Origin of the sequence: Pseudomonas sp. K2I15 (genome assembly GCF_002204795.1) — a bacterium.
Taxonomy (GTDB): Bacteria; Pseudomonadota; Gammaproteobacteria; order Pseudomonadales; family Pseudomonadaceae; genus Aquipseudomonas.
The window spans coordinates 1-57,671 of record NZ_NIXO01000035.1 but is presented as its reverse complement, the minus strand read 5'-3'; the positions used below and the strand labels follow the sequence as shown (position 1 = coordinate 57,671).

Here is a 57,671-nt window from a genome sequence, read left to right as displayed (position 1 = left end):
ACACCCAACCGTTGACCCGCACCTTTTCTGGCGGGGTCTTTATAAGAGAGGCAGAACTCATGGCACAGATGCTCCGGGCAGTGCAGAGAAACACAAGGCAACGCTTGACCCGAGCCATCGATTTTTCGGCAGTCGACGGACGGGTGTATAAAGACACCCCGAAAATCCCTGAACCCTCGGCGAGCCGCTGTGCCGGGCTATTTCATGGGTTTTCCAGGTGTCAGGTGGCGCCACATGCACGCAGGAAAAACCTGTAGGCAGCGACCATTTGTCGCAGATCTTATTCTTTGTTGATTGAACGTTCAATCAAAACAAAATAGACTGGCCCACAAGCCGATGGACGTTTATCGCCCATTGGCAGGCCTAAGGAGAGGTGCACGATGCCCAAGGTCGGTATGCAACCCATACGCCGCCAGCAGTTGATCGAAGCCACATTGACTGCGGTCGATCAGGTCGGAATGGGGGATGCCAGCATTGCGCTGATCGCCCGTCTGGCCGGTGTCTCGAACGGCATCATCAGTCACTATTTTCAGGACAAGAATGGCCTGATCGCCGCCACGATGCGGTACCTGATGAACGTCCTGATCGAGAACGTCACCGAGCGCCGGCTGGCGCTGAAGGACCACAGCCCGCGGGCTCAACTCCAGGTGATCATCGAAGGCAACTTCGACGCCAGCCAGGTCAACGGCCCGGCGATGAAAACCTGGCTGGCCTTCTGGGCCACCAGCATGCACCACCCGTCATTGCACAGGCTGCAGCGGATCAACGATCACCGTCTGTATTCCAACCTGTGTTGCCAGTTCCGCCGTGTGCTGCCGTTGCCCGAGGCACGCAGCGCAGCCCGAGGCCTGGCGGCCCTGATCGACGGTTTGTGGTTGCGCGGCGCCCTGTCGGGAGACGCTTTCGACACGGAGCAGGCGCAACGGATCGCTTACGAATACATGGATTTTCAATTGGCCAAGCAGGTGAGTTAGAGCACACATAGACGCTCAACCCCTGAACGACTGCCGGTCGGTGTTGCCAGAACCCCATGGCCCACCTTCGGCGGTTAACGCCAACCACTTATGCACTTGCGAGGACTTTATGGCCCGTTTCGAACTGCAAAAACTCTACATTGACGGCGGCTACTCCGACGCTGGCAGCGATGCCACTTTCGAAGCCATCAACCCGGCTAACGGTGAAGTTCTCGCCAACGTGCAACGCGCCACTTTCGATGACGTTGAGCGCGCAGTGGTCAGCGCCGAAAAGGGCCAGAAAATCTGGGCCGCCATGACCGCCATGGAGCGTTCGCGCATCCTGCGTCGCGCCGTTGAAATCCTGCGTGAGCGCAACGACGAACTGGCCGCCCTGGAAACCCTGGACACCGGCAAGCCGTACTCCGAAACCCAATACGTCGACATCGTCACCGGCGCCGACGTGCTGGAATACTACGCCGGCCTGGTGCCCGCCATCGAAGGCGAGCAGATCCCGCTGCGCACCACCTCGTTCGTCTACACCCGTCGCGAGCCGCTGGGCGTCGTGGCCGGTATCGGCGCGTGGAACTACCCGATCCAGATCGCCCTGTGGAAATCCGCACCGGCCCTGGCGGCCGGTAACGCGATGATCTTCAAGCCAAGCGAAGTCACCTCGCTGACCACCCTGAAACTGGCTGAGATCTACACCGCAGCCGGCGTTCCGGATGGCGTGTTCAACGTACTGACCGGCAGCGGCCGTGAAGTCGGCACCTGGCTGACCGAGCACCCGCGCATCGAGAAGGTCTCCTTCACCGGCGGCACCGACACCGGCAAGAAGGTCATGGCCAGCGCTTCGAGCTCTTCGCTCAAAGAAGTCACCATGGAGCTGGGCGGCAAATCCCCGCTGATCATTTTCGACGACGCCGACCTCGACCGCGCCGCTGACATCGCGATGATGGCCAACTTCTACAGCTCGGGCCAGGTCTGCACCAACGGCACTCGCGTGTTCGTTCCGACCGCCCTTAAAGGCGCGTTCGAAGCCAAGATCGCCGAGCGTGTTGCGCGTATTCGTATCGGTAGCCCGGAAGATGAAAACACCAACTTCGGCCCGCTGGTCAGCTTCGCCCACATGGAAAGCGTGCTCGGCTACATCTCCAAGGGCAAGGAAGAAGGCGCCCGCCTGCTGTGCGGCGGCGACCGCCTGACCGACGGCGAATTCGCCAAGGGTGCCTACGTTGCACCGACCGTGTTCACTGACTGCACCGACGAAATGACCATCGTCCGTGAAGAAATCTTCGGCCCGGTGATGAGCGTCCTCACCTACGACACCGAAGAAGAAGTGATCCGTCGCGCCAACGACACCGACTTCGGCCTGGCCGCTGGCCTGGTCACCAAAGACCTGAACCGCGCCCACCGCGTGATTCATCAACTGGAAGCCGGTATCTGCTGGATCAACGCCTGGGGCGAGTCCGACGCGAAGATGCCGGTTGGCGGTTACAAGCAGTCGGGCGTTGGCCGTGAGAACGGCATCAGCTCGCTGAACAACTTCACACGCATCAAATCGGTACAGGTTGAGCTGGGCGACTACGCCTCGGTGTTCTAAGAACCCTGGAATGAAGAGTCCTTTGTGGCGAGGGAGCTTGCTCCCGTTGGGCTGCGCAGCAGCCCCATTCCAGGCAACACCGATTCAGCAACCTGACCAACTTCAAAGAGGGTGCATTTAATGTCCCAAGAATACGACTACATCATTGTGGGTGCCGGCTCTGCCGGTAACACCCTGGCGACCCGTCTGACCGAAGACGAAGGCGTCACCGTTTTGCTGCTGGAAGCCGGCGGCCCGGACTACCGTCTGGATTTCCGTACCCAGATGCCAGCCGCCCTGGCGTTCCCGCTGCAAGGCCGCCGCTACAACTGGGCCTACGAAACCGATCCAGAGCCACACATGGATGGCCGCCGTATGGAATGCGGTCGTGGCAAGGGCCTCGGCGGTTCTTCACTGATCAACGGCATGTGCTACATCCGCGGCAACGCGATGGACTACGACAACTGGTCGAAACTCCCGGGCCTGGAAAACTGGACCTACCTCGACTGCCTGCCGTATTTCCGTAAAGCCGAAACCCGCGACATCGGCCCGAACGACTACCACGGTGGCGAAGGCCCGGTCAGCGTGACCACGCCAAAAGCCGGCAACAACCCGCTGTTCCACGCGATGGTTGAAGCAGGCGTACAGGCCGGTTACCCGCGTACCGAAGACTTGAACGGCTACCAGCAGGAAGGCTTCGGCCCGATGGACCGTACCGTGACGCCAAACGGTCGTCGCGCCAGCACCGCTCGCGGTTACCTGGACACGGCCAAGAAGCGTTCGACGCTGACCATCGTCACCCACGCCCTGACCGACAAAGTCCTGTTCGAAGGCAAGCGCGCCGTTGGCGTTCGCTACCTGATCGGCGCCGCTGAAGAGCGTGTTGAAGCCCGTGCCCGCAAGGAAGTCCTGGTGTGCAGCGGCGCAATCGCTTCGCCGCAACTGCTGCAACGCTCCGGTGTTGGCCCGGCCAAACTGCTGGAAAGCCTCGACATCCCGGTGGTCCACGACCTGCCTGGCGTCGGCGAAAACCTGCAGGATCACCTTGAGCTGTACCTGCAATATGCTTGCACCCAACCGGTGTCGCTGTACCCGTCGCTGCTCTGGTACAACCAGCCGGCCATCGGTGCCGAGTGGCTGTTCAACGGCACCGGCATCGGCGCCAGCAACCAGTTCGAAGCCGGCGGTTTCATCCGTACCCGTGAAGACTTCGATTGGCCGAACATCCAGTACCACTTCCTGCCGGTGGCGATTAACTACAACGGCAGCAACGGCGTGAAAGAGCATGGCTTCCAGGCGCACATGGGTTCCATGCGTTCGCCGAGCCGTGGCCGCGTGCAGCTGAAGTCGAAGAACCCGCGGGAATACCCGAGCATCCTCTTCAACTACATGGCCACCGAGCAGGACTGGCAGGAATTTCGCGACGGCATCCGCCTGACCCGTGAAATCATGCAACAGCCGGCACTGGATCAATACCGTGGCCGCGAAATCAGCCCAGGCATCGACGTGCAGACCGACGAACAACTCGACAAGTTTATCCGCGAGCACGCCGAGACCGCGTTCCACCCGTCCTGCTCGTGCAAGATGGGCGACGACGAGATGGCCGTGGTTGACGCCGAAGGCCGTGTGCATGGCATGCAGGGTTTGCGTGTGGTGGATGCGTCGATCATGCCGATCATCACCACCGGTAACCTGAACGCGCCGACGATCATGATCGCCGAGAAAATCGCCGACAAGATCCGTGGCCGTAAGCCTTTGCCGCGCAGCACCGCCGACTACTACGTGGCAGGCGATGCGCCGGTGCGTGGCAAGCCGATGCGTGATGTGAGCCGTACCGCGCAGTAACTGATAACACTGTGGCGAGGGAGCTTGCTCCCGCTGGAGTGCGAAGCGCTCCCAAGATTTTGGGGCTGCTACGCAGCCCAGCGGGAGCAAGCTCCCTCGCCACAGGTAATCACCTTTCCTTGATCAGCTCCCCGCCCCAGGCCTACTCTGTTTGCCTGCCCGCGCCGAGCCGCCCACAAGGAAGGCCCCATGTTCGACCACCACGCCACACTCAAAAAGCATTTCAGTGCCCTGCGCACTACCGCCGAATTCTTCTCCCTGCGCTACGTCCGCGAGTCCGGCCAGCACCTGTCGGTACGCAAGAACGTCGCCGAGCCGCCACACCTCAGCCAGGACGAAGGCGCGATGCTCACCGTGCGCCTCAACGGCGTCGAAGCCTACGCCGCCACCCACGACATTTCCCTGCCCGGCCTGCAAGCCGCCCTTGAGCGCGCCGAACAACAAGCCCGGTTGATCAAGCCCCATGCCCTGCTCGACCTGCGCGACCAGCCGGTGTCCAGCGACATCGCCGACTACCTGTCGCCAAGCCTCGACCAACCTTTCCCGTCCCTGAGCGACTGCTACCAACTGCTCGGCGCCGAATCGGCCGCGGTGCCCAAGGATGAGCGCCTGGTGAACTGGGAAGTCAGCCTGGGCACCACCCACGTCGAGCAGATCTACCTCAACAGTGCCGGTGCCGAGCTGCGCCAGGCCCAGCGTTTTGTGTTCCCTGGGGTTAACGTCACGGCCTACGACGGCAATGACAGCCAGACCCGCACCCTGGGTGGCACCAACTTTGGCCAGCAAGGCGGCTTTGACGTGATCAGCCGCTTCGGCCTGGTGGGCGCCGCCCCGCAGATCGCCGACCAGGCGCTGCAACTGTTGCTGGCACCGAACACGCCCCAAGGCCCGCGCGACCTGCTGCTGATGCCCGACCAGATGATCCTGCAGATCCACGAATCCATCGGCCACCCGCTGGAACTGGACCGCATCCTGGGCGACGAGCGCAATTACGCCGGCACCAGCTTCGTCAAGGCCAGCGACTTCGGCCACCTGCAATACGGCTCAAACCTGCTGAACGTGACCTTCGACCCGGACATTCCCGAGCAGCTCGCCAGCTACGGGCATGACGACGACGGCACGAAGGCCAGCAAACAATTCCTGATCCGCGAAGGCGTGCTGCTCAAGCCGTTGGGCGGTGCGCTGTCGCAATACCGCTCCGGCATGCAAGGCGTGGCCAACAGCCGTGCCTGCAGTTGGAACCGCGCGCCGATCGACCGCATGGCCAACCTGAATATCGAGGCTGGCAACCAGAACATGGCGCAGCTGATTGGCGGCATCGAGAACGGCATCCTGATGTCCACCAACCGTTCGTGGTCGATTGACGATGCGCGCAACAAATTCCAGTTCGGCTGCGAGTGGGGCCAGTTGATTGAAAACGGCGAACTCAAGGGCGTGGTGAAGAACCCCAACTACCGGGCGATTTCCGCGCAGTTCTGGCGCAACCTCAGCGCCGTCGGCGACGCCAGCACCTTCAAGGTGCTGGGCACGCCGAACTGTGGCAAGGGCGAACCCAACCAGGTGATCCGCGTCGGCCATGCGTCGCCGGCCTGTGTATTCAGCAACGTGGATGTATTCGGGGGAGACGCTTGATGAACACTTTCAAAGCCCTGGTGGACTGGCTCAAGCAGGCCATCACCGACCGCGAACAATTCCACCTCGGCTACGCCGACGAGTCCTCCGAGTTTGTGCGTTTCAACCACGGCAAAGTGCGCCAGGCCGGCCAGGTGCAACAGGCCAGCCTGAACCTGAAGCTGATCAACGACGGGCGCCACGCCGACCTCGGTATTACCCTGGCGGGCGAGCCTGAACTGGATCGCCAGCGCCTGGCCGACGGCCTGCAACAACTGCGCGAGACCCTGCCGTTGTTGCCACAGGACACGTACCTGCTGCTCAATCACAACGCCTGGCAGAACAAGGATCAGCAGAACCGACCACTGCCGGACCTGGCCCAGGTGCTGGAAGAAATCAGCCTTGCCGCCGAAGGTGTGGACATGGTTGGCTTCTACGCCGCCGGCCCTATAAGCCGTGGCTTTGCCAGTTCGTCGGGGGCGTTTGGCTGGCACCAGGCCAACAGTTTCAACTTTGACTTCAGCCTGTTCCACGCCAACGGCGAAGCGGTGAAAGCCAGCTACGCCGGCAACGATTGGGACAGCGCGGCATTCGCCCAACGCTTCCAGCAGGCCCGCGAGCAACTGGAATTCCTTGGCCGCCCGCTGCACCCGCTGGCACCGGGGCAATACCGCGCCTATCTGGCCCCGGCGGCCATGGAAGAGATCATCAGCATGCTGACCTGGGGCGGTTTTTCTGCCCAGGCCATCGCCAGCAAGGGCAGCCCGTTGCAGCGCCTGTATGCCGGCGACCAAGCCTTGAGCCCGTTGGTGGCGGTGGACGAACAGGTCAGCGGCTCCCTGAGCTCGGCGTTTTCCCGTGACGGCTATCCGCGCAGTGATGTGAAGCTCATCAGCGGCGGCAAGGCTGAAGGTCAGTTGGTGAACTCGCGCAGCGCCGCCGAATACGGCCTGAGCACCAACGGCGCCAGCGGCGATGAGTCCCCAAGTGCCTTGCAGATGGCCGCCGGCGACCTGGCACAGGCCGATATCCTCAAGCAACTGGGCACCGGCCTGTACATCAGCAACCTGTGGTATTTGAACTACTCCGACCAGCCCGCCGCGCGCCTGACCGGCATGACCCGCTTCGCCACGTTCTGGGTCGAAGACGGCGAGATCAAGGCGCCGGTCAGCACCATGCGTTTTGATGACAGCGTGTACAGCCTGTTGGGCTCGCAGTTGGAAGCGCTGACCGCTGATCGGGAATTGCTGCTGTCGGCGAGTACATATAGCCAGCGCAATACCTCATCCAATCTATTACCGGGCGCATTGGTAAACCGGCTGACCCTGACCTTATAAACAACGCAGACCCCTGTGGGAGCGGGCTTGCTCGCGAATGCGGTGTATCAGCTACAGATGTATTGGCTGACACTGCGCATTCGCGAGCAAGCCCGCTCCCACATTTGCTTGCATTCCACATTCTGATCGAACCCAACCTCAAAACCTCATTCCAGGCACCTGGTCGTCCGGCCAGTTGTCGCTCGCGAAAAACCTCGTTATAAAGGTTGGTGGCACCTAGCCATAAAAACACACCGTAGGAGCGAGCCGGCTCGCGAAAAACCCGAGAGCACCGCGTCAAGGCTGGCAAACCGCGTCATCGTTAACGATCTTCGCGAGCAAGCTCGCTCCTGCACTCAAGTGATGCATGACCTTGCCCGGGATAGGGCAAGCTGGAGCGTTGACATGAACCATGGAAGTTTTGTCATTGAAAAGCTGTTCAAGCACTACAACGTTCACGTAGAGCAGCTTGGTAACAACCCAGAGAAGAAAACCGTGCTGTTGGTCAATGGCGCGCTGTCCACCACCCGTTCGTTCGCCCGCACCAGCAAGTGCCTGTCCGAGCACTTCAATGTGCTGATGTTCGACTTGCCGTTCTCCGGCTATTCGCGCCCGCACAACACCGACCTCGACCTGGTGACCAAGGACGATGAAGTGCAGATCCTGCGGGCACTGGTCGAGCGCTTTCAGGTCAACCACCTGGTGTCTGCCTCATGGGGCGGAATTTCCACGCTGCTGACCCTGGCCCATAATCCGCCGTCGATTGAAAGCTCGGTGGTGATGGCGCTGGCACCCAACCTCAATCAGGCAATGCTCGAATATGTAGAGCGGGTGCGCGTACTGATCGAAGCCGATGACAAATCCGCCGTCGGCCATCTGCTGAATGAAACCGTGGGCAAATATTTGTCGCCCCGGCTCAAGCGCAACAACCACCGTCACCTGTCGACCATGGCCACCACCGAGTATCGCCAGGCGCGTTTTCATATCCACCAGGTGCTGGCGATGGGTGACGGCAATTACCTGCCGCAACTGAGTCAGATCGAAACCCCGGTGCACTTCCTCAACGGCGTGCTGGACGAGTACACCCCGGCAGACGAGGCCCAACTGTTCAAAAAATACGTGGGGCGCAGCAGCTTCGCCACCGCCGAACACACCGGCCATTTGCTCGACCTCGAATCCCGTGAGGCGGCCCTGGCGGTGCACCGGGCGCTGATGGATTTCCTGGTGGGCAAGCACGTGAAGTTGTCAGATATAGACGAAGTGGGTGTGGGAAAAGGAGCTACCGATGGCGCATAATCGCCGACACATAGGCTGCTAACAAAAAAGGTAACTCATGCCGGATCGCGCCCCTCTCGACGCCAAGACCGCCCGCTGGCTACCCTGGGTGGTAGCGATTGCCTTCTTCATGCAATCGCTGGACGGGACGATTCTCAACACCGCATTGCCGGCCATGGCCCGAGACTTGGCGGAGAACCCGCTGCGCATGCAAGGCGTGGTGATCGCCTACATGCTGACGGTGGCCTTGCTGATCCCGGCCTCGGGCTGGGTCGCCGATCGCTTTGGCACCAAGAAGATTTTCTTCGGCGCGATCATGCTGTTCAGCATCGGCTCGTTGCTCTGCGCACTCTCCAGCACTTTGACCATGCTGGTCGGCGCCCGAGTGATCCAGGGCCTGGGCGGTGCCTTGATGTTGCCGGTGGGCAGGCTGGTGGTGCTGCGCGCCTACCCGCGTTCGGAACTGGTGCGCATCATGGGCTTCATCACCATTCCCGGGCTGCTCGGGCCGTTGCTCGGCCCGACCATGGGCGGCTGGATGGTGCAATACCTGACCTGGCACTGGATCTTCCTGATCAACCTGCCGGTGGGCATCATCGGGTGCTATGCCGTGTGGAAATTCATCCCCGACCTGCGCGGCAGCGAGCGCACCCGTTTCGACGGCGTGGGCTTCCTGCTGTTTGGCGCGGCGATGGTGCTGATCACCATCGCCATGGAAGGCCTGGGCGAATTGCACCTGCCGCACCTGCGGGTGATGTTGCTGCTGTTCGGCGGCCTCGCATGCCTGGCGGCCTATTGGCTGCGGGCCGGGCATATCGATAACCCACTGTTCTCGCCGGTACTGTTCAAGACCCGGACCTTTGCCGTGGGCATCCTCGGCAACCTGTTCGCCCGCCTGGGCAGCGGCGCGCTGCCGTTTCTGGTACCGCTGCTGTTGCAGGTGGCGCTGGGTTATTCACCGTCTGAAGCCGGGATGAGCATGCTGCCGCTGGCGGCGGCGGCGATGTTTGCCAAGTCCATCGCCCGGCCGCTGATCGAGCGCCTGGGCTACCGCGTGGTGCTGACCGGTAACACCCTGGCGTTGGGGATCATGCTGGCGAGCATGGGCCTGGTCAGCGAACACACGCCCTACCCGTTGCTGCTCGGCATGTTGGCGATCCTGGGGGCGATCAACTCGCTGCAATTTACCGCGATGAACACCGTGACCCTGATCGACCTCGACGACGCCCAGGCCAGCAGTGGCAACAGTTTGCTGTCGGTGGTGGCGCAGTTGTCCCTGAGCCTTGGGGTGGCGTGCGCCGGTGCGCTGCTGGGTGGTTTTACCGCTGAAGTGGGCAACGACGGGGTCGACACCGTGCTCGGCGCGTTCCAGCTGACCTTCGTTACCGTAGGCATCATGGCGATGCTGGCGGCGGCGATCTTCCTGCAACTGTCGCCAAAGGACGGCAAACGGGTGGTCAGCCCGGAGCACGACATCGAGCATTAACAGGCTTCTCGTCTAGAACTTGCAGGGAAAATCCTTCGGGACTGGTACACTGCGCGACATTTTGTTTTGCAGAGCCAGTCCCGTGACTACCATCGCCACCGCTTTTAATACTTTGCCGCTCTCCGCCGCCATGCTGGCTAACCTCGACTCTCTGGGTTATGTCGAGATGACGCAGATCCAGGCGCAAAGCTTGCCGGTGATCCTCAAAGGGCTGGACCTGATCGCCCAGGCCAAGACCGGCAGCGGCAAAACCGCGGCCTTCGGCATCGGCCTGCTGAACCCGATCAACCCGCGTTACTTTGGCTGCCAGGCACTGGTGATGTGCCCGACGCGCGAGCTGGCTGACCAGGTGGCGAAAGAAATTCGTCGCCTGGCCCGCGCCGAAGACAACATCAAGGTGTTGACCCTGTGCGGCGGCGTGTCCCTCGGCCCGCAGATCGCTTCGCTGGAACACGGCGCCCACGTCATCGTCGGCACCCCGGGCCGCATCCAGCAGCACCTGCGCAAGGGTTCGCTGGTTCTGGACGGCTTGAACACGCTGATCCTCGATGAAGCCGACCGTATGCTCGACATGGGCTTCTACGACGCCATCGAAGACATCATCAGCAAGACCCCGGCCCGCCGCCAGACCCTGCTGTTCTCGGCCACCTACCCGGTGAGCATCAAGCAGTTGGCCTCGAAATTCATGCGCGCGCCGCAGCAGGTTAAAGCCGAAGCCTTCCACTCGGACGATCAGATCGAGCAGCGCTTCTACGAGATTTCCCCGGAAGAGCGCATGGACGCGGTGACCAAGGTCCTGGCGCACTTCCGTCCGGCTTCCTGCGTGGCCTTCTGCTTCACCAAGCAGCAAGTGCAGGAAACTGTCGACCACTTGACCGCCAAGGGCATCTCCGCCGTCGGCCTGCATGGCGACCTGGAACAGCGCGACCGTGACCAGGTGCTGGCGATGTTTGCCAACCGCAGCACCTCGGTACTGGTTGCCACCGACGTTGCCGCCCGTGGTTTGGACATTGATGCACTGGACATGGTGATCAACGTCGAACTGGCCCGCGACTCGGAAATCCACATCCACCGCGTGGGCCGTACCGGCCGTGCTGGTGAGACGGGCATCGCTATCAGCCTGGTTGCGCCTTCCGAAGCCCATCGCGCCCAAGCCATCGAGCAACTGCAGAAGTCGCCGCTGAACTGGGACCAACTGGACAACCTCAAGCCTCAGAGTGGCGGCCCGTTGCTGCCGGTGATGAGCACCCTGTGCATTGCCGCTGGCCGTAAAGACAAGGTTCGCCCGGGCGATATCCTTGGCGCACTGACCGGTGACGCCGGGATTCCGGGTGCACAGGTCGGCAAGATCGCGATTTTTGATTTCCAGGCCTTCGTGGCCGTGGAACGCGGGATCGCCAAGCAAGCGCTGCAGCGCTTGAATGACGGCAAGATCAAAGGCCGTTCGTTGCGCGTGCGCATTCTGTAAAGATCTCCCGGCTGGTGAAGAACTAATGTGGGAGCGGGCTTGCTCGCGAAGGCGGTGTATCGGTCGACAGATTCGGTGACTGACACTCCGCCTTCGCGAGCAAGCCCGCTCCCACATTTGACTGTATTCCAATTCAGAATTTGTATGAGGACATTGCTGTGCGCTCGACCGAAGTTGTGATCATTGGCGCCGGCGCCGCAGGCTTGATGTGTGCGCTGACCGCCGCCGGGCGTGGGCGCAAGGTGATGTTGATCGACCACGCGAACAAGGCCGGCAAAAAGATCCTGATGTCCGGCGGTGGCCGCTGCAATTTCACCAATATGTACACCGAGCCCGCCAACTTCCTCTCCCACAACGCGCACTTCTGCAAATCCGCCCTGGCCCGCTATACCCAGTGGGATTTCATCGGGCTAGTGGCCAAGCACGGCGTGCCGTACCACGAGAAAAAGCTCGGCCAGCTGTTCTGCGACAACAAGTCCAGCGACATCCTCGGGATGCTGCTGGATGAGTGCATTCAGGTGGGTGTGAGCATGCACCTGGACACCTCGGTGCAGGAGATTGCCAAGCTGGAAGCCGGCTATCAGTTGCAAACCACCCTGGGTGAGCTGAGTTGCGAGTCGCTGGTGATCGCCACGGGCGGGTTGTCGATTCCGACCCTGGGCGCCACCGGTTTTGGTTACCAAGTGGCCAAGCAATTCGGCCATGAACTGCTGCCGACCCGCGCCGGGCTGGTGCCATTCACCATCACCGATCAGCTCAAGGCGTTGTGCGGCGAGCTGTCCGGCACTTCCGTGGATTGCCTGGTGAGCTGCAACGACCAGAGCTTTCGCGAGAACATCCTGTTTACCCACCGCGGCCTGAGCGGGCCGGCGATCTTGCAGATTTCCTCGTACTGGGAACCCGGCGACACCGTGGAAATCAACCTGCTGCCCGACCACGACGCCCACGCCTGGCTGCAAGAGCAACAGGTCGAGCGCCCGAACAGCGAGCTGAAAACCCTGCTGGGTGAAATCTTCACCAAGAAGATGGCCAACCTGCTGGCCGAAACGTGGTTCGTTTCCAAGCCGATGAAGCAGTACACCCACGCCGAGATTGCCGACATCGCCGGCAAACTGGGGAGCTGGCAGTTGGTACCCGCCGGTACGGAAGGCTATCGCACCGCCGAGGTCACCCTGGGGGGCGTGGACACGCGCGAAGTCTCGTCCAAGACCATGGAATCCCTGAAAAGCCCCGGTTTGTACTTCATTGGGGAAGTGTTGGATGTGACCGGTCACCTGGGCGGGTTCAATTTCCAGTGGGCTTGGGCTTCCGGTTATGCAGCCGCCCAATTTGCCTGACACGACGCGGTAAAAAATGTGGGAGCGGGCTTGCTCGCGAAGGCGGTGTATCAGTCACAGATGTATTAGCTGACACACCGCATTCGCGAGCAAGTCGAATCGTCGCACCGCCGCTCCCACATCGGGTTTATGGTGTTCTTGAAAGTAACGACTGGAATAAATTTTGCTGTCGGATGTGATCGCCACGCTTGCCGTGGCGTCATTACTGGCTCAATTTAGCGACATCGTCCCGGAAGACCCCAGACTTCATGTCATCGACCACCTTCAAGCAGTCCATGCGGCGCCTTTGGGCACTGGATAAGTTCAGTTACAGCGTACGGGTATTCATCGCCCTTACCGGCAGCATGGCGCTGTGCTGGTACCAGAATGAAATGGCGCTGCTGATCCCGTTGTTCCTGGGGATTATCGCCAGCGCCCTGGCCGAGACCGATGACAACTGGCAGGGCCGGCTCAACGGCCTGGCCGTGACCTTGGTGTGCTTCAGCACCGCGGCGCTGTCCGTCGAACTGCTCTTCCCCTACCCCTGGATCTTCGCGATTGCCCTGGCCCTGGCCAGCTTCGGCCTGACCATGCTCGGTGCGCTGGGCGAGCGTTATGGAGCGATCGCGTCGGGCACCCTGATTCTCTCGGTCTATACCATGATCGGCGTGGACCAGCGCGGTGGCGCTGTTACCGACTTCTGGCATGAACCCTTGCTGCTGGTGGCGGGTGCTGCCTGGTACGGCGCGCTCTCGGTACTGTGGCAGGTGCTGTTTTCCAACCAGCCGGTGCAGCAGAGCCTGGCGCGGCTGTTTCGCGAGCTGGGGCGTTACCTCAAGCTCAAGTCGTCGCTGTTCGAGCCGATCCGCCAACTGGATGTGGAAGCGCGGCGCCTGGAACTGGCGCAGCAAAATGGCCGGGTGGTGGCGGCGCTGAACGCCGCCAAGGAAATCATCCTGCACCGCGTTGGCAATGGCCGCCCGGGCTCCAAGGTCAGCCGCTACCTCAAGCTGTACTTCCTGGCCCAGGACATCCACGAACGCGCCAGCTCCTCGCACTACCCTTACAACGCCCTCGCCGAAGCCTTCTTCCACAGCGACGTGCTGTTCCGCTGCCAGCGCCTGCTGCGCCAGCAAGGCAAGGCCTGCCAGACCCTCGCCGAATCGATCCAGTTGCGCCAGCCCTTCGTCTATGACGCCAGCTTCGCCGAGGCGCTGGGCGACCTGAACGCCTCCCTGGAACACCTGCGCATCCAGAGCAACCCGGCCTGGCGCGGCCTGCTGCGGTCCCTGCGCGCCCTGGCGGCCAACCTGTCGACCCTGGACCGCCTGCTCGGCGATGCGGCCAACCCCGACAGCCTGGCCGATGCCACCGACAGCAGCCTGCTGGACCGTGCCCCGCGCAACCTCAAGGAAATGTGGACACGCCTGCGCACGCAGCTGACGCCGACCTCCTTGCTGTTCCGCCACGCCCTGCGCCTGCCCCTGGCGCTGAGTATCGGCTACTGGATGGTGCACTTGATCCACCCGTCCCAGGGCTACTGGATCATCCTCACCACCTTGTTCGTGTGCCAGCCGAACTACGGCGCCACCCGTCGCAAGCTGGGCCAGCGGATCATCGGCACCGCCATCGGCCTGACCATCGCCTGGGCGCTGTTCGACCTGTTCCCCAACCCGCTGATCCAGTCGATGTTCGCCATCGCCGCAGGCCTGGTGTTCTTTATCAACCGCACCACGCGCTACACCCTGGCGACTGCCGCGATCACACTGATGGTGCTGTTCTGCTTCAACCAGGTGGGCGACGGTTACGGCCTGTTCCTGCCACGGCTGTTCGATACCTTGCTCGGCAGCCTGATCGCCGGGCTGGCGGTGTTCCTGTTCCTGCCGGACTGGCAGGGCCGACGGCTGAACAAGGTGCTGGCCAACACCCTGACCTGCAACAGCATCTACCTGCGCCAGATCATGCAGCAGTACGCCGCCGGCAAAAGCGACGACCTGGCTTATCGCCTGGCCCGGCGCAACGCGCACAACGCCGACGCAGCGCTGTCCACCACCCTGGCCAATATGCTGATGGAGCCGGGGCACTTCCGTAAGGAAGCGGACGTAGGGTTCCGGTTTCTGGTGCTGTCGCACACGCTGCTCAGCTACCTGTCGGGGCTCGGTGCACACCGCGAAACCCAGCTGCCGGCCGAGGTGCGTGAGCACTTGATCGACGGCGCCGGGAAGACGCTGGCGGCAAGCATCGATGAAATCGCCACGGGGTTGGCCAACAAGCAGCCGATCGCGATTCAGAGTGATGCCGAGGAAGCGCTGGCGGTGGGTCTGGAGCAAATGCCGGATGAGATTGATGAAGGGCAGCGGCTGGTGCAGACGCAATTGGCGTTGATCTGCCGGCAACTGGGGCCGTTGCGCACACTGGCGGCTCACTTGATCAAAGACACCAGCGAAGCCTAAACCCCTTCGCTAGCAAGCCCGCTCCCACATTAAACCGAGTTCCACCTTTGAAATGCGGTCGAATGTGGAAGCGGGCTTGCTCGCGAAGGGGCCATTAGCCTCGCTACATCCCGTGCTGCCTCATCAGCCGCGCATAACTGCCATCCGCCTTCATCTTGGCGATCTCCCGATCAAACCCGGCGACGATCTGCTCATGCAGGGGGTTTTTCAGGCTGACCAGAATATGCAGGCTGTTTTCGCTCAACGGCACCGGCAAAAAATCCACCGCGTTACGCACGGTGGCAGACTCCCGGGCCAGGTAGTAACGGGCGACAAACTCATCTTCCACCGTCAGCCGCACCCGCTGCGCCGCCAACATGCGCACCGCCATGGCGAAGTTATGCACAGGCACTTTCTGCAATTGCGGATCGGCGTCGAACGCCGCCGAGTAGGCATACCCGCGCACCACCGCGATGGGATAGTCGTGTAGTTGCTGCAGGTTCTGGTACTCGATGGCGTCGTCACGGCGCTTTAGAAACAGCACCCGGTTGAGCAGGTACTCGCCGGAAAACTGCCCCAACTGAGTACGCGCGTCGTCGTACCAGGCGTTGATCAGCACATCGTAACGCCCGTCACCCACACCCATGAGCGCCCGGGCCCAAGGCACCTGTTCAAAATCACTGGAGTAGCCGGCACGGGCCAGGGCGGTGGTCACGATGTCAGTGGCCAACCCGCCATTGATCAGGGTGGCATCGGTAAACGGCGGCCAGGCATCCGCTACCAGGCGCAAACGTTCTGCCGCCGCCGTCTGGGCCAGCAACAACAAACCGATCAAAGCAACGGCACGAGAAAATCGCGGCATGCTCAAGTCCTTGGCGGGCGTTCTATGGCCTGACCTCAGGGGCAAGCCCGAGGATTTAACAGTAGCTCATCAATGAGCCTGTACTGCAGATTACACAAAGAAGACAGCGGCGAATGCACTGAATGATGGCAAATTGACTTCACTCACAAAAATCCGCAATTTAGACACTCGTCTCCCACGCGCTTACTATCCTGACCAGACAATTAGCCGAGAGAACACCATGACAGTCGAATGGGTCTGCAAACACCACAGTGACCTGGGCAAGGAACAGCTGTACGCCATTTTGCGCCTGCGTTCGGAGGTCTTCGTTGTCGAGCAGAAATGCGTCTACCAGGACATCGACGGCCAGGACCTGGACGGTGATACCCATCACCTGATGGCTTGGGGTGACGGTCAATTGCAGGCCTACCTGCGCCTGCTTGATCCTGAATCCCAGGGTGGCGATGTGGTGATTGGCCGGGTGCTGGTCGCGCCGAACGCACGGGGCACCGGTCTGGGCCACCAGATGATGGACGAGGCCCTCAGGCAGGCCGGGAAACAATGGCCCGAAGTACCGATCTACCTGTCGGCCCAGGCGCACTTGCAGGGGTATTACGGGCGATACGGGTTTGTGGTGGCAGGTGAGGAATACCTGGAAGATGATATTCCACATATCGGTATGCGCCGGGCCTGAGCACCTTAAGGGCAGGCAACGCTAATGTGGCGAGCGAGCTTGCTCGCGTTGGGCTGCGAAGCGGCCCCAAAAACAGCGGGAGCGCTGCGCACTCCAGCGCGAGCAAGCTCGCTCGCCACAATAAGCTCACTCGCCAAAGGGTCAAGGGTAATTCAGGACACGCTTGATCTGGCTTAGGTTTGCCTCGATCCAGCGCGGCTCAATCGCGCCCCAACTGTGAATCCGATAGCGCCCCGCATGGTTACGGGCACCGTCTTCCTGTTCAAACTCACACACAATGTCCAGGTCCGCCAACGCCGCGATCGTATCCTGGGCAGTGCGCCGGGGCATACCCGTGGCCTCGGTCAGTGCCGGGACGCTGCTGGCCAACTGGCTGTCGATCAGATACGCCACATACAGGCGCCGGTAGAAGCTGCTTTTGGTCTTGCTCACATCCATGCTCGATCGCCTTTGAAGGTTAGGGCTTGCCCTGCATGTCCCGCCAGGTGAGGTACACCCGCAGGTCGAATTCCACCTGATGGTAGCCCGGCAACATGTATTCACAGAGTTTGTAGAACGCCTTGTTGTGGTCCGATTCCTTGAAGTGCGCCAGTTCGTGTACCACGATCATGCGCAGAAACTCCGGCGCAGCCTCCTTGAACAGCGAGGCGATGCGGATTTCTTTCTTCGACTTGAGGTTGCCACCCTGCACCCGGGAGATGGTGGTGTGCAGGCCGAGGGCGCGGTGGGTCAGGTCCAGGCGGTTATCGAACAACACTTTGTCGATGCCCGGCGCGTTGCGCAGGTGTTCCTGCTTCAGGGCCTGGGCGTAGCTGTACAGGGCTTTGTCGCTCTGCACGCCGTGACGCTCGGGGTAGCGCTGCGTCAGGTAGTCGCCCAGTTGGTCCTTGGCGATCAACTGGCGCACTTGCTCCTGCAATGCTGCGGGGTAGGCCTGGAGGTATTTCAGCGCGGTCATGGGGTCTACAACGGGTATTTGAATGGGCGCCAGTGTAGCGAATTCAGCGTGGCGCTGCGCGCAGGTGCCAGTCGGCGATTTCATCGACCATCAACGGCGGCGCCACCTGCGGCCCCTGGATGAACTGGCAACCGTTGGCCTTGAGCCACTCAACTTGCTCCCGGGTCTCAACGCCCTCGGCAATCACCAGCAGGTCGAAATGCCGGCACAACTCGATAATGCTCCGCGCCATCGCCGCATCCCGGGATGAGCCTGGCAGGCGGGCGACCAGCTTGGGGTCAAGCTTGAGGGTGTCGAATTCCAGGTCCCGCAGGTGCGCCAGGGAACAGTTGCCCGCGCCGAAGTCATCCAGGGCAATACGCACGCCAGCCCGGCGCAGCAGTTTGAGTTGCTTGGTGGACTCTTCCAGGTTGTGCATCAGGCTTTCTTCGCTGATCTCCACTTCCAACTGCCGGCCTTGTAACCCATGTCGCTCCAGCACCTGCTGCAGCTGGCTGGCCAGGTTCGGCATATTGAACTGGCTGCTGCTCAAGCTCACGCTCAGCACCAGCTCATCGCTGAACACCGCGTTCCAAGCCTGCCGCTGGGCGGCCACCTGTTGGTAGATCCAGGCGCTCAACTGGCTGATCAGCCGCGCCTCTTCCAGCAGTGGCAAAAACAGTCCCGGCGGCACGTCACCAACGCTCGGATGCTGCCAGCGCAACAGCGCCTCCACGCCGCGCAGGTGACCGTCGTGCAACGACACCTGCGGCTGGTACACCAGGGTGAAGTCCTTGCTGTCGATGGCGCTGCGCACGCTGTCTTCGAGCATCAGGCGCGAGCGGGCCCGGCCGTTCATTTCCTGATCGTAATAGCGATATTGCTGACGCCCGGCGCGCTTGGCTTCGTACATGGCGACGTCCGCCGCGCGCAGCAGGCCGTTGAGGTCCGAGCCGCAGTCCGGGAAAGTGGCGATGCCGATACTGACGCCGAGCATCACGTCCAGCCCGTCGACCTGCTGACAGATCGACACCCGCTCGATCAATTTTTCCGCAATCTTGGCCGCCTGCTCCGGGAATTCCAGCTCCAGCAGCGCGGTGAACTCATCACCGCCCATACGGCCGAGAATGTCGTAGGAGCGCAGGCACGCTTTCAACTGCTCCGAGACCCAGCGCAACACCCGGTCACCAGCGTCGTGGCCGAGGGAGTCATTGACCCGCTTGAACCCGTCGAGGTCCAGGTACAGCAGCACCAGCGACTGCTCGTTACGCTCGCTGCGCAACAGCACATTCTCCACCGACTGGTGAAAGCCGCGCCGGTTGAGCAGCCCAGTCAAAGGGTCGGTGACCGCCTGGAACTCCAGTTGCTGATGCAGGTGGCGCACCTCGGACATGTCCAGCACCGTCACCACCATGGCTTTCTGCTCGGCCGGCAACGGCGCGCACGACATGGCCACCGGCAGTTGCTGGCCCGGCGCGGTGCGCAGGATCGCGTCGTGCAGGCGCCAGGTTTCACCGCGCTTGTAGCCTGCATACAACGCCGAGTCGGACCAGCCAGGCACGTGGGGTTTCTGCAAAAAGTCGAGGAACTCAGTGCCCTGCAACTCGGCAACCGGCGCATTCAGCAGCCGCGAAATCGCCGGGTTGGCGTAGCTGATCACGCCGTCTTCGCCCACTACCAAAATGCCTTCAGCGGCGTTGTCCAGTACCGAGGCGTTGAAGGCCCGGGCCGATTCCAGGTCATGGCTCAAGCGCTGCAAAGCGCGGCGGTTGCGCTGGTGCTCCAGCAGGGCCTGGACCTTGGGCTTGAGGATATTGGGGTCAAAGGGTTTCAGCAGGTAATCGATCGCGCCGCTGGCATACCCTTCCAGCACGGCCGCCGGGGATTGGGCATTGCCGCTGAGGAAGATGATCGGGGTCATTTGCGTGCGCTGGCTGCCGCGCATCAGCCGGGCGACTTCGAAGCCGTCCATGCCGGGCATCATCACATCCAGCAACACCAGGTCGACGTCATGCTCGAGCAGCAATCCCAAGGCTTCAAGCCCGGACGTCGCCGTTACCACATGCCAGTCTTCACGCTGCAATAGCGCACGCATGCTGATCAGGTTTTCGGGATAGTCATCGACCACCAAAAGCACTGAACAACCATCGCGGGGCTTGATTGGAGCGCATTCCATGCTACGTCTCTTCCGTCGAAGTCAGTCCGGTCATTTTTACGACAAAACCGGATGAACATTAAGGACTCACTCTAGCCCCGGAACCCCCAAAGCAGAAGCCATGACAGTGCCATCATGGCGCCAAAGTTCAGGCAACCGACTAACGGTCAATGTCTACAGCCCCCGATTTACGGGAAACATGGCTTTTTGACATTTGGCTGACGCCAACAATCCGCCACAAAATCATTAACAATCCATTTCCAGCCACCTATAAAGAAAGTACCCACCCTCGGGTCGCAACCTTCTCCCCCTGTTTAAGGCGCTTTCAATGATTGATCTGTCCACCTGGAACCTGAGCATCCCCGTTGGCTCCCCGCCCTCGACCATCGACACCCCGAAACTGCTCAGCGGGTTCAAGGACCAATACTTCCAGGCCGAAGGCAGCAGCGTGCAATTCTGGACCCCGGTCACCGGCACGCGTACCGAAAACGCTGTTTACCCCCGCAGCGAACTGCGCGAAACCTACGCCGATGGCCGCCTGCGCAACTGGCTGTATAGCGATGCCGACAACTTCCTGCGCGCGACCCTGGCGGTCAACCAGGTGCCGTCCTCCGGCAAGATCGTCATCGGCCAGATTCACGCCTATGACAGCCAGAAACCGCTGATCAAGGTCGAATACCAATACAAGGAAAAAACCCAGACCGGCAACATCGTCGCCAAGGTGCGCATGCGCCCCGATGAAGATGAAGGCCGGGTGATCATCGTCGCCGAAAACGTACCGCTGGACCGCGACTTCACCTACGTCATCCACCTGAATAAAGCCGGCCTGCTGAGTGTCGACGCCGCCAACGGGCAATGGAACGAACGCATTGGCGCGGCGTGGGGCAAACAACCGCTGTACTTCAAGGCCGGTGCCTACGTGCAAGACAACAGCGGCAACAGCAAGGAAGGCGCTCGTGTGACCTTTGCCAAGCTGGACATTGACCACGAGTGAGGCTGGCGGCTCGTAGGCACAGTCCTAAAGACCCAAGGATCATTCGGTGCTCAACAACAATCCATTAAACACCACTGATCCCTGTGGGAGCCGGCGGTGCGACGGGGCCGTTGCGGTGAATCGGACCGGCGCTTATAGTTCGCCCCGTCGCCGGTATTGATCGGCGATAGGGTTTCGCAGCCCTACAGAGTTAATTCCGCACCCGTCAAAACAGCCCCGGCTTTCATGCCGACGGCCGTGTTTGTTATGGCGGCTGTGCGTGGGAGACCTTCGGGTCTGCCGGGTCTTAACTCCTCGGTCTGCGAACCCGCGCACAGCTGCCACCTCATTTGTTTCGCAGCAAACGGTGGCCAATCTTCTCTGAGTTAAGGATTTGCCATGAAGCCACAACTGCCACCCCGCCGTTTCACCCCCTGCACCGAAACGGCAACCGAATACCCCGTCATGCTAATCGACAGCGACGCTCCGCTACTGGACCTGCACGCCTGCCTGCGTGAACGCCTCAACGCCGCCCTCGAACACCTCAACCTGATGGCCTGCTCCAGCCTGCCGGACTTCGCCGAGCGTGACCTGAACAATGTGGCCAATACCGCCCGTATCCTGGTGCAGGACGTAAGCGATGTATTCCGGGTCATCGAATACCGCGGTTTCGATACATCCGCAGCCATCTAATTAAATCTCAGGAAAAAAGCCCGCATCGCTGCGGGCTTCTGAGCGACTGCGTTAAATAATCCCGCCTTTCTAAATAAAAATAACATCTATCGCTAAAAGATCTTAATACCTGTCAGATTTCACAGGTGCGCACGCATAAAAAACAACTTAACCTTTTATTTGAAATAACAATGACGGGAATAAACCAGCATCACAAACAACATCCCTTCTGACAGATCAAATAAAATTTATTAATTAGGTGACATCACGAGCACAGACCGCCAAAAATCTTTCACTGCCCGGTTGAGTTATGGAAAGGACGCAGTCTGCTTCTACGAACTGACATTAAACGCATCTAGCGTTACGGGAAATTTTCGAGGGGTAGAAAGAACAGTTGCGGGCACGAGTGGTTATGCAAACTTAAAAGACACCAGCTATTTATGCCTGAATAATATGCTTAAAAAAAACGACGGTGCGCTGCTCTACTTTCGTTATGAAAACGGTGAATATGTCATTTACATTCGAGAACCTGGTCCGCAGTTTGGAAAATCCATCGGAGTCTCTAGTGGTTAGAGGTCGGCTTCAGACACGGCACTCCCAGTACAACTTGTGTCAATAGAGAGCCATGATAAAAACTGACACTAGACGACTTCTCGACCGTCACCAATAAAGATATCTGCATTCAAGGCCCTAGAGGAGTTATACAATATTACGACTTCATCGCTGTCGATATCTCTTTCTCATATTCTTACCTTGTAACCAATGGAGGTAAAACCGAGATTGCTTTCAGTTTTGAAATCGTAGAGAAAAACGTGGGTTATTTGAGCAATCCAGAAGAGGTATAAATACATAATACAAGCAAAGAAGACTCTGCTTTTTATAAATATCCTCCCACAAAATAAGCCCGCATCGCTGCGGGCTTATTTTTAAACAACCAAGGCTCAGTTCACCTTGGCGTTCAACTCACCTTTCAAGTAACGCTGGTACATCGCTTCCAACGAGATCGGCTTAATCTTCGAAGCATTACCCGCAGTACCGAAAGCTTCATAACGCGCGATACACACGTCACGCATGGCAGTCACGGTAGCGCCGAAGAATTTACGTGGGTCGAACTCGCTCGGGTTGGTCGCCATCAGGCGACGCATCGCCCCTAATTTAAATAAATCTGCCCCCTTTATCTCACCTTTATCTCTCTTTATCTCTTTTACCCAAACATCTGAGATCTTTGGCCCTTATTCTTTTATCCCACGGCAGCTATCGCCAAATTATATAAAAAACTGTCATTTATAACAGGTGTTTTTAGCGATACACATGGCTAATGTTTTCTTGCCAAATGAAATAAACAGGGGTCACCAACAGGACCTCCAGAGAACATTTAACTAAGACAAAAGGAAATTTATTATGGCCAGGGCAAACGCTGACCTTACGACAGCTTCTTACGGTATGGAGCAGCCTCTTGATGGGATCTACTACCAAATCTACTTCTCTTCCGCAGATGAGGAATCAGGAAAGCTCGAAGGATTATTTCGAGATGCAGGGAGACCTGCCGATGCAGGAACAGCTTTAAAAAGCGCGTATTTTAAATTTCAACCTGCCCCGTCCAAGGGCATTACACTAACTTTTTCAGCCGGGGATGTTCAGTTTGAACTTTCCTCGACCGAAACACCTTACAATACTCTATCTGGGACGCTGTTTCGGGCAGGCAAAAATCTAGGCGCATTCACTTTCAGCAAGGTTAGACCTCGATAAACGGAGAAATTACGTATTTCTTTAAATGCGTCATAGATAAAAACACTGTCTAATTTAAAAATCATACGCATAAATAACCCGCCTATCGGCGGGTTATTTTACTACTACAAAAATCAAGAAGACTTAGTTAACCTTGGCGTTCAACTCACCTTTCAGGTAACGCTGGTACATCGCTTCCAGGGAGATCGGCTTGATCTTCGAAGCATTACCCGCAGTACCGAAGGCCTCATAACGCGCGATACATACATCACGCATTGCAGTCACGGTAGCGCCGAAGAATTTACGTGGGTCAAATTCGCTCGGGTTGGTCGCCATCAGGCGACGCATCGCCCCGGTGGAGGCCAGGCGCAGGTCGGTGTCGATGTTGACCTTGCGCACGCCGTACTTGATGCCTTCAACGATTTCTTCAACCGGCACGCCGTAGGTTTCTTTGATGTCGCCGCCGTACTGGTTGATGATCGCCAGCCACTCTTGCGGAACCGAAGAAGAACCGTGCATCACCAGGTGGGTGTTCGGGATGCGTTTGTGGATTTCCTTGATGCGGTCGATCGCCAGCACGTCACCGGTAGGTGGCTTGGTGAACTTGTAGGCGCCGTGGCTGGTGCCGATGGCGATGGCCAGCGCGTCAACCTGGGTCTTTTTCACGAAGTCAGCGGCTTCTTCCGGGTCGGTCAGCATTTGGCTGTGATCCAGTACGCCTTCGGCGCCGATGCCGTCTTCTTCACCGGCCATGCCGGTTTCCAGCGAACCCAAGCAGCCCAGCTCACCTTCAACCGAAACGCCGCAGGCGTGAGCCATGGCCACGGTTTGTTGGGTGACGCGTACGTTGTATTCGTAGTCGGTTGGGGTCTTGCCGTCTTCGCCCAGGGAGCCGTCCATCATTACCGAGCTGAAGCCCAGCTGGATGGAGCGCTGGCACACGTCAGGGCTGGTGCCGTGGTCCTGGTGCATGCACACCGGGATGTGCGGGAATTCTTCGATCGCGGCGAGGATCAGGTGACGCAGGAATGGGGCACCGGCGTATTTGCGTGCGCCGGCCGAAGCCTGGACGATCACTGGAGAGTCAGTCTTGTCAGCGGCTTCCATGATGGCGCGCATCTGCTCAAGGTTGTTGACGTTGAAGGCTGGAACGCCATAGCCGAATTCGGCTGCGTGGTCCAACATCTGGCGCATGCTGATAAGTGCCATTGTGAGTCTCTCTCCCGGTCGAGGGTCGTTAATCGTGCAAGCCTGCCGTAGCGGCGGCTGCTATTCAAGTTATTGAAGGTCAGGCTTTCAATGCCTGCCCTGCTGAATCGTTATTGCTGTCGGGTTTAGTGCGCTTTACAGCCGCGCCCGATCAAATCGTCGGTGGCAACCCAGTAAACCAGGCCTTCCTCACCTTTTGTGTGAAAGGCCAACTGGCCGTCGCTGTACAGCACGCCCGAAGCCGCCACTTCCTGCTTGAGGCGGTAAACCTGGTCTGAACCACCGAGGCGTACATCCACCTGGGTGCGGGCCTGGTCGGCAAAGCGCCAGTTGACCTGCGCCTGGCTGTCACACGTCCAGGTGGTCCACTTGTCGGCAGGCTCTGACTGCTTATTGAACATATTCAGGTTGGTGCATCCGGCCAATAAAGCCAGTGCTGCCAGGGCGAAAACGCCTTTCATTGCCAATCCTCAAGCGGCGACCTGCGGCCACCGCTGCTGTCGGTTATTGAATCAGACCCGTCAAGGGCAACCCTGTTCCTGACCTTTGGGCGGGGAATCGTATTTCTCCAACCCGTCGGGCCCGATGCGCTTGCTGATCACCGGCATTGTTTCGGCTTGCCAGTCAGCCTGGTAGCAACTCGTTCGCGGCGCAGCCCCGGGCTTTTCAGCCTCGGGCGCCGCTTTCGGCGTGCTGCCGCAGCCGGCCAACAGGCCCGCTGCGATCACCAGTGCCAACGACTTGATCATCGGAATGCTCCTTTTCCTCAGCAAGTGCCTCAGCCCTTCGCCCGGCTTTCCAGCACTTCAACGGCTGGCAGTACCTTGCCTTCGACGAATTCGAGGAACGCACCACCACCGGTAGAAATGTAGGAGATCTGGTCAGCAACGCCATATTTATCGATGGCGGCCAGGGTGTCACCGCCGCCGGCGATGGAGAATGCCGAGCTTTCAGCGATGGCGTGGGCCAGCACTTTGGTGCCGTTGCCGAACTGGTCGAACTCGAACACGCCGACCGGGCCGTTCCACAGGATGGTCCGGGACGACTTCAGCAGTTCAGCGAAGTTAGCTGCAGTTTGCGGGCCGATATCCAGGATCATGTCGTCGTCGGCAACGTCGGCGATCAGCTTGACGGTGGCTTCGGCGCTTTCCGCGAACTCCTTGGCCACCACCACGTCTACCGGCAGTGGCACGCTGACCTTGGCGGCAATGGCGCGGGCAGTGTCCAGCAGGTCTGGCTCGTACAGCGATTTACCCACCGGGTGCCCGGCAGCAGCCAGGAAGGTGTTGGCAATGCCGCCGCCGACGATCAACTGGTTGCAGATCTGGCTCAGGCTGTTCAATACGTCGAGCTTGGTGGACACCTTGGAGCCGGCAACGATGGCCGCCATCGGTTGGGCCGGAGCGCCCAGGGCCTTGCCCAGCGCGTCCAGTTCAGCCGCCAGCAACGGGCCAGCTGCAGCCACTTTGGCGAACTTGGCCACGCCGTGGGTCGAACCCTCGGCACGGTGAGCGGTGCCGAAAGCGTCCATCACGAACAGGTCGCACAGGGCCGCGTATTGCTGGGCCAGTTCGTCGCTGTTCTTTTTCTCGCCCTTGTTGAAGCGTACGTTTTCGAACAGCACGATATCGCCGGCCTTAACGTCCACGCCGTTCAGGTAGTCGGCTACCAGCGGCACGTCGCGGCCCAGGGCCTTGCTCAGGTACTCGGCCACAGGCTTGAGGCTGTTTTCTGCCGAGAATTCACCTTCGGTCGGGCGACCCAAGTGGGAGCAGACCATCACGGCCGCGCCTTTTTCCAGGGCCAGCTTGATGGTCGGCAGCGAGGCCAGGATTCGCGCATCGCTGGTGACAACACCGTCCTTGACTGGGACGTTGAGGTCTTCGCGGATCAGTACGCGCTTACCTTGCAGATCGAGGTCGGTCATCTTCAACACGGTCATGGGTGGCAATTCCTGAGAGCTAAAGTTGTGGAGAGGCTGTTTGCAGATAGTGTTCTGCAACGTCCAGCATTCGGTTGGCAAACCCCCATTCGTTGTCGAACCAAGCCAGGATGTTCACCAGCCTCGGGCCGGAAACGCGGGTCTGGCTGGCATCGACGATGGCCGAATGCGGGTCATGGTTGAAATCACAGCTGGCGTGCGGCAACTCGGTGTAGGCCAACAAGCCTTTGAGCGGGCCGCTGGTGGCGGCGTCGCGCAGGATCCGGTTGACTTCACCGGCGTCTGTGTCGCTGACGGTTTGCATGGTGATGTCCAGGCACGACACATTCACCGTCGGTACCCGTACGGCTTTGGCCTGGATTCGCCCGGCAAGTTCCGGCAACAGTCGCTCGATACCGCGCGCGAGGCCGGTAGACACCGGAATCACTGACTGAAACGCCGAACGTGTACGACGCAAGTCTTCATGGTGGTAGGCATCGATCACCGGCTGATCGTTCATCGCCGAGTGAATGGTGGTGATCGACACGTATTCCAGGCCAATGGCCTGGTCCAGCAGACGCAACAGCGGCACGCCGCAGTTGGTGGTGCAGGAGGCGTTGGACACCAGCAATTCGGCGCCGGTCAGGCAATCCTGGTTGACGCCGTAGACGATGGTGGCGTCGACATCCGCCTCGCTGGCCATCGGCTGGGAGAACAATACGCGCGGCGCGCCGGCGTCGAGAAAACGCTGGCCATCGGCACGGGTGTGATAAGCACCGGAGCATTCCAGCACCAGGTCGACGCCCAGCGCCGCCCAGTCGATGCCCTCGGGGGTGGCACTGCGCAATACCTTCACGCAGGTGCCATTAATATGCAGACAGTCGTCTTCGACCCGCACTTCGCCGGGGAACCGGCCATGGGTGGAGTCAAAGCGCGTCAGGTATTCAATGCTGGCCATGTCAGCCAGATCGTTGATCGCAACAATTTCAAACCCTGCAGCCGCCCCTCGCTCGAACAGAGCACGCAAGACGCAACGACCAATCCGGCCGTAGCCGTTGAGTGCAACTTTGTAGGGACGCGGTTGAGGCATGGGGTTCTCGATTAATGTTCGTTCAGTGTTGAATGTTCCATCGCCATCGCGGGCAAGCCCGCTCCCACATTAGACCGAGATCAAATGTGGGAGCGGGCTTGCCCGCGATAGCAACAGCACAGACAACGCAGACTTACTTAGTCTTCCAGCAGCTCTTCAGCCTGACCCAGGATGTTTTCCAGGGTGAAACCGAACTCTTCGAACAACGCTGGCGCCGGCGCCGACTCACCGTAGGTGGTCATGCCGATCACGCGGCCTTCCAGGCCCACGTACTTGTACCAGTAGTCGGCGTGAGCCGCTTCGATGGCGATACGCGCGCTGACCTGCAACGGCAACACCGATTGCTTGTAGTCGGCATCCTGGGCTTCGAAGACGCTGGTGCAAGGCATGGAAACCACACGCACGTTGCGACCAGCAGCGGTCAGCTTGTCGTACGTTTGAACCGCCAGGCCCACTTCGGAACCGGTGGAGATCAGGATCAGCTCCGGCTCGCCGATGCAGTCTTTGAGCACGTAGCCACCACGGCTGATGCCTTCGATCTGCGCCGCGTCGCGGGTTTGGTGCTGCAGGTTCTGGCGGGAGAAGATCAGCGCCGAAGGGCCGTCTTTACGCTCGATCGCGTGCTTCCAGGCCACAGCCGATTCGACCGCGTCCGATGGGCGCCAAGTGTCCAGGTTCGGCGTGGTACGCAGGCTGGTCAGTTGCTCGACCGGCTGGTGCGTCGGGCCGTCTTCGCCCAGGCCGATGGAGTCGTGGGTGTAGACGAAGATCACACGCTTCTTCATCAGCGACGCCATGCGTACAGCGTTGCGTGCGTATTCCATGAACATCAGGAAGGTCGCGCCGTAAGGCACCAGGCCGCCGTGCAGGGCAACGCCGTTCATGATGGCGCTCATGCCGAACTCGCGCACGCCGTAGTACATGTAGTTGCCGCTGGCGTCTTCCGCCGAGACACCTTTGCAACCTTTCCACAGGGTCAGGTTGGAACCGGCCAGGTCAGCCGAACCGCCGAGGAACTCAGGCAGCAGCGGGCCGAACGCGTTCAGGGCGTTCTGGCTGGCTTTACGGCTGGCGATGGTTTCGCCCTTGGCAGCCACTTCGGCGATGTAGGCCGAGGCTTTTTCCGAGAAGTCGGCAGGCAGGTCACCGGCCAGGCGGCGTACCAGTTCGTTGGCCAGTTCCGGGAATTCGGCGGAGTAGGCAGCGAAACGCTGGTCCCACTCGGCTTCGGCAGCCAGACCGGCTTCCTTGGCGTCCCACTCGGCGTAGATGTCGGCCGGGATTTCGAACGGGCCGTGGTTCCACTTCAGCGCAGCGCGGGTCAGGGCGATTTCCGCGTCACCCAGTGGGGCGCCGTGGCAGTCTTCTTTACCTTGCTTGTTCGGCGAACCGAAGCCGATGGTGGTCTTGCAGCAGATCAGGGTCGGCTGCTCGCTCTTGCGGGCGGTGTCGATGGCGGTCTTGATCTCTTCAGGATCGTGGCCGTCGACATTGCGGATCACCTGCCAGTTGTAGGCTTCGAAACGCTTTGGCGTGTCGTCGGTGAACCAGCCTTCGACTTCGCCGTCGATGGAGATGCCGTTGTCATCGTAGAAGGCAATCAGCTTGCCCAGGCCCAGGGTACCGGCCAGGGAAGCGACTTCGTGGGAAATGCCTTCCATCATGCAGCCATCACCCAGGAACACATAGGTGTGGTGGTCGACAACATTGTGGTTTGGACGGTTGAACTGAGCGCCCAGCACTTTTTCAGCCAGGGCAAAGCCCACGGCGTTGGCCAGGCCTTGGCCCAGTGGACCGGTGGTGGTCTCAACGCCAGGGGTGTAGCCGTATTCCGGGTGGCCCGGGGTGCGGCTGTGGATCTGGCGGAAGTTTTTCAGGTCGTCGATGGTGACGTCGTAGCCGGTCAGGTGCAGCAACGAGTAGATCAGCATCGAGCCGTGGCCGTTGGACAGGATGAACCGGTCACGGTCGGCGAACGACGGGTTGCTCGGGTTGTGTTTCAGGTAGTCACGCCAAAGCACCTCGGCGATATCCGCCATGCCCATCGGGGCACCGGGATGGCCGCTGTTGGCTTTTTGCACGGCATCCATGCTGAGGGCACGAATGGCGTTGGCACGCTCACGACGGCTGGGCATCGCTGTTCTCCTGAGGCTATTGAATCGAGAGTGAATAAAAGAAACGGAAAAAAGGATCGGCATTTTCCCTCAGCCACCGCCTGCGGGCAATGACAGATAGTCACTTGTGGGTGTTTTTCCTGCGGATTGGCTGGAGAAACTGTTCACCGGTTCGTCTCTGAGTTATAGCGGCTGCTTATAACCACCGATTATCGACCAATATCAAAACTTTTTGATATTGACCTTGCGGGGCTTTCCCACCGCCTCTAGACTGCTGGCCTTATGAACTTAAGCGCATCTTCCATTCGCCCCGACGACAGCGACGAGCTGGCAGCCCTCTGCAAGGCCGGCGGCGATCCGTTGCGCCTGAATGTGTTGCGCGCGCTGACCAACGACTCGTTCGGAGTGCTGGAGCTGGCGCAGATCTTCGCCATCGGCCAGTCCGGCATGAGCCACCACTTGAAGGTACTGGCCCAGGCCGACCTGGTGGCCACCCGCCGTGAAGGCAATGCGATTTTTTACCGCCGCGCCCTGCCCCACACCGAACTGTTGGGCGGAAAGCTGCATGCCGCGCTGTTGGACGAAATAGACAGCCTGGCCCTGCCGGCTGAAGTGCAGTCGCGCATCAGCCAGGTGCACGGCCAACGCGCCGCCGCCAGCCAGGACTTTTTCTCACGGGTAGCCGAGAAGTTTCGCGCCCAGCAGGACCTGATTGCCGGCTTGGCGCAATACCGCGACAGTGTGCTGGCACTTTTGGACAAGCTGAGCTTCAGTGATGAGGCGACGGCACTGGAAGTGGGCCCCGGCGACGGCGGTTTCCTGCCGGAGCTGGCGCGCCGTTTTCATCAGGTCACGGCGCTGGACAACAGCCCCGCGATGCTGGAGCTGGCCCGCCAGTTATGTGAGCGCGAGGCGCTGGGCAATGTGCGCCTGCAGCTGGCAGACGCCCTGAATGACACCAGCCTGCGGGCCGACTGCGTGGTACTGAATATGGTCCTGCACCATTTCGCGGCCCCGGCAGAAGCCCTCAAGCAGATGGCGAATCTGCTGCAACCAGGCGGCAGTTTGCTGATTACAGATTTATGCAGCCACAACCAGAGTTGGGCCAGGGAGGCCTGCGGTGATCTCTGGTTGGGTTTTGAACAGGACGATCTGGCCCGTTGGGCCACCGCTGCGGGACTCGTTCCCGGGGAAAGCCTCTATGTAGGTTTACGCAATGGTTTCCAGATTCAGGTCCGCCATTTTCAGCGACCGGCTGGCGACACTCACCATCGGTAAATATCAGGAAAACATCGAGATGAGCGAATACTCCCTTTTCACCTCCGAGTCCGTGTCTGAAGGGCATCCGGACAAAATCGCCGACCAGATTTCTGATGCGGTGCTGGACGCCATCATTGCTGAAGACAAGTTCGCCCGAGTGGCGTGCGAGACTCTGGTGAAAACGGGCGTGGCGATCATCGCCGGCGAAGTCACCACCTCTGCCTGGGTAGACCTTGAGCAGATCGTTCGTGACGTGATCACCGACATCGGCTACAACAGCTCTGACGTCGGCTTCGACGGTGCGACCTGCGGCGTGATGAACATCATCGGCAAGCAGTCCCCGGACATCAACCAGGGTGTTGACCGTGCCAAGCCTGAAGATCAGGGCGCCGGCGACCAAGGCCTGATGTTCGGCTACGCCAGCAACGAAACCGACGTGCTGATGCCAGCACCGATCACCTTCTCCCACCAGTTGGTGAAGCGCCAGGCCGAAGCCCGTAAATCGGGTGTGTTGCCATGGCTGCGCCCGGACGCCAAGTCCCAGGTGACCTGCCGCTACGAAGGCGGCAAAGTCGTCGCCATCGACGCTGTCGTACTGTCGACCCAGCACAACCCGGACGTTTCCTACAGCGACCTACGCGAAGGCGTCATGGAGCTGATCGTCAAGCACGTGCTGCCGGCCGAACTGCTGACCAAAGACACCCAGTTCCACATCAACCCGACCGGCCAGTTCATCATCGGTGGCCCGGTGGGCGACTGCGGCCTGACCGGTCGCAAGATCATCGTCGACAGCTACGGCGGCATGGCCCGTCACGGTGGTGGCGCGTTCTCCGGCAAGGACCCATCCAAGGTTGACCGTTCCGCAGCCTACGCCGGTCGTTACGTGGCCAAGAACATCGTGGCTGCCGGCCTGGCCGAGCGTTGCGAGATTCAGGTGTCCTACGCCATCGGTGTAGCCCAGCCTACGTCGATCTCGCTGAATACCTTCGGTACCGGCAAGATCAGCGACGACAAGATCGTCAAGCTGGTGCGTGAGATCTTCGACCTGCGTCCGTACGCAATCACCACCATGCTCGACCTGCTGCACCCGATGTACCAGGAAACCGCGGCCTACGGCCACTTCGGTCGTACCCCAGAGCAGAAGACTGTCAGCAACGACACCTTCACCACGTTCACCTGGGAAAAGACCGACCGCGCCAACGACCTGCGCACTGCCGCCGGCCTGTAATCGCTTTACGGTGTACACAAAGCCCTGCCGGGTTATCCCGGCGGGGTTTTTTATTGCCGGATGATTTGCGGGCGATGTTCACATTTTTTGGATCCAATGCTTGCAGGCTAAATAATGGCCCACTAGAATCCGCGCCCTCCCGGGCCTTCACCTCTTATTGGATATTGCACTGCGCCTGCCCGGGATCGATAAGCGCGCAGGCAATCGAACATTGAGGTTTTCCATGCGCATTTCCACACTCGCCCCTGCCGCCCTTCTGCTCAGCCTGTTTGCCCTGCCGGCACACGCCGACTTGAGCGCACTCAGCGGCCTGACTTCCCAACTGGGCGTGTCTTCCGGCGACTGCGAAAAACAGGGCAAAGACCTGCAAGCCAAGGTCGACGCTGCCAAAGCCAATGGCGAAGACGTGAAAGTGAAGGCCATGCAGGCCGCACTGGATCAAGTAAACAAAGGTTGCAAAAAAGTCGGCGAGTCCCAGGACAAGCTCGACGCTGGCCAGCAAAAGCAACAGGCCAAGGCTGACAGCAACGACAAAGTGAAAGCCCTGGGCGGTCTGTTCAAGTAAGCAGAAACATCGGGTAAAAAGCCTCGCGGTTGCGGGGCTTTTTTATGCCCGCCGGGATGGCTTAGGCTGGGCGCCCTTTCAGAGCAAGGATGCTCATAATGACGTCGCCTATGCGCTTGCTGCTGTTCCTTTTACTCAGCTTCTCGCCGCTCATTGCGTGGGCGCGGGAGTGTCCCGACTGGGAAGCCGATCACGCCCAGGCCCAGATCACCACCCTGGCGCAGCAAGTCCGCCTGTGGGATGACAGCTACCACCGGCTCGGCCAGTCACTGATCAGCGATGAGCTCTATGACCAGGCCCGCCAGCGCCTTGCCCAATGGCGCAGTTGTTTCAACGCCTCCGCTCCGGTCACGGACAACCCGCTGGGCAGCGCACGAGGCACCATCACCCACCCGACGCCACACACGGGCCTGGAAAAGCTGCTGGATGATAAAGCCGCTGAAACCTGGCTGAGCACTCGCCAGGACGTATGGGTTCAGCCCAAGGTCGATGGCGTGGCCGTGACGCTGGTTTACCGCAAGGGCCGACTGAGCCGGGTCATCAGTCGTGGTGACGGCCGGCTGGGGCAGGATTGGTCAGCCTCCGCCGGCAGGATTCCCGGGATCGTCCAGCAACTGCCCGAACCCGTAGACCTGTTGTTACAGGGCGAACTCTATTGGCGACTGAATGATCACGTGCAGGCCGCCAAAGGTGGCATCGGCGCCCGCAGCAAAGTAGCCGGGCTGATGAATCGCCGGCAGTTGAGCGAGGCCGAGGCCGCCAATATCGGTCTGTTTATCTGGGCCTGGCCCCAAGGCCCCGATGATTTTTCCGAGCGCCTGAACCAGCTTGCGCAATGGGGCTTCACCGACAGCGCCCGCTACAGCCAACCGATCAAAGACATTACCGAAGCGGCGCACTGGCGCAGTTACTGGTACAGCCACCCACTGCCCTTCGCCAGCGACGGCGTGGTGTTGCACCAGAGCCAACGCGCGCCGGCAGAGCGCTGGCGGGTCAGCGCGCCCTATTGGGCGGTTGCCTGGAAATACCCGGTGGTCAAGGCGCTGGCCCATGTGCGCAAGGTGCACTTCAAGATTGGCCGCACCGGGCGCATCACTTCCATCCTGGAGCTTGCGCCGGTACTGCTCGACGACCGGAAAATCAGCCGGGTCAGCGTTGGCTCCCTGAAGCGCTGGCAGGAACTGGATATTCGTCCTGGCGACCAGGTGTCCATCAGCCTCGCCGGGCAAGTCATTCCGCGCCTTGATCACGTCATCCTGCGCAGCCAGCCACGGGTCGAACTGCAGATCCCGCAGGCCAAGGACTTCCACTCCTTGAGTTGCTGGCAACTGGCCCCCGGTTGTGAGGAACAACTGCTTGCGCGCCTGACCTGGCTGAGCGGCGCCCAGGGCCTGGCCCTGCCACATATCGGCCGCGAAACCTGGAACACCTTGATTCAGGCCGGTCTAATCGGTGGCCTGCTCGATTGGTTAACCCTTGATGAGGCAGAGCTTGCTAACATTGATGGCTTCGGCGAACGCAGCAGTGCGCGTTTACTCGACAGCCTGCGCAGCGCCCGGCAGCGACCGTTCGCGCAATGGCTGATGGCCCTGGGAGTACCGCCCACGGCCCGCAACAATCTACAAGGCGGCTGGCAAACCCTGGCCGCCAAAGACACTCAGGCCTGGCTGGCCGAAGACGGCATAGGCCCGGGCCGCGCGGCGCAACTGAACGCTTTTTTTCGCGACCCGCAGGTGCTGGCCTTGAGTGAAACATTACGGGCTGCCGGGATAGAGGGTTTTTAACCTCTGACCGGCGGCATTAACCGGTGCCCGCAGAATTCATCCTGCCCACCTGATTGCGACCTTGTTTCCCTTGGAGCGTTAATGAAATTTCTTGCACCTTTTGCCCTGTTGACCGTCGCCACCCTTATGGCCACGCCACTGCTGGCGGCCGAGGAAACCCCGCAAATCACCGGCTGCGCCGCCAAGCGCCAGGCCATCAGCGCCCAGATCGAACAAGCCAAAGCCCACGGCAACAGCGAGCAGCAAGCCGGCCTGGAAAAAGCTCTGAGTGAAGTCACTGCCAACTGCACCGACGCGTCCTTGAAAAAGGAGCGTGAAAACAAGGTGCTCGACGCCAAGCACGAAGTCAGCCGCCGTCAGGCCGACCTCGACAAGGCGATGAAAAAGGGTGACTCCGACAAGATCAACAAACGCAAAGATAAGCTCGCCCAGTCACGCAAGGACCTGCAGGAAGCCCTGGACGAACTGGACAAGTAAGACGCCTCAATGATCGCGAAACTGTTTATGGCAAGCGGTGCAGGCATCTTCGACTTTCTGCACTGCCGGGCCCAGATTGCTGGCTTTGTAAGGCTGGACCTGGCTTGCGATCACCAATTCACCGGTGGCCGCTTCAAGGTTTCGAGCCATCTCCTGGAAGCGTGCCTGTTGCTGCCACACATCATCCTTGGCGCTGGTGTGGTCTTCTTCACGCACGCTCGGGAAATGTTTCCACGGTTCATGGGACAACGCATCGAGTTTGACCGCGCCTTCGGCAAATTTAGCGCCGTCGAATGGAATGCGCCCACGCAGCATGCCGCCCAAGTCTTCGCCGGTCTTGAGCATCTGCTTGAAAATGGCCTTGCGCTGGCCAAGGGGCGAATTCGGATCAACCCCGCCGCAGGCGGACAGTGTCAGGCAGGCCAGCAATACAACGGTCAGTCTTTTAAAAGTCATGATGGCTCAAGGTCACGGGAAACGGCGGCCAGTATCCTCGCCCCGCCCGTAAAGACCAATACCCCCATTAATAATAAGGGTTGCTCGAATGCCGATCGGCGCGGGCAATCACTTCAGGAATTATGTGTATGAATACCCGTTTCAAACCCTGGAGCCGCCGCCTGGCATGGGCTCTGCCAATGATCGCGTTGCTGGCCGGTTGCGACACCGGAAAGGACGAGAAAGCCAAACCCCATGCCATCGCGACCTACGCCAGTGCCACCTGGGAAAACTTGCCGGCCGTGTCGGACAGCGACCTGCAAGCCGGCTTCGAGTCCTGGCGCAGTGCCTGCCAACGGCTCAAGGCAGACCCGGTGTGGGGCACGACGTGCGCGGCATCGGCAACCGTGCCATCGAACGCAGTGGCGATTCGCGACTTCCTCAAGGCCAACCTCGACGTCTACGGGCTGCGCTCGGCCGATAACAGCCCCAACGGCTTGATCACCGGCTACTACGAACCGGTTTACCCCGGCAGCCTCACCGAAACCCCCATCGCCCACGTGCCGGTGTTCGGCGTGCCGGATGACCTGATCATCGTCAACCTGGAGAGCATCTACCCGGAACTCAAGGGCAAGCGCCTGCGCGGGCGCCTGGAGGGTCGGGTACTCAAACCCTATGACGACGCCAGCGCCATCAACCAGCAAGGCTCCACCGCCAAGCCCATCGCCTGGCTGACCAACCCAATGGACCTGCAATTCCTGCAGATCCAGGGTTCGGGCCGTATTCAACTGGCCGATGGCCGGCAATTACGCGTCGGTTACGGCGACCAGAACGGCTACCCGTACCGCCCCATCGGCCGCTGGCTGGTGGAGCAAGGCGAGTTGAAAAAAGAAGACGTGACCATGGGTGCTATCAGCGCCTGGGCCAAGGCTCACCCGCAGCGGATTCCTGAATTACTGGCGAGCAACCCCAGCTACGTGTTCTTCAGCGCCCGCCCCGACAGCAACGAAGGCCCGCGCGGCTCGCTGAACGTGCCGCTGACTGCGGGCTATAGCGTTGCAGTGGATCGCAAGGTGATTCCGCTGGGTAGCTTGTTGTGGCTCTCGACCACAAGGCCGGACGGTGCGCCGATCGCGCGCCCGGTGGCTGCGCAAGATACCGGCGGTGCAATTACCGGCGAAGTGCGTGCCGACCTGTTCTGGGGAACCGGCGATGCCGCCGGGGAGTTGGCGGGCAACATGAAGCAGCAGGGCCAGATCTGGATGCTGTGGCCTAAAGGCGAAGCGCTGCCGAAAGTGCCGGATGCGCCGACAGGAACCTGAAACAACATTGGTTTATGTGGGGGCGGGCTTGTGTGGGAGCGGGCTTGCTCGCGAAGACGGTGTTTCAGCCACCGGATGTATCGACTGATCTACCGCATTCGCGAGCAAGCCCGCTCCCACACTTGAACAGCGTCACGCTTTAGATCGAGACGAAGAAGAAACTCGCAATCAACGCCATCCCCACCGCCCACACCAGCGACCGCAGCATCGCCCAGTCCGCCAAATAGCAGATGATGTAGAGCAACCGGCTGGTAATAAACAGCACCGCCAGTACGTTGATCGTCACCAGCGATGCGCCGCCTGCCAAATGCGCAATGATCACCGCCGCCGCAAAGGCCGGGGTCACTTCAAAGCTGTTGAGTTGCGCACTGTGGGCACGCTTGGCGAACCCATCCAGGGTCTCCAGGAAGGCTCGCGGATCATGGTTCTGCCGAGGCCCGAACTTGCCGCCGCTGAACTTGGCCACGCCCGTGCACAGGTACGGCAGAAAGATTGCGATCAACACACACCAGAAAGCGACTGTCATACCCCATTCCTTTTTTAGTTTTATCCGACGGTTAGAGTTTCATCACGAACATGCCGATCAGCACCAACCCACAGGCTATGAGCCGCGGGCGGCCGAAAGGTTCTTTCAGGTAACGCATGCCGAACAACACCACCAGGATCACGCTGACTTCCCGCAGCGCGGCAGCCTCGGCAATCGAGCCCAGTTGCATGGCCCAAAGCACCAGAGCGTAGCTCAACAACACACACAACCCGACACTCAACCCCAGCCGCCACTGCGTGCGCCAGAACAACCCGAACGCCGCCCGCTTGCGCACCACCGCCAGCAACGGAAACGGCCAGGCGCTGATCAGCGTCAGCCACACCAGGTAATCCAGCGGGTGTGACCAACGGCGCAACGCCTGGCCATCGAGGAAGGTGTAGCAACCGATGCACAGGCCAATCAACGCCACCACCGGCAGCATCGACCAGGGCAACCGGTCACCGCCACCGCCCTGCCACAGCAGGCACAGCATGCCAAACGGTATCAACAGAATGCCAAGGATCTGCTGGGTACTCAGCACCTCACCGGCAAACACCAGTGTCAGCGCCAGCACCACCAGGGGCGACAGCCCGCGCATCAGCGGGTACACCAACCCCAGGTCACCCACGCGATAGGCCTGGATCAACAGGTAGCGGTAGAGCAATTCAAACAGCGCCGAGGCGATGATCCACGGCCAGATTTCCAGCGGCGGCAACGACACAAAACCCACCGCCAACACCACAAACAGCAACGCCACCGTGTCCATGCACGCGATCACCAATAGGCGCTCGCCGCTGAATTTGATCAAGGTGTTCCACGTCGCATGCAACAGCGCCGCTACCAGTACCAGAGCTGTTGCAATCACCGGTGACTCCCCAGTCAAAAAACACAGAATTGATTCGCCATATGTCATCAGCTGTTTATACTAAAGCCGACCACGCCGCACTCAGTTGCGCAAAGACCTATACCAATAAATTTTTGCTGCTGCCCGATCTTCACAGGTCCGGGCGCCGGCATGCGTATGCCTGATCAGAGCGTCACGATTACCGACAGGAGATCCTCGCATGCCGCTCGCCTTGCTTGCACTGGCCGTCGCCGCCTTTGGCATCGGCACCACCGAATTTGTCATCATGGGCTTGCTGCCCGACGTCGCCCGAGACCTGTCCGTAAGCATTCCAAACGCCGGCCTACTGATCACCGGCTACGCCCTGGGCGTGGTGTTCGGCGCACCGATCCTGGCCATCGGCACCGCCAACATGCCGCGCAAAGCCACGCTGCTGGGCATGACCGTCATGTTCATCCTCGGCAATGTGCTGTGTGCCCTGGCGCCGAACTACGCGACGTTGATGGCCGCCCGGGTGGTCACCGCGCTGTGCCATGGCGCGTTCTTCGGTATTGGCTCGGTAGTGGCCGCCGGCCTGGTGGCGCCGAACAAACGGGCGCAGGCAATTGCGATGATGTTCACCGGGCTGACCCTGGCCAACGTGCTCGGGGTACCGCTGGGCACTGCGCTGGGCCAATACGCTGGTTGGCGCTCGACGTTCTGGGCGGTGTCGGTAATCGGCGTGATTGCCGCCATCGCTCAATGGCTGTGGCTGCCCAAGCACATCGCGATGGACAAGGCCAACCTCGCCAGCGAATTCAAGGTACTGACCAAACCCAACGTGCTGCTGGCCCTGGGCATGAGCGCGCTGGCCTCCACCAGCCTGTTCAGCGTCTTCACCTACATCGCACCGATACTGCAAGACATCACCGGCGTCAGCCCCCACGGCATCACCCTGATGTTACTGCTGTTCGGCGTCGGCCTCACGGCGGGCAGCATGCTCGGCGGGCGCCTGGCCGACAGCCGCCTGCTGCCCTCGCTGGTGGGCATGGCCTTGGCGGTGGTGTTGATATTGGCGGTGTTCACCCAAACCAGCCATTCGGTGATTCCGGCTGCGATTACCTTGCTGCTGTGGGGCGTGTTCGCCTTCGCCCTGTGCCCGATCCTGCAACTGCTGATCATCGACCAGGCCCACGAAGCCCCCAACCTCGGCTCTACCCTGAACCAGAGCGCCTTCAACCTGGGCAACGCCGCCGGCGCCTGGATCGGCGGGCTGGTGGTGGCCAGTGGCGCCGACCTGTCGGACCTGCCCTGGACCGGCGCACTGCTGGGCTGCCTGACGGTGCTGGCGGCACTTTTCTTCATCTACCTGCAACGTCGTGGAACATCGGCTGTCAATGCATCCAACTGACAAACACATAACCCACCCGACTTTAGACCCTCCCCATCCAAGGACCCCGGATGCTTGAACTTGTCGCTGCCTTTATTTGCCTGACCACCCTGCTCACGTATGTGAATTACCGCTTCATCGGCCTGCCGCCCACTATCGGTGTGATGGTGACGGCGCTGATGTTTTCCCTGCTGCTGCAAGGCCTGAGCTTTATCGGTTACCCCGGCCTTGAGGAACGCATCCAGCAGTTGATCGGCCAGATCGACTTCGGCGACTTGCTGATGAACTGGATGCTCTCGTTCCTGCTGTTCGCCGGCGCCTTGCACGTTAACCTGAGTGACCTGCGCAGCTACCGCTGGCCCATCGGCCTGCTCGCCACCTTCGGCGTATTGATCGCCACGGTGGTGATCGGCAGCCTGGCCTTCTACATCTTCGCCCTGTTCGGCTGGCACGTGAGCTTCCTGTACTGCCTGCTGTTCGGCGCGCTGATCTCCCCCACCGACCCGATCGCGGTACTCGGTGTGCTGCGGACGGCCAACGCGTCGAAACCGCTGAAGACCACGATCGTCGGCGAGTCGCTGTTCAACGACGGCACGGCGGTGGTGGTGTTCACCGTATTGCTGGGCATCGCGCAGTTGGGCGAGACGCCCACGGTGGGCGCCACGGCCATGCTGTTTGCCCATGAGGCGATCGGTGGCGTGGTGTTTGGCGGGCTGATCGGCTACATCGTGTACCTGATGATCAAGAGCATCGAGCAGTATCAGATCGAAGTGATGCTGACCCTCGCCCTGGTGATCGGCGGCTCGGCGATGGCCACCGAGCTGCACGTGTCGGCGCCGATTGCGATGGTGGTCGCGGGGCTGATCATCGGCAACCTGGGCCGTAAGCTGGCGATGAACGACATGACCCGCCGCTACCTGGACGGTTTCTGGGAGTTGCTCGATGACATGCTCAACGCCCTGCTGTTCGCGCTGATCGGCATGGAGCTTTTGCTGTTGCCGTTCAACTGGCTGCACGTGCTGGCCGCCAGTTTGCTGGCGGTGGCGATCCTGTTGTCACGCCTGTTGACGGTCGCCCCGGCGATCCTGCTGCTGCGGCGCTGGCGCACGGTGCCCCGCGGCACCATCCGCATCCTCACCTGGGGCGGCTTGCGCGGCGGGGTTTCCGTGGCATTGGCCCTGGCCCTGCCGCTGGGCCCGGAGCGTGACTTGCTGCTGAGCATCACCTACATCGTGGTGCTGTCGTCGATCCTGTTGCAGGGTTTGAGCATCGGCAAGCTGGTCAAGCATGTGACCAAGGATGAGCCTGCTCCCGAGGCTCACCACTGAAGCTCCCGGTCAAAGCGCCTGCACGATGATCTGGCTTTTCAGGTCATTGGCCATGGCCTGGATCACCGGCTTCATCTGGGCGAAGAGTTCGGCGCTGCAAACCGCTTCTGGGTGGGCAAACTTGGCCGTGCGTGAAATCAGCACGGTGTTGCCCTCCCGGGAATAGGTGGCGCTGTACTCGAAGCCGGCGCCCTTGAACGAAACCGCCTTGGGCACCGCCAGAATACTGAGGGTCTTGGGAAACTCGAACCGGGCCGTCTCACTGTTCTCTCCAGAAATGCAGATGAAGGCCTGCGCCCGTTCTTTTTCCACGGCAACGGCAGATACGTTTTGGGCAATCCCTCCGCCCAGGCTACTCAGCGCTGGCACACCTATCGGGCCCGGCACATTCACCAGGTTGTCCGTGCGCCCCACCATCATGGCGTTGAAGCTTGGAGCGTCGCTGTCCAGGGGGTCGGTTTGCAGCGTGCCGCCGCCCGCCTGGCCATAACCGTGCAGAATTTTCTGGATCATCAAGTCACGGTCCGCCGGCTTCATCGACTTGATCGAGGTCCGGGCAAACTCCGCGCGCCAACCGTCCAGGCGCTTGGCCTGGGTGAAGTCTGCAGCGCCACTGGCATCCACCTTGAATACCAGTTCACTGGACTCTTTGCCCAGCTGAGTGGCCGGCGTGCGGCCGATCTCGCCGGTACGGGTCAACAACACCGGTTTATCCAGATCGAGGTTGGGCAGGTAGCCAGCGGCCGTCCCGCTCGAGGTCGAATCCAGGTACAGGTCCAGGCTCGGGATATAAGTGATCGCGTGATTGATGGGGCTGACCGCCGCGACCTTGGGCAAGGTGTAGGCACTGCCGTAGCTGATCAGCGCCGGGGAGCTTTCGATGGCGACGGCCTTGAGCAACGCTTCAAGCAGGGCCACATGGTCCTTGCAGTCACCGTAGCGGTTGTCCAGTACCGACTGCGCAGCGTGCGGAACCACTCCGCCCGCGTCGATGTACACCGCCACATACCGGATGTTCCGGCGTACCCAGTCACTCAACACCATAGCCTTGGCCCGGGGTGTTGGCAGGTTGGCCGTGAGTTGGTTGGCCAGCGTGCTGATCGCCGGGGTCACTTCGACGGTGGCCCGGGCATCGTAGGCTTTGGCCAACGCCTGGTAACTCGGGAAGGTCGAGACCGCCAGGCGTTGGCCGTAATCCACGTACGCCACCGCACCTTGCTCGGGACGGGACTTTTCAGCCGACACGTAGTCCCAGCGATACACCTTGCGCCCGGGCGCTGCCGCCGGTGTGGACGCATTGAAGCCTCTGGCATCGGCGTACAGCGGTTTATCCGCCGGCAAATCGTAGGTCAGGCTGAACTGCTCCATCGGATTAAGGCTTGGCGTTGCGAAGTCAATAAATTCGCCGGGGAACAACGGGGTCTTGCGCACACGTTGATAACGCAGGGTCAGGCGATCACCTACCGCCACCTCGGGGAAGATCACCACCTTGACCCGGGAGTCCTGGAACATGGGTGAGTCGGCGGAAGCCCGTTCCTGCTGTTCCTTGATCTGCTCGGCACTCACCGGCACCTTGCGCCCGTCAGGCTTGCGGGTGAACGCCTCGACAATCTCCAGCGTATCCAGGGAACGGTTGTAACTCACCGGCTGCTGCGCCCGTGAACGAATGCCACGCTCTTCGTTGATGCGCATCACGGACTCGTAGTCCTGCACATAACTGCCGTCGGCGTTGATCACGAACGACTGAGCCATTTTTTCGACGGTCACGGAGTGGTCTGCACCATCATCCCTGGCCTGTGCAGAACCCATTACGCCCGATACCAGCACCAACCCCAACAGCCTGCGCCATGGAAAAAGAGGGGAAGCTCGCATAAAGATCCTTCTTGATGAATGAAAAGCCGCGCCGCGACTGTGCCATTCATTTATGACGAATCGGCTTACGGGTCCTTGTTGATCTGCTGAGGGTGACGCGGGTCGGCAACCTTGCCCGGCAGGCTGCTTTCACTGCGAATCTGCGCGTGGCTGATCAGCGCAAAGATAAAGCTGCCGCCGATGATATTGCCCGCCAGTGTCGGCCCGGCAAATACCAGCCAGAAGTCTTTCCACGGCAACTCGCCGGCAAATACCAGGTACGACACTTCCGCCGAACCCACCACGATGTGGGTGAAATCCCCGAGTGCCATCAGGTAGGTGATCAGGATAATGATCCAGATCTTGGCGCTTTCCATGGACGGAATCATCCAGACCATGGTGGCGATCATCCAGCCAGACACGATGCCCTTGGCGAACATCTGCGAGGTGTCGTTCTCCATGACCTTGCGGCCGATTTCCAGGAAGGCCAGGTCGGTCTTGGCGTCGAAAATCGGCAAGTGCAACATCACGTACGCCACCAGTAAGGTACCGCACAGGTTGCCCACCAGCACCACCGCCCATAAGCGCAGCAGCCGTCCGACATTATTCAGGGTGGGCTTGCTCATCACCGGCAACACCGCCGTCAGGGTGTTTTCGGTGAACAACTGCTGACGGGCGAGGATCACCGCCAAAAACCCCGCGCAGTAGCCGAAACTGGCAATTACCTTGAACCCTTCGCCATCCGGCAGCCGCGAGTTGAGCAAGCCCATGCCCATCAACGACAGGCCCATGGTCAGGCCGGCGGCCAGCGCCGACCACCACAACGCAGCCACGGTGCGTTCCAGCTCCTGATCGCCTTGGGTGCGGATGATTTCATGCAGAACCGCCGCGCGAGGCGGCTGGTTCTTGTCGACGTCGTGCTGCTCTTCCTGCGACAGGTTAGGGGTCTTGCCGTCTTTTTCAGTGGCCATGGCGTTCCTGAGTCCGTTGTGTGCTTTTAGCTACGACACGCGGCGTTCAGGGCTGTTCAGTGGCTGTATCACTTAACCGGCAGGCGCCATGCCTTGGCCATTTCGACGGTGGTGGAACTGAGTGGCGTCTTCCAGGGTTTATTGCGCGCCACGTAGTTGTTAATGATGCTGTCGAGCACCCGGTTGAACTCGGCCGGCGTCGTGGCCTTTGTCAGGTCATATTCGGCCTGGCGCAACAAGACGACGTTGGAGTCCGGCTGGCCTGGGCGGAACAGCGACGGGTAGATCACCTCCCGCGTAAAGTTGCCGGCAATCACCGCGATATCGCGTCGTTTCATCTCGACAACCGCGCTGGTCATGACCTTGGACATCGCGGCTTTATCACCCGACGGTTTGGCCATGACTTGCAGAAGCTGTTGAAAGTTGGGACTGCCTGCGGCGTTAAGTCGCCGCCCCAGCCATTCAACATGCTCAGGCCGGCGGGCGAGCGCGTCCAGGTTACGCAATGCCGACGCGATCTTCGGCGTGATCGTCAATGTGTCCTTAGCCTGATTGGCCTCGGTGATCGCGCTATCCAGGGTTTGCAAAACCTGTATCGCACTCTTTCGAAACAGCAGCACGTCGCCTGTTGCCTTGTCCTTCTCCAAGCCTTTCAGCGAGCTGGCGAACATCTCATCGTCCATGGCCAATACAGCTTCGTCCAATGAGCCGAATGAATGCTGTTCACGCACGGTGGTACGGCTTTCCATGTGGGTCTCGACAGCCTTGCGAGCCAGCACCTGCAGGTTTTTTTTCTGCTCGGCAGTCATGGTGAAATTCACCGTGCCGTTGAGCAGGCCGCGAAAATCACCCTTGTCGGTGTTCAGGGGCAGCGTCACGCTCTGGTCTGCGACTGCCTTGAGTCGGGCGTTCTGATACGCCTGGGCAGCCGAATGAGGCGTGCCGGTGATGCCGTCGGCCAGACTATCGCCAATGCCGCCACGCTCTTTGGGCTTGGCGGGAGCCTCGGACTCGAAGTCGATGACCAGCGACTCGGACTTGCTCAAGGGGCTTTCTGGAAACGCAGGATCAACCACACCCGAGGCAGGCGTATTGAGCAGCAGGCCGCCATCCTTGAACGCGGTCTCTTCGGCTGACGCCTGGAAGCCGTGGCCTTTTTCGGTCGGGCTCTTGAACAGCACCGGCAGCGAACCCGAAATATGCGCCGCCCGGGCGATGTCCATGTCCGGCGTGAGGCTGGCGTTGAACACCACCAACTGCGGTCGCCCGTCAAACATGCCGGTGCCAGTGATGTTCAGCTGCTTGATCGCAGGAATGTGCCGGCTCAACACCGCCAGATCGCCAAAGGTTGGTGCTCCACCGGCGCTGAGTTTGTCGGCAATCTTCATGACCTCGGCGGGACGGGTCTGCCTGGGCGTCTTGGCGATGTGGGCAAGAATCGACTTGCGTGACTCGTTACGCACCAACTCCTCAAGCGGCAGCGCTTCGGTTTGCAGGCGCGGCAGCATCGTGAATAGCAGTTGGGAAATATTGCCAGCGGCGCCGGGCAAGCGCCCAGCGAGCTTGCCGAGTTTGGAACTGGCATTTTGCAGCCACGCCACCAGAGGGTTTTTGCTGTTCAGCAGTTCAGGGAGATCAAGGTTGTTGGAAAGCGTTTCGAACGCCTTCGCGTCCATGCCACTGGCCAGCACGGCGGCGGAAATCGCCCCCGCCGACGAACCGGAAATAACCTTGATGCCCGCCAAGGCTTTCTTTTCTTCAAGCGCCTGCACGACGCCCGGAAAGGCGATGCCCTTGGCCCCGCCGCCGCTGAGCACCAGATGTTTGATCGGCCCCGGTGATAACACCACCTGGGTCTGCCCACTGCTGGCGCGAGCGAGGGTCAGTTTGCGCTCGCCTGCGCTCTCTACCAGGGTAGTGTTTGCAGTTTTAGCGGGCGCCGCAGAGGTTTCGGGACGCTTGATGGCCGGCGCCACGGCAGGTTGGCTTTGCGAGGTTTTAGGTAATTGCATACGCGGGTTCTCTCTTCAGGATGTAGTCCTGAGTGACGAGAGAGCCCGGGAAAGATCCGTCCAGAATGATTCAGTAAAGAATCACCCGGTACCGGGTTATTCGGCGATGCCGTCTTCCTGAAACTGATCCTTCACGTATTTGATCTCGGTGCGGCCATGGGGTGCCGGCAAACCGTCTTCACCCAGGTTGACGAAGACCATTTTTTCCACGGTCAGGATGCTCTTGCGGGTGATCTTGTTGCGCACTTCGCAGGTCAGGGTGATGGAGGTGCGGCCAAATTCGGTGGCGGTGATCCCCAACTCGATGATGTCGCCCTGGCGCGAGGCGCTGACGAAGTTGATTTCGGAGATGTACTTGGTCACCACCCGCTGGTTGCCCAACTGGACAATCGCGTAGATGGCCGCTTCTTCGTCGATCCAGCGCAGCAGGCTGCCACCGAACAGGGTGCCGTTGGGGTTGAGGTCTTCGGGTTTTACCCATTTGCGGGTGTGGAAGTTCATGTTCACTCCAAAGCGTGTTGCCAAATGATGGGCAACATCATGGCAGAGCCAGGCCCCAAGCTCTATGAGCCATTGCCTATCAACCCCATGAGCGATCTTCATGCCGCCGACAGAAAGGCTTTAGAAGTCAGGCGCACACGGCTATAATCGCCTCCGCTTCAAAACGGTCATCTTCGATTGATACCGTTCTCCCGCCACCTGTCCGAGGGGCGCTGCAGCAGGCTCGACCTGTCAGGCTCGGATGGGGCGTTGTCTGGCCTGGTTACTCAGGCCTGATACTAAACGCACAACGGCGCCCATTCGCACACTACGAATGGAGGCTCTTCATGAGCGCTGTAATCACGCCTGCAGGTTTTACCGACTACAAAGTCGCCGACATGTCCCTTGCTGCCTGGGGCCGTCGCGAAACCTTTATCGCCGAATCCGAAATGCCAGCCCTGATGGGTCTGCGCCGCAAGTACGCTGCTGAGCAGCCGCTCAAGGGCGCGAAGATTCTCGGCTGCATCCACATGACCATTCAGACTGCCGTGCTGATCGAAACCCTGGTTGCCCTGGGTGCCGAAGTGCGTTGGTCGTCCTGCAACATTTTCTCGACTCAAGACCAGGCCGCTGCCGCCATCGCTGCCGCCGGTATTGCCGTGTACGCCTGGAAAGGCGAAACCGAAGAAGAGTACGAGTGGTGCCTGGAGCAAACCATCCTCAAGGATGGCAAGCCATGGGACGCCAACATGATCCTCGACGACGGCGGCGACCTGACCGAGCTGCTGCACAAGAAGTACCCGGCCATCCTCGACCGCGTCCACGGCGTGACCGAAGAAACCACCACCGGCGTACATCGCCTGCTGGACATGCTGGCCAAGGGCGAGCTGAAAATCCCGGCCATCAACGTCAACGACTCGGTGACCAAGAGCAAGAACGACAACAAGTACGGCTGCCGTCATAGCCTGAACGATGCGATCAAGCGCGGCACCGACCACCTGTTGTCCGGCAAGCAAGCGCTGGTGATCGGCTACGGTGACGTGGGCAAGGGTTCGTCACAGTCCCTGCGTCAGGAAGGCATGATCGTTAAAGTGTCCGAAGTTGACCCGATCTGCGCCATGCAAGCCTGCATGGACGGTTTCGAAGTGGTTTCGCCGTTCATCGATGGCGTCAATGACGGCACCGAAGCAAGCATCGACAAGGCCCTGCTGGGCAAGATCGACCTGATCGTGACCACCACTGGTAACGTGAATGTGTGCGATTCGAACATGCTCAAGGCCCTGAAAAAGCGCGCCGTGGTGTGCAACATCGGTCACTTCGACAACGAAATCGACACGGCTTTCATGCGCAAGAACTGGGCATGGGAAGAAGTGAAGCCACAGGTACACAAGGTTCACCGTACCGGCGCTGGTGATTTCGACCCGCAGAACGATGACTACCTGATCCTGCTGGCTGAAGGCCGTCTGGTAAACCTGGGCAACGCCACTGGCCACCCAAGCCGCATCATGGATGGCTCGTTCGCCAACCAGGTACTGGCCCAGATCTTCCTGTTCGGCCAGAAATACGCCGACCTGTCGCCAGCCCAGAAAGCCGAGCGCCTGACCGTGGAAGTACTGCCTAAGAAACTCGACGAAGAAGTGGCCCTGGAAATGGTCCGCGGCTTTGGCGGCGTGGTGACTCAACTGACCAAGACCCAGGCCGACTACATCGGTGTGGGCGTTGAAGGTCCGTTCAAGCCGCACGCTTACCGCTACTAAGTAACCGGCTCTCTCCCTGTCGGAGCGGGCTTGTGTGGGAGCGGGCTTGCTCGCGAATACGGAGTGTCAGTCGAAGCAATCATGACTGACCCAGCGCATTCGCGAGCAAGCCCGCTCCCACATTGACGGTGTAAGCCTTCCAGTTTTGAGTTTCCAAGGATACGACCATGTCCCAAGACCGTCGCTACAGCTTCGAGTTCTTCCCGACCAAGACCGATGCTGGGCATGAAAAACTGATGGCGACTGCCAAGCAGTTGGCAAGCTTCAACCCCGATTTCTTCTCCTGCACCTACGGTGCCGGTGGCTCCACCCGCGACCGCACGATCAACACCGTGTTGCAGCTGGAAAGCGAAGTCAAAGTACCTGCTGCTCCGCATTTGTCGTGCGTGGGCGACAGCAAGGCCGACCTGCGCGGCCTGCTGACCCAGTACAAGCAAGCCGGCATCAAGCGCATCGTCGCCCTGCGCGGTGACCTGCCGTCCGGCATGGGCATGGCCAGCGGCGAACTGCGCTACGCCAATGACCTGGTGAGCTTCATCCGTGAAGAGACCGGCGACCACTTCCACATCGAAGTGGCCGCTTATCCGGAGATGCACCCCCAGGCTCGCAATTTCGAAGACGATCTGCAGAACTTCGTGCGCAAGGCCAACGCCGGCGCCAACAGCGCGATTACCCAGTACTTCTTCAACGCAGAGAGCTACTTCTACTTCGTTGAACGTGTACGCGGCATGGGTGTGAACATCCCGATCGTGCCGGGCATCATGCCGATCACCAACTACAGCAAACTGGCGCGTTTCTCTGACGCCTGCGGCGCGGAAATCCCACGCTGGATTCGCAAACAACTGGAAGCCTACGGCGACGACGTCAAGAGCATCCAGGCGTTCGGCGAGCAGGTCATCAGCGAAATGTGTGAACAATTGTTGGAAGGTGGCGCGCCAGGGTTGCACTTCTATACCCTGAACCAGGCTGAGCCAAGCCTCGCTGTCTGGAACAACCTGAAGCTGCCACGCTAAGGTCTGTTCCGAAGTGCCCAGGCCCTCATATTGAGGGCCTTTGCCGTTCTAAACGCCCACGGAATTTTGCAGTCCATGAATACAGCCGCCCCGACGCCCCGCCCGCAACTGGTCTACCTGGTGTTCGGCGCCGAGACTTACCATCAGGAAGCAGTATTCAGCATCGCCAGCGCCCTGGCCTTGCTGCGGGATACGCCGGACGCCGGCATCGATATCCAGGTTTTCAGCGACAACCCCGAGCCGTATCGCCTGCTGCCGGTACGGGTGCGCCCGCTGGACGAAGCCACGCGCAAACGCTGGAGCGAGCCTCATGGCTACCACTTCCGCACCAAGCACGTGGTGCTGCGGCAAGTGCTGCAAGAATCCGAAGTGGCGCTGCTGATCGACACCGACACGTTTTTCCACCATTCACCGATGGAGCTGTTTGATCGCGTGCAGCCCGGCACCCTGCTGTGCAACGCCTTCTACACCAAGTACGGCGACAACCACGAAAGCATTCTGTACAGCGCCCTGTACCAGCGCCTGCTGGACATGGGCGTGGCCGATGACGACATGATGACCCTCAACTCCGGGGTCATGGGCCTGACACAGCAGGACGCGCACATCCTCGACCGTTCGATCGATTTGATGGACGAACTGTTCCCCCACGCCCAGGGCGCCTACACCCTGGAAGAGTTCTGCCTGTCCATTGCCGCCTATCGCACCCTCAACGTGCGCGAATGCCCGGACCTGATCCACCACTACTGGAGCCGCAAGCAGCTGTTCCGGGCCAAGGTCAAAGCGTGGATCGCCAAGCACGCAGCGAACCCCACCAGCGGCACAGCCCTGGACGATACGCGCCAGGTTTCGGCCCACCTGCCCCGCCCGCCGCGCCTGCAACGCTTGATGTACAAGCTGATCACCCTGGTATTGCCCAAGCACCAGCAGCAGTTCATCCGCGAAATCCTCTACGGCTGCTATGAACATGAAAACGAGTTCGACCAGGCGTGTGGCCCGGTTTGGTGGGACAAGGCCCGGCAAAATCAGGAAGAGCGCCAAGGCCGGCCCGTTGATGCTCACCTGCTGGAGCACTGGTTTGCCAATCCCGTGGTGCGGCTGATTCTCGGCGAGCGGCGTGTGGCGATCTACGAACACTTGATCAAATCTGCGGAAAAGTAAAACCTGTGGGCGCCCGCAGATCGTTGTACCAGAGCTTCTCTTTAGCCCGAGACAGTCGTAACCTCAAGGTATGCCTGTCACTTTCCGGTTGTTGACTGCTGTTCTTTTCACTTGCCTGAGCCTCGGCGCCCATGGCGAGAAGCTGCGCATTGTCACCGAGCCCTGGGCGCCTTACGTATACGATGACAAAGGCACCATGCGCGGGCTCGACTACGAGACCACGGTGATCGTGTTCCAGCGCCTGGGCATCGGTGTGGACTGGCAGTTTTTGCCCTGGAAACGCTGCCTGGCGATGCTCGACCAGGGCCAGGCAGACGGCGCACTGGATATTTTCCACAGCCACGAGCGCGATGCGGTGCTGCTGTACCCCAGTGAGCCGCTGTCCGAGGTGGAGTTCGTGCTGTTCTATGCCAATGACCGCCCGCATCCGTTCCAGACCTTCGATGACCTGCGCGGCCTGACCATCGGCACCTCGCCGGGCTACCTCTATGGCGCCGAATTCAGCGAGTCCACCCTGTTCAAACAGGAGCCGGCCGCCAGCCATGAGGCCAACTTCGGCAAACTGGCCCTTGGGCGGATCGACCTGGTGATCACCGATCGCCGCGTTGGCCAGCATGTCCTCAAGGCACTGGGGCTGACAGACCAGATCACCGAGGCGCCCAAGGTGATCAGCAACCAGCCACAATTCCTGGCCGTGCGCCGTGGGGCGGGCATGGATTTGCTGGTGCAGCGCTTTGCCGCCGAACTCAAACGCTTCAAGCAGGAGCCGGCCTACGCGGCCTTGAGCGCCAAATATGCCGGCGCGAGCACACAAACCAGCGCATTGGCCCTGCCCGCGAGCACCGTTGAGCAGCAGGAAAGCAGCGCAGAGTGATTGCTCTGTTATACTCCGGCCTTTCCGCCAGGCTTACGCCCGGACGCTTCGGTCTTGCAAATGGCACCCGACCCCGCTACAGCGCAGCTTTCAAGCCCGCGCGAGCCGTCTGAGTGCCCGCCAGCCCCAGCAGGACCGGACGGGATTGCGTTCATCTAAACGCCATTCACGCCAGGCAAGACTATCCCTCTGGGCCAAGCCCTAACTAAAACAGGATTACTCATGTCCTTTGCTTCCCTCGGTCTCTCCGAGGCTTTAGTCCGCGCCATCGAGGCAGCGGGCTATACCGAGCCTACTCCGGTGCAACAGCGGGCCATCCCCGCCGTGTTGCAAGGTCGCGACCTGATGGTTGCGGCTCAGACAGGTACTGGTAAAACCGGCGGCTTCGCCCTTCCGATCCTGGAGCGGTTGTTCCCCAACGGTCACCCGGACAAATCCCAGCGTCACGGCCCGCGCCAACCGCGCGTACTGGTCCTGACCCCTACCCGCGAACTCGCCGCCCAAGTGCATGACAGCTTCAAGCTGTATGCCCGCGACTTGAAGTTCGTCAGCGCCTGCATCTTCGGCGGCGTCGGCATGAACCCACAGGTTCAGGCCATGTCCCGCGGTGTCGACGTACTGGTTGCGTGCCCGGGTCGTTTGCTCGACCTGTGCGGCCAAGGCAGCGTCGATTTGTCCCACGTGGAAATTCTCGTGCTGGACGAAGCCGACCGCATGCTCGACATGGGCTTTGTCCATGACGTGAAAAAGGTCCTCGCGCGCCTGCCGGCCAAACGCCAGAACCTGCTGTTCTCGGCCACGTTCTCCAACGACATCACCGCTTTGGCGGGCAAGTTGTTGCACAACCCCGAGCGCATTGAAGTCACGCCGCCGAACACCACGGTGGAGCGTATCGAGCAGCGCGTATTCCGCCTGCCCGCCGCCCACAAGCGTTCCCTGCTGGCCCACCTGATCACCGCCGGCGCGTGGGAACAGGTACTGGTGTTCACCCGCACCAAGCACGGCGCCAACCGCCTGGCCGAGTACCTGGACAAGCACGGCCTCACCGCCGTCGCCATCCACGGCAACAAGAGCCAAAACGCCCGCACCAAAGCCCTGGCCGACTTCAAGGCCGGTGAAGTGCGCATCCTGGTTGCTACCGACATCGCCGCTCGCGGCCTGGACATCGACCAACTGCCACACGTGGTCAACTTCGAGCTGCCAAACGTCGACGAAGACTACGTGCACCGTATCGGCCGTACCGGTCGGGCCGGTCGTTCGGGCGAGGCCATTTCCCTGGTCGCACCGGACGAAGAAAAGCTGCTGAAAAGCATCGAGCGCATGACCAAGCAGAAAATCGCCGACGGCGACCTGATGGGCTTCGACTCCAGCGCCGTTGAGGCTGAGAAGCCTGAAGTGCGCGAGCGTCCGGACGTGCGCAACCCACGCAACAACCCACGCGGTCCGAAGGGCGATGGCCCGAACGGCGGCGGCGGTGGTGGCGGTCGTAAAGACAAGGGCAAGGACAAGGGCGGCAAGGACAAGGCTGCGACCAATGGCCGTGGCGAACGCCCGGCCCGTGAGCAAAAGCCCCGTGAAGGCACCCCGGCCCGCGAACAGCGCCAGCCGAGCCAGCCGGCACGCGCTGCCGCTGACCGTGCTCCGGACGAGTTCCTGGACGACGACGTGGACAACTTCGGTAACCGCGTTGACTACGTGCCCCAGGCCAAGCCGGCCCAGGGCCGTGGTCGTCGTCCGGGCGCTCCAGCCCAGGGCACGGGTGCAGGTGCAGGCGCAGGTTCTGCGCCACGCACCGGCGGCCAGCCACAAGGTCGCCAGAACGGTCCGCGCAGCAGCAACGGCGCCACCACCGGCACCCCACCTGCCAAGCGCAGCGGCCCGCGTAACGGCGCACCACGTGACGGCCAGGCCCGTCGCGAAGAGTCGCGCAATCGTCGCCCGGCCCGTGATGATCAACCTCGTTTGTCTGAGCCTGCGGTGCAAAACCCGCGCGGCGGCCCGGCACCGAAGATCATCCACAAAGAGTCGAAAAGCGATCGCACGCTGACACCTGAGCAGTTGGATCAACTGCCGGGCCGTCCACGTGGTGAAAAACCGGCGTTGCTGACCCGCAACCGCTGATTTTCACAGCGTCATAAAAAATGCCCCGGATCGTGAGATCCGGGGCATTTTTGTTTGGGGTCGGTGAACACTATTTCGCCCTTATCCCTTCAAAGGTGATGTACAACTCGATCCGGCTGGAGCCTGGGGATAACTGGCCAGTCTGGCCGAAGTCTTCACGCAAAATGCTAGTAGTGCCTTCGAACCCCGCACGGTAGCCGCCCCATGGGTCATCGCCCTCGCCGAGGAACGTTGATTTGACCACGATCGATTTCGTCACGCCGCTGAGCGTGAGGTCACCCGTTACATCCGCCGTAAGCTTGCCTTCAGCGTTGTTGCCGGTCAGTTTCACCCCGGTAGAGACAAACCGCGCGTCGGGAAACTTGTCGACATTGAGGTATTCCTTATCCCGCAGATGCTTGTCACGTTCAGTGTGGTTGGTGAACAAGCTGGCGGTACGCACATTCACTTCGACCTTGCTGTCTTCGGGCCTGGCCGGGTCGAAACTGAACGTGCCATCCAGGTCTCTGAAGGTGCCGGTGATAAAGCTGTATTCAAGGTGTTTGACCTTCAAGTCGATAAAGGCGTGCTGGCCTTCCTTATCAATCACGTAGTCAGCCGCCATCACCTGGCCGGCAGTCAACAGCGTGAAACCCATCGTCAAAGCGGCAAGCGTCTTCGGCAGCATCGTTCTACTCCTGGGAAGTTAGGGACAACCCTATAAGGAGTAGCGCTATCCGCCCTGGAAATAAGCAGGCAACAGGCGTGAATCGCGTAAGACCTTTCTCAAATTCCAATGCGTTCAGGTTAAAACCTTCATACAGTAAAACGCCGACCCAAGGGTCGGCGTTCTTTACACAGTGGCACTATTACTTGGCTTTAACGCCTTCAAACGTCACGTACAGCTCAACCGTGTTGGACGCTGGGCCCAGGTCCATCTGCTTGCCGAAGTCCTGGCGATTGAAGGAAGTAGTACCTTCAAAGCCGGCACGGTAGCCGCCCCATGGATCCTTGCCTTCACCCAGGAAGGTGGCCTTGACGACGATTGGCTTGGTCACGCCGTGAAAGGTCAGGTCGCCGGTTACGTCGGCAGTGACTTGGCCAGCAGCGTTTTTGCCGGTGGTTTTAACACTGGTGGACACGAACTTGGCATCGGCAAACTTGCCAACGTCCAGGAAGTCTTTGCTGGCGATGTGCTTGTCACGTTCGGCGTGGTTGGTGAACACGCTGGCGGTACGGACGTTGAACTCAATCTTGCTGTCTTCAGGCTTGGCAGCATCGAAGCTGAACTTGCCGTCCAGGTCCTTGAAGGTACCGGTGATGAAGCTGTAGCCCAAGTGGCTGATCTTGAAGTCAACGAAGGCGTGTTGGCCTTCCTTGTCGACAACGTAGTCAGCAGCTATCGCCTGACCGGCAGTCAGCAGGGCAGAACCGATGGCCAGAGCGGCGAGAGTCTTTTTCAACATGCTTTCTATTCCTTGTGAGTCGAGGTTGAACATCAGGCTTTGCGCCCCAGCATACGAACCAGGGTCACATCACGATCAATGAAATGGTGTTTCAGCGCAGCTACACCATGGAGGCCGGCGAACACCACCAATACCCAGGCCAGGTACAAATGCACCACGCCTGCGGTGTCTGCCTGGTCCGGTAGCCCGGAAACCAGCGCAGGAATCTCAAACAGGCCAAATACCGGGATCCCGACACCGTCTGCGGTGGAAATCAGGTAACCGGCAATCATCACGGCAAACAGCCCGAGATAAAGGAATGCGTGGCCAAACGCAGCCCCCAGACGCGTCATACGGCTATAACTGGCCAGCGGTGGCGGCGGCGGGCTGAGCAAACGCCAGACAATGCGCACAAGCATGATGGCGAACAGCGTAATGCCGATGCTTTTGTGCAGGTCCGGGGCATCTTTGCGCCAAGTGCTGTAGTAGTCGAGACCGACCATCCACAGGCCCAACGCGAACAGACCGAACACCACCAGGGCCACGCCCCAGTGCAAAACAATGCTGACCCAGCCGTAGCGGGCCGATGAATTACGTAGCTGCATGTCCCAAATCCCGTAAGAGCTGTGCCCAAGACTATCGATTTACCTATCGAATTAAAGCGGAAAGTTTCGCTTTGAAATATCGAGAAATACGATCAAGAGCGTATGCACAATAAGTTAACAAGAGATTAAGGACTATTCCCAAGAAACGTGACAGACCGTCCTGTGTTTACTGCGATTTATCCTACAAGCATGCAATTGGGTTGTGACACTCGCCTGCATTGCATAGGCTTGCGCGATTGTTTCGCCCGCGCACGTCGCGAGCCGCTTCGAGGAGAATGAAGATGGGTTTGAATAACCAGTGGATGCAGCGTGACCTTGCGGTGCTGTGGCATCCCTGCACCCAGATGAAAGACCACCAGCAACTGCCGCTGATCCCGATCAAGCGCGGTGAAGGCGTCTGGCTGGAAGACTTCGAAGGCAAACGCTACCTCGACGCCGTCAGTTCCTGGTGGGTCAACGTGTTTGGCCACGCCAACCCGCGCATCAACCAACGTATCAAGGACCAGGTGGATCAGCTGGAACACGTGATCCTCGCCGGTTTCAGCCACCAGCCGGTGATCGAGCTGTCCGAACGCCTGGTGAAGATGACGCCCGAAGGCCTGACTCGCTGCTTCTACGCCGACAACGGTTCGTCGTGCATCGAAGTCGCGCTGAAGATGAGCTTTCACTATTGGCTCAACCGTGGCCTGCCGAACAAGAAGCGCTTTGTCACCCTGACCAACAGCTACCATGGCGAAACCATCGCCGCGATGTCGGTGGGCGATGTGCCGCTGTTCACCGAAACCTACAAGGCCTTGCTGCTGGACACCATCAAGGTGCCAAGCCCGGACTGCTACCTGCGCCCCGACGGCATGAGCTGGGAAGAACATTCGCGCAACATGTTCCAGGCCATGGAACAGACCCTCGCCGAAAACCACGACACCGTGGCTGCCGTGATCGTCGAGCCGCTGATCCAGGGCGCCGGCGGCATGCGCATGTACCACCCGGTGTACCTCAAGCTGCTGCGCGAAGCCTGCGACCGCTACGGCGTGCACCTGATCCACGACGAAATCGCCGTGGGCTTTGGCCGCACCGGCACGATGTTCGCCTGTGAACAGGCCGGTATCCGCCCAGACTTCCTGTGCCTGTCCAAGGCCCTGACCGGCGGCTACCTGCCGTTGGCCGCCGTGGTCACCACCGACGATGTGTACGACGCGTTCTACGACGACTACCCGACCCTGCGCGCCTTCCTGCATTCCCACAGCTACACGGGCAACCCGCTGGCCTGTGCGGCGGCCCTGGCGACGCTGGATATCTTCGAAGAAGACAACGTCATCGAAAACAACAAGGCCCTGGCCCAACGCATGGCGACCGCCACCGCGCACCTGGTGGACCACCCGCACGTGTCCGAGGTGCGCCAGACCGGCATGGTGCTGGCCATCGAGATGGTGCAGGACAAGGCCACCAAGACCGCCTACCCATGGCAGGAACGCCGTGGCCTGAAGGTGTTTGAACATGCGCTGGAACGTGGCGCGTTGCTGCGGCCATTGGGCAGCGTGGTGTATTTCCTGCCGCCGTACGTGATCACCCCGGAGCAGATCGACTTCCTGGCTGAAGTGGCCAGCGAAGGGATTGATATCGCCACCAACAGCAAGGTCAGCGTGGCGGTGCCCAAGGATTTCCATCCAGGGTTTCGTGATCCGGGCTGATTGAGTTCACTTGATTAATCGGGTGCATGGGCTGCCGCCATCGCGAGCGAGCTCGGCTCCCACAGGTTTTGTATTTCTTCCGAGAACAGAAATGAGACTGTCCCGCTTTTTTGTCGACGCCCCACTGAGCCTTGGCGACCACGAGTTGCCAGAAGCCCAGGCGCATTACATCAGCCGCGTATTGCGCATGAGCGAAGGCGACGCCGTGCAACTGTTCGACGGTTCAGGCCACGAGTTTCACGCCAGCTTGCTGGAAGTCGGTAAAAAACGCGTGGTGGTGCAGGTCACCGAAACCTTCGCCGGGCAGATCGAGTCGCCGTTGCAGATCCACCTCGGCCAGGGCCTGTCCCGTGGCGAGCGGATGGACTGGGCGATTCAGAAAGCCACCGAGCTTGGGGTGAATGAAATCACCCCAATCTTCAGCGAGCGCTGCGAAGTGCGCCTCAAGGACGAACGCGCCGACAAACGCCTGCAGCACTGGCGCCAGGTGGCGATCAGCGCTTGCGAGCAATGCGGTCGTTCGCGGGTGCCGGTGATTCATCCGCCGCTGTTACTGGCGGATTGGTTGAAGCAGGCCGAAGCGGATTTGAAGCTGGTGCTGCACCCGGTAGCCGAACCGCTGGTGAGCCATGCCAAGCCTGCAAGCCTGGCATTCCTGATCGGGCCGGAAGGTGGCTTGACCGATGGCGAAGTCGAGACGGCACAAGGCGCAGGTTTTCATTCCGCACGCTTGGGCCCACGGGTACTGCGTACCGAAACAGCGCCAGTCGTGGCGCTAGCGGTAGCCCAACAACTGTGGGGCGACTTCTAACCAGGCCGTGCAAACCCAATCAAATGTGGGAGCAACTGTCTTGATGGCCATAACCTAGGCATCGTTCTCAAAGACAGCCAAGCTCCCACAGCTCTGCGCCGTGTGACCTTTACGACATACCGCTGCCGAATCAGGCAGCGTGCGCTTTCC

At 60.3% G+C, this 57,671-nt stretch carries 50 protein-coding genes, 1 pseudogene and 1 riboswitch (1 of these 52 running past the window's edge); of the genes and pseudogenes, 29 read left to right on the top strand and 22 right to left on the bottom strand.

The genetic code is table 11. The features are described 5' to 3' along the window. Positions 1-61, bottom strand: the beginning of a protein-coding gene (locus tag CEC48_RS20180) for a choline BCCT transporter BetT (RefSeq protein ID WP_088425352.1). Its footprint begins 1,931 nt before the window's first position; only the first 61 of its 1,992 coding nucleotides appear in the window; its start codon is at positions 59-61; its stop codon lies off the left edge, out of view. Positions 62-380: 319 nt separating this feature from the next. Here CEC48_RS20180 and betI point away from each other — a divergent pair, with 319 nt between their 5' ends. From betI to yccS, 10 genes are all read left to right on the top strand, one after another. Beyond that, the gene (gene betI, locus CEC48_RS20175; RefSeq protein ID WP_088425351.1) at positions 381-974 is read left to right on the top strand and encodes a transcriptional regulator BetI; all 594 of its coding nucleotides are present in this window, start codon (positions 381-383) and stop codon (positions 972-974) included. Between the two features lie 109 nt (positions 975-1,083). Further along, positions 1,084-2,556, top strand: a complete 1,473-nt coding sequence (gene betB, locus CEC48_RS20170; protein WP_088425350.1) for a betaine-aldehyde dehydrogenase — start codon at positions 1,084-1,086, stop codon at positions 2,554-2,556. A 120-nt stretch (positions 2,557-2,676) separates the two neighbouring features. Next, entirely contained in the window at positions 2,677-4,380 is a 1,704-nt protein-coding gene (betA, locus tag CEC48_RS20165) for a choline dehydrogenase (RefSeq protein ID WP_088425349.1), read from the top strand. Positions 4,381-4,569: 189 nt separating this feature from the next. Further along, positions 4,570-6,012, top strand: coding sequence for a TldD/PmbA family protein (locus CEC48_RS20160; RefSeq protein ID WP_088425348.1), 1,443 nt, complete (start codon positions 4,570-4,572; stop codon positions 6,010-6,012). Then, positions 6,012-7,328 (top strand): TldD/PmbA family protein, encoded by a 1,317-nt coding sequence (locus CEC48_RS20155; protein ID WP_088425347.1) that lies wholly within the window; start codon positions 6,012-6,014, stop codon positions 7,326-7,328. The genes CEC48_RS20160 and CEC48_RS20155 overlap by 1 nt, the downstream gene beginning before the upstream one ends. A 384-nt stretch (positions 7,329-7,712) precedes the next feature. After that, complete coding sequence (locus tag CEC48_RS20150) at positions 7,713-8,603, top strand: alpha/beta fold hydrolase (protein ID WP_088425346.1); 891 nt, start codon at positions 7,713-7,715, stop codon at positions 8,601-8,603. Between the two features lie 37 nt (positions 8,604-8,640). Further along, positions 8,641-10,068, top strand: coding sequence for a multidrug transporter subunit MdtD (mdtD, locus tag CEC48_RS20145; protein WP_088425345.1), 1,428 nt, complete (start codon positions 8,641-8,643; stop codon positions 10,066-10,068). Positions 10,069-10,198: 130 nt separating this feature from the next. Beyond that, a complete protein-coding gene (dbpA, locus tag CEC48_RS20140) occupies positions 10,199-11,536 on the top strand; it encodes an ATP-dependent RNA helicase DbpA (protein WP_237151081.1) in 1,338 nt (445 codons plus the stop codon). 158 nt (positions 11,537-11,694) lie between these two features. Then, on the top strand, positions 11,695-12,873 hold the full coding sequence (locus tag CEC48_RS20135) for an NAD(P)/FAD-dependent oxidoreductase (protein ID WP_088425344.1): 1,179 nt from the start codon (positions 11,695-11,697) through the stop codon (positions 12,871-12,873). Positions 12,874-13,121: 248 nt separating this feature from the next. Next, a complete protein-coding gene (yccS, locus tag CEC48_RS20130; RefSeq protein ID WP_088425343.1) occupies positions 13,122-15,305 on the top strand; it encodes a YccS family putative transporter in 2,184 nt (727 codons plus the stop codon). Between the two features lie 103 nt (positions 15,306-15,408). Here the strand turns inward: yccS and CEC48_RS20125 are convergent, their stop codons facing one another. Beyond that, positions 15,409-16,146 carry an ABC transporter substrate-binding protein gene (locus CEC48_RS20125; protein WP_088425342.1) on the bottom strand — a complete coding sequence of 246 codons (738 nt, stop codon included), beginning with the start codon at positions 16,144-16,146 and terminating at the stop codon, positions 15,409-15,411. Between the two features lie 220 nt (positions 16,147-16,366). On the opposite strand from CEC48_RS20125, the gene CEC48_RS20120 reads away from it, so the two are divergent. Beyond that, positions 16,367-16,819 carry a GNAT family N-acetyltransferase gene (locus tag CEC48_RS20120; RefSeq protein ID WP_088425341.1) on the top strand — a complete coding sequence of 151 codons (453 nt, stop codon included), beginning with the start codon at positions 16,367-16,369 and terminating at the stop codon, positions 16,817-16,819. A gap of 141 nt (positions 16,820-16,960) precedes the next feature. Here CEC48_RS20120 and CEC48_RS20115 read toward each other — a convergent pair whose 3' ends face one another. The 3 genes from CEC48_RS20115 to CEC48_RS20105 are packed head-to-tail and all read right to left on the bottom strand — an operon-like array spanning position 16,961 to position 19,932. Next, positions 16,961-17,257: a helix-turn-helix domain-containing protein gene (locus CEC48_RS20115; protein ID WP_088425340.1), complete on the bottom strand. Its 297-nt coding sequence runs from the start codon at positions 17,255-17,257 to the stop codon at positions 16,961-16,963. A gap of 19 nt (positions 17,258-17,276) precedes the next feature. Beyond that, the gene (locus CEC48_RS20110; protein ID WP_088425339.1) at positions 17,277-17,777 is read right to left on the bottom strand and encodes a M48 family metallopeptidase; all 501 of its coding nucleotides are present in this window, start codon (positions 17,775-17,777) and stop codon (positions 17,277-17,279) included. A gap of 43 nt (positions 17,778-17,820) precedes the next feature. Next, positions 17,821-19,932 (bottom strand): bifunctional diguanylate cyclase/phosphodiesterase, encoded by a 2,112-nt coding sequence (locus CEC48_RS20105; RefSeq protein ID WP_088425338.1) that lies wholly within the window; start codon positions 19,930-19,932, stop codon positions 17,821-17,823. Positions 19,933-20,239: 307 nt separating this feature from the next. Here CEC48_RS20105 and CEC48_RS20100 point away from each other — a divergent pair, with 307 nt between their 5' ends. Continuing rightward, a complete protein-coding gene (locus tag CEC48_RS20100) occupies positions 20,240-20,905 on the top strand; it encodes a polysaccharide lyase family 7 protein (RefSeq protein WP_088425337.1) in 666 nt (221 codons plus the stop codon). A gap of 378 nt (positions 20,906-21,283) precedes the next feature. Continuing rightward, positions 21,284-21,577: a fructose-bisphosphate aldolase gene (locus CEC48_RS20095; protein WP_088425336.1), complete on the top strand. Its 294-nt coding sequence runs from the start codon at positions 21,284-21,286 to the stop codon at positions 21,575-21,577. Positions 21,578-22,497: 920 nt separating this feature from the next. On the opposite strand, the pseudogene CEC48_RS20090 reads toward CEC48_RS20095, so the two are convergent. Further along, positions 22,498-22,719: pseudogene (locus tag CEC48_RS20090) on the bottom strand (fructose-1,6-bisphosphate aldolase); the annotation flags it as partial. Between the two features lie 238 nt (positions 22,720-22,957). Here CEC48_RS20090 and CEC48_RS31175 point away from each other — a divergent pair. Next, a complete protein-coding gene (locus tag CEC48_RS31175) occupies positions 22,958-23,305 on the top strand; it encodes a hypothetical protein (RefSeq protein WP_141099692.1) in 348 nt (115 codons plus the stop codon). A gap of 123 nt (positions 23,306-23,428) precedes the next feature. Here the strand turns inward: CEC48_RS31175 and fba are convergent, their stop codons facing one another. The 6 genes from fba to tkt all read right to left on the bottom strand — a co-directional run bounded on the left by fba (position 23,429) and on the right by tkt (position 29,639). Next, positions 23,429-24,493, bottom strand: coding sequence for a class II fructose-bisphosphate aldolase (fba, locus tag CEC48_RS20085; RefSeq protein ID WP_003177554.1), 1,065 nt, complete (start codon positions 24,491-24,493; stop codon positions 23,429-23,431). A gap of 125 nt (positions 24,494-24,618) precedes the next feature. Next, positions 24,619-24,954, bottom strand: coding sequence for an MliC family protein (locus CEC48_RS20080; protein ID WP_088425334.1), 336 nt, complete (start codon positions 24,952-24,954; stop codon positions 24,619-24,621). A gap of 60 nt (positions 24,955-25,014) precedes the next feature. Further along, a complete protein-coding gene (locus tag CEC48_RS20075; RefSeq protein ID WP_088425333.1) occupies positions 25,015-25,242 on the bottom strand; it encodes a hypothetical protein in 228 nt (75 codons plus the stop codon). Between the two features lie 29 nt (positions 25,243-25,271). Further along, positions 25,272-26,435: a phosphoglycerate kinase gene (locus CEC48_RS20070; protein WP_088425332.1), complete on the bottom strand. Its 1,164-nt coding sequence runs from the start codon at positions 26,433-26,435 to the stop codon at positions 25,272-25,274. Between the two features lie 19 nt (positions 26,436-26,454). Then, entirely contained in the window at positions 26,455-27,504 is a 1,050-nt protein-coding gene (gene epd, locus CEC48_RS20065; RefSeq protein WP_088425331.1) for an erythrose-4-phosphate dehydrogenase, read from the bottom strand. A 137-nt stretch (positions 27,505-27,641) separates the two neighbouring features. Beyond that, complete coding sequence (gene tkt, locus CEC48_RS20060) at positions 27,642-29,639, bottom strand: transketolase (RefSeq protein WP_088425330.1); 1,998 nt, start codon at positions 29,637-29,639, stop codon at positions 27,642-27,644. A gap of 261 nt (positions 29,640-29,900) precedes the next feature. On the opposite strand from tkt, the gene CEC48_RS20055 reads away from it, so the two are divergent. The 5 genes from CEC48_RS20055 (at position 29,901) to CEC48_RS20035 (ending at position 34,932) form a co-directional block, all read left to right on the top strand. After that, a complete protein-coding gene (locus CEC48_RS20055) occupies positions 29,901-30,896 on the top strand; it encodes a metalloregulator ArsR/SmtB family transcription factor (RefSeq protein WP_088425329.1) in 996 nt (331 codons plus the stop codon). Positions 30,897-30,915: 19 nt separating this feature from the next. Further along, a complete protein-coding gene (gene metK / locus CEC48_RS20050) occupies positions 30,916-32,106 on the top strand; it encodes a methionine adenosyltransferase (protein ID WP_088425328.1) in 1,191 nt (396 codons plus the stop codon). 223 nt (positions 32,107-32,329) lie between these two features. Then, a complete protein-coding gene (locus CEC48_RS20045) occupies positions 32,330-32,671 on the top strand; it encodes a DUF1090 family protein (protein ID WP_088425327.1) in 342 nt (113 codons plus the stop codon). A gap of 110 nt (positions 32,672-32,781) precedes the next feature. Then, a complete protein-coding gene (gene ligB, locus CEC48_RS20040) occupies positions 32,782-34,455 on the top strand; it encodes an NAD-dependent DNA ligase LigB (protein ID WP_176438742.1) in 1,674 nt (557 codons plus the stop codon). A gap of 81 nt (positions 34,456-34,536) precedes the next feature. Continuing rightward, entirely contained in the window at positions 34,537-34,932 is a 396-nt protein-coding gene (locus CEC48_RS20035) for a DUF1090 domain-containing protein (protein ID WP_088425325.1), read from the top strand. Positions 34,933-34,938: 6 nt separating this feature from the next. Here CEC48_RS20035 and CEC48_RS20030 read toward each other — a convergent pair whose 3' ends face one another. Next, positions 34,939-35,388: a cytochrome c gene (locus tag CEC48_RS20030; RefSeq protein WP_088425324.1), complete on the bottom strand. Its 450-nt coding sequence runs from the start codon at positions 35,386-35,388 to the stop codon at positions 34,939-34,941. A gap of 128 nt (positions 35,389-35,516) precedes the next feature. On the opposite strand from CEC48_RS20030, the gene CEC48_RS20025 reads away from it, so the two are divergent. Beyond that, complete coding sequence (locus CEC48_RS20025) at positions 35,517-36,689, top strand: murein transglycosylase A (RefSeq protein ID WP_088425323.1); 1,173 nt, start codon at positions 35,517-35,519, stop codon at positions 36,687-36,689. 139 nt (positions 36,690-36,828) lie between these two features. On the opposite strand, the gene CEC48_RS20020 is transcribed toward CEC48_RS20025, so the two are convergent. Both CEC48_RS20020 and CEC48_RS20015 read right to left on the bottom strand, forming a co-directional pair. Further along, positions 36,829-37,215 (bottom strand): MAPEG family protein, encoded by a 387-nt coding sequence (locus CEC48_RS20020; protein ID WP_088425322.1) that lies wholly within the window; start codon positions 37,213-37,215, stop codon positions 36,829-36,831. Positions 37,216-37,246: 31 nt separating this feature from the next. Further along, positions 37,247-38,080, bottom strand: coding sequence for an EamA family transporter (locus tag CEC48_RS20015; protein WP_088425321.1), 834 nt, complete (start codon positions 38,078-38,080; stop codon positions 37,247-37,249). Positions 38,081-38,279: 199 nt separating this feature from the next. Here CEC48_RS20015 and CEC48_RS20010 point away from each other — a divergent pair, with 199 nt between their 5' ends. Then, on the top strand, positions 38,280-39,449 hold the full coding sequence (locus CEC48_RS20010) for an MFS transporter (RefSeq protein WP_088425320.1): 1,170 nt from the start codon (positions 38,280-38,282) through the stop codon (positions 39,447-39,449). 50 nt (positions 39,450-39,499) lie between these two features. Then, the gene (locus tag CEC48_RS20005) at positions 39,500-40,756 is read left to right on the top strand and encodes a sodium:proton antiporter (protein ID WP_088425319.1); all 1,257 of its coding nucleotides are present in this window, start codon (positions 39,500-39,502) and stop codon (positions 40,754-40,756) included. Between the two features lie 9 nt (positions 40,757-40,765). On the opposite strand, the gene CEC48_RS20000 is transcribed toward CEC48_RS20005, so the two are convergent. The 4 genes from CEC48_RS20000 to CEC48_RS19985 form a co-directional block, all read right to left on the bottom strand. Beyond that, positions 40,766-42,628 (bottom strand): DUF3857 and transglutaminase domain-containing protein, encoded by a 1,863-nt coding sequence (locus tag CEC48_RS20000; RefSeq protein ID WP_256579744.1) that lies wholly within the window; start codon positions 42,626-42,628, stop codon positions 40,766-40,768. 65 nt (positions 42,629-42,693) lie between these two features. Continuing rightward, the gene (locus CEC48_RS19995) at positions 42,694-43,578 is read right to left on the bottom strand and encodes a formate/nitrite transporter family protein (protein ID WP_088425317.1); all 885 of its coding nucleotides are present in this window, start codon (positions 43,576-43,578) and stop codon (positions 42,694-42,696) included. A gap of 68 nt (positions 43,579-43,646) precedes the next feature. Next, positions 43,647-45,590, bottom strand: coding sequence for a patatin-like phospholipase family protein (locus CEC48_RS19990; RefSeq protein ID WP_088425316.1), 1,944 nt, complete (start codon positions 45,588-45,590; stop codon positions 43,647-43,649). Positions 45,591-45,686: 96 nt separating this feature from the next. After that, positions 45,687-46,091, bottom strand: coding sequence for an acyl-CoA thioesterase (locus tag CEC48_RS19985; RefSeq protein ID WP_088425315.1), 405 nt, complete (start codon positions 46,089-46,091; stop codon positions 45,687-45,689). Between the two features lie 198 nt (positions 46,092-46,289). Next, positions 46,290-46,396: riboswitch (S-adenosyl-L-homocysteine riboswitch) on the top strand. A gap of 21 nt (positions 46,397-46,417) precedes the next feature. On the opposite strand from CEC48_RS19985, the gene ahcY reads away from it, so the two are divergent. The 5 genes from ahcY (at position 46,418) to CEC48_RS19960 (ending at position 52,993) form a co-directional block, all read left to right on the top strand. After that, a complete protein-coding gene (ahcY, locus tag CEC48_RS19980) occupies positions 46,418-47,827 on the top strand; it encodes an adenosylhomocysteinase (protein WP_088425314.1) in 1,410 nt (469 codons plus the stop codon). A 167-nt stretch (positions 47,828-47,994) separates the two neighbouring features. After that, complete coding sequence (gene metF / locus CEC48_RS19975; RefSeq protein WP_088425313.1) at positions 47,995-48,840, top strand: methylenetetrahydrofolate reductase [NAD(P)H]; 846 nt, start codon at positions 47,995-47,997, stop codon at positions 48,838-48,840. Between the two features lie 75 nt (positions 48,841-48,915). After that, the gene (locus CEC48_RS19970; RefSeq protein ID WP_088425312.1) at positions 48,916-49,998 is read left to right on the top strand and encodes a hypothetical protein; all 1,083 of its coding nucleotides are present in this window, start codon (positions 48,916-48,918) and stop codon (positions 49,996-49,998) included. A gap of 70 nt (positions 49,999-50,068) precedes the next feature. Beyond that, positions 50,069-50,872: an ABC transporter substrate-binding protein gene (locus tag CEC48_RS19965; protein ID WP_088425311.1), complete on the top strand. Its 804-nt coding sequence runs from the start codon at positions 50,069-50,071 to the stop codon at positions 50,870-50,872. Between the two features lie 222 nt (positions 50,873-51,094). Then, positions 51,095-52,993 carry a DEAD/DEAH box helicase gene (locus CEC48_RS19960; RefSeq protein ID WP_088425310.1) on the top strand — a complete coding sequence of 633 codons (1,899 nt, stop codon included), beginning with the start codon at positions 51,095-51,097 and terminating at the stop codon, positions 52,991-52,993. Positions 52,994-53,063: 70 nt separating this feature from the next. Here CEC48_RS19960 and CEC48_RS19955 read toward each other — a convergent pair whose 3' ends face one another. From CEC48_RS19955 to CEC48_RS19945, 3 genes are all read right to left on the bottom strand, one after another. After that, positions 53,064-53,660, bottom strand: coding sequence for a YceI family protein (locus CEC48_RS19955; protein ID WP_088425309.1), 597 nt, complete (start codon positions 53,658-53,660; stop codon positions 53,064-53,066). 181 nt (positions 53,661-53,841) lie between these two features. Beyond that, positions 53,842-54,438, bottom strand: coding sequence for a YceI family protein (locus CEC48_RS19950; RefSeq protein ID WP_088425308.1), 597 nt, complete (start codon positions 54,436-54,438; stop codon positions 53,842-53,844). Positions 54,439-54,470: 32 nt separating this feature from the next. Continuing rightward, positions 54,471-55,022: a cytochrome b gene (locus CEC48_RS19945; RefSeq protein WP_010167627.1), complete on the bottom strand. Its 552-nt coding sequence runs from the start codon at positions 55,020-55,022 to the stop codon at positions 54,471-54,473. A 281-nt stretch (positions 55,023-55,303) separates the two neighbouring features. Here CEC48_RS19945 and CEC48_RS19940 point away from each other — a divergent pair, with 281 nt between their 5' ends. Continuing rightward, positions 55,304-56,710, top strand: coding sequence for an adenosylmethionine--8-amino-7-oxononanoate transaminase (locus CEC48_RS19940; RefSeq protein ID WP_088425307.1), 1,407 nt, complete (start codon positions 55,304-55,306; stop codon positions 56,708-56,710). A gap of 91 nt (positions 56,711-56,801) precedes the next feature. After that, a complete protein-coding gene (locus CEC48_RS19935; RefSeq protein WP_088425306.1) occupies positions 56,802-57,521 on the top strand; it encodes a 16S rRNA (uracil(1498)-N(3))-methyltransferase in 720 nt (239 codons plus the stop codon). The last annotated feature ends 150 nt before the right edge of the window (positions 57,522-57,671 follow it).

What these genes read in the sequence shown, in the direction of transcription:
- CEC48_RS20150 (WP_088425346.1), top strand. Translation starts at nt 7,713, where the DNA reads ATGAACCATGGAAGTTTTGTCATTGAAAAGCTGTTCAAGCACTACAAC.
- CEC48_RS19935 (WP_088425306.1), top strand. Translation starts at nt 56,802, where the DNA reads ATGAGACTGTCCCGCTTTTTTGTCGACGCCCCACTGAGCCTTGGCGAC.
- CEC48_RS20070 (WP_088425332.1), bottom strand. Translation starts at nt 26,435, where the DNA reads ATGACCGTGTTGAAGATGACCGACCTCGATCTGCAAGGTAAGCGCGTA.
- betA (WP_088425349.1), top strand. Translation starts at nt 2,677, where the DNA reads ATGTCCCAAGAATACGACTACATCATTGTGGGTGCCGGCTCTGCCGGT.
- CEC48_RS19960 (WP_088425310.1), top strand. Translation starts at nt 51,095, where the DNA reads ATGTCCTTTGCTTCCCTCGGTCTCTCCGAGGCTTTAGTCCGCGCCATC.
- CEC48_RS19955 (WP_088425309.1), bottom strand. Translation starts at nt 53,660, where the DNA reads ATGCTGCCGAAGACGCTTGCCGCTTTGACGATGGGTTTCACGCTGTTG.
- betB (WP_088425350.1), top strand. Translation starts at nt 1,084, where the DNA reads ATGGCCCGTTTCGAACTGCAAAAACTCTACATTGACGGCGGCTACTCC.
- ligB (WP_176438742.1), top strand. Translation starts at nt 32,782, where the DNA reads ATGCGCTTGCTGCTGTTCCTTTTACTCAGCTTCTCGCCGCTCATTGCG.
- CEC48_RS19945 (WP_010167627.1), bottom strand. Translation starts at nt 55,022, where the DNA reads ATGCAGCTACGTAATTCATCGGCCCGCTACGGCTGGGTCAGCATTGTT.
- betI (WP_088425351.1), top strand. Translation starts at nt 381, where the DNA reads ATGCCCAAGGTCGGTATGCAACCCATACGCCGCCAGCAGTTGATCGAA.
- CEC48_RS20045 (WP_088425327.1), top strand. Translation starts at nt 32,330, where the DNA reads ATGCGCATTTCCACACTCGCCCCTGCCGCCCTTCTGCTCAGCCTGTTT.
- CEC48_RS20035 (WP_088425325.1), top strand. Translation starts at nt 34,537, where the DNA reads ATGAAATTTCTTGCACCTTTTGCCCTGTTGACCGTCGCCACCCTTATG.
- CEC48_RS19985 (WP_088425315.1), bottom strand. Translation starts at nt 46,091, where the DNA reads ATGAACTTCCACACCCGCAAATGGGTAAAACCCGAAGACCTCAACCCC.
- CEC48_RS20075 (WP_088425333.1), bottom strand. Translation starts at nt 25,242, where the DNA reads ATGATCAAGTCGTTGGCACTGGTGATCGCAGCGGGCCTGTTGGCCGGC.
- metK (WP_088425328.1), top strand. Translation starts at nt 30,916, where the DNA reads ATGAGCGAATACTCCCTTTTCACCTCCGAGTCCGTGTCTGAAGGGCAT.
- CEC48_RS20095 (WP_088425336.1), top strand. Translation starts at nt 21,284, where the DNA reads ATGAAGCCACAACTGCCACCCCGCCGTTTCACCCCCTGCACCGAAACG.
- mdtD (WP_088425345.1), top strand. Translation starts at nt 8,641, where the DNA reads ATGCCGGATCGCGCCCCTCTCGACGCCAAGACCGCCCGCTGGCTACCC.
- CEC48_RS20110 (WP_088425339.1), bottom strand. Translation starts at nt 17,777, where the DNA reads ATGACCGCGCTGAAATACCTCCAGGCCTACCCCGCAGCATTGCAGGAG.
- CEC48_RS20030 (WP_088425324.1), bottom strand. Translation starts at nt 35,388, where the DNA reads ATGACTTTTAAAAGACTGACCGTTGTATTGCTGGCCTGCCTGACACTG.
- CEC48_RS20010 (WP_088425320.1), top strand. Translation starts at nt 38,280, where the DNA reads ATGCCGCTCGCCTTGCTTGCACTGGCCGTCGCCGCCTTTGGCATCGGC.
- CEC48_RS20155 (WP_088425347.1), top strand. Translation starts at nt 6,012, where the DNA reads ATGAACACTTTCAAAGCCCTGGTGGACTGGCTCAAGCAGGCCATCACC.
- CEC48_RS20100 (WP_088425337.1), top strand. Translation starts at nt 20,240, where the DNA reads ATGATTGATCTGTCCACCTGGAACCTGAGCATCCCCGTTGGCTCCCCG.
- CEC48_RS20115 (WP_088425340.1), bottom strand. Translation starts at nt 17,257, where the DNA reads ATGGATGTGAGCAAGACCAAAAGCAGCTTCTACCGGCGCCTGTATGTG.
- CEC48_RS20160 (WP_088425348.1), top strand. Translation starts at nt 4,570, where the DNA reads ATGTTCGACCACCACGCCACACTCAAAAAGCATTTCAGTGCCCTGCGC.
- CEC48_RS20105 (WP_088425338.1), bottom strand. Translation starts at nt 19,932, where the DNA reads ATGGAATGCGCTCCAATCAAGCCCCGCGATGGTTGTTCAGTGCTTTTG.
- CEC48_RS19990 (WP_088425316.1), bottom strand. Translation starts at nt 45,590, where the DNA reads ATGCAATTACCTAAAACCTCGCAAAGCCAACCTGCCGTGGCGCCGGCC.
- CEC48_RS20120 (WP_088425341.1), top strand. Translation starts at nt 16,367, where the DNA reads ATGACAGTCGAATGGGTCTGCAAACACCACAGTGACCTGGGCAAGGAA.
- CEC48_RS19940 (WP_088425307.1), top strand. Translation starts at nt 55,304, where the DNA reads ATGGGTTTGAATAACCAGTGGATGCAGCGTGACCTTGCGGTGCTGTGG.
- CEC48_RS20080 (WP_088425334.1), bottom strand. Translation starts at nt 24,954, where the DNA reads ATGAAAGGCGTTTTCGCCCTGGCAGCACTGGCTTTATTGGCCGGATGC.
- CEC48_RS20125 (WP_088425342.1), bottom strand. Translation starts at nt 16,146, where the DNA reads ATGCCGCGATTTTCTCGTGCCGTTGCTTTGATCGGTTTGTTGTTGCTG.
- CEC48_RS19995 (WP_088425317.1), bottom strand. Translation starts at nt 43,578, where the DNA reads ATGGCCACTGAAAAAGACGGCAAGACCCCTAACCTGTCGCAGGAAGAG.
- ahcY (WP_088425314.1), top strand. Translation starts at nt 46,418, where the DNA reads ATGAGCGCTGTAATCACGCCTGCAGGTTTTACCGACTACAAAGTCGCC.
- tkt (WP_088425330.1), bottom strand. Translation starts at nt 29,639, where the DNA reads ATGCCCAGCCGTCGTGAGCGTGCCAACGCCATTCGTGCCCTCAGCATG.
- CEC48_RS20020 (WP_088425322.1), bottom strand. Translation starts at nt 37,215, where the DNA reads ATGACAGTCGCTTTCTGGTGTGTGTTGATCGCAATCTTTCTGCCGTAC.
- CEC48_RS20055 (WP_088425329.1), top strand. Translation starts at nt 29,901, where the DNA reads ATGAACTTAAGCGCATCTTCCATTCGCCCCGACGACAGCGACGAGCTG.
- CEC48_RS19965 (WP_088425311.1), top strand. Translation starts at nt 50,069, where the DNA reads ATGCCTGTCACTTTCCGGTTGTTGACTGCTGTTCTTTTCACTTGCCTG.
- fba (WP_003177554.1), bottom strand. Translation starts at nt 24,493, where the DNA reads ATGGCACTTATCAGCATGCGCCAGATGTTGGACCACGCAGCCGAATTC.
- yccS (WP_088425343.1), top strand. Translation starts at nt 13,122, where the DNA reads ATGTCATCGACCACCTTCAAGCAGTCCATGCGGCGCCTTTGGGCACTG.
- metF (WP_088425313.1), top strand. Translation starts at nt 47,995, where the DNA reads ATGTCCCAAGACCGTCGCTACAGCTTCGAGTTCTTCCCGACCAAGACC.
- CEC48_RS19950 (WP_088425308.1), bottom strand. Translation starts at nt 54,438, where the DNA reads ATGTTGAAAAAGACTCTCGCCGCTCTGGCCATCGGTTCTGCCCTGCTG.
- dbpA (WP_237151081.1), top strand. Translation starts at nt 10,199, where the DNA reads ATGCTGGCTAACCTCGACTCTCTGGGTTATGTCGAGATGACGCAGATC.
- CEC48_RS20000 (WP_256579744.1), bottom strand. Translation starts at nt 42,628, where the DNA reads ATGCGAGCTTCCCCTCTTTTTCCATGGCGCAGGCTGTTGGGGTTGGTG.
- CEC48_RS20025 (WP_088425323.1), top strand. Translation starts at nt 35,517, where the DNA reads ATGAATACCCGTTTCAAACCCTGGAGCCGCCGCCTGGCATGGGCTCTG.
- epd (WP_088425331.1), bottom strand. Translation starts at nt 27,504, where the DNA reads ATGCCTCAACCGCGTCCCTACAAAGTTGCACTCAACGGCTACGGCCGG.
- CEC48_RS19970 (WP_088425312.1), top strand. Translation starts at nt 48,916, where the DNA reads ATGAATACAGCCGCCCCGACGCCCCGCCCGCAACTGGTCTACCTGGTG.
- CEC48_RS20005 (WP_088425319.1), top strand. Translation starts at nt 39,500, where the DNA reads ATGCTTGAACTTGTCGCTGCCTTTATTTGCCTGACCACCCTGCTCACG.
- CEC48_RS31175 (WP_141099692.1), top strand. Translation starts at nt 22,958, where the DNA reads ATGGCCAGGGCAAACGCTGACCTTACGACAGCTTCTTACGGTATGGAG.